General features: G+C 70.0%; 50 protein-coding genes (2 of these 50 cut by a window edge). 23 read left to right on the top strand and 27 right to left on the bottom strand.

Annotated elements, in window-relative coordinates:
* The 8 genes from OHB44_RS11040 to OHB44_RS11005 form a co-directional block, all read right to left on the bottom strand.
* On the bottom strand, nt 1–524 hold the 5' portion of the coding sequence (locus OHB44_RS11040; RefSeq protein WP_238686382.1) for an L-ribulose-5-phosphate 4-epimerase. Its footprint begins 169 nt before the window's first position; 524 of the gene's 693 nt are visible here — the first part of the coding sequence; the start codon lies at nt 522–524; its stop codon lies off the left edge, out of view.
* Complete coding sequence (araB, locus tag OHB44_RS11035) at nt 521–2,203, bottom strand: ribulokinase (RefSeq protein ID WP_330440712.1); 1,683 nt, start codon at nt 2,201–2,203, stop codon at nt 521–523. The genes OHB44_RS11040 and araB overlap by 4 nt, the downstream gene beginning before the upstream one ends.
* Before the next feature lie 735 nt (nt 2,204–2,938).
* Nucleotides 2,939–3,727 (bottom strand): ABC transporter permease, encoded by a 789-nt coding sequence (locus OHB44_RS11030; protein WP_330440710.1) that lies wholly within the window; start codon nt 3,725–3,727, stop codon nt 2,939–2,941.
* A complete protein-coding gene (locus OHB44_RS11025; protein WP_330440709.1) occupies nt 3,724–4,701 on the bottom strand; it encodes an ATP-binding cassette domain-containing protein in 978 nt (325 codons plus the stop codon). The genes OHB44_RS11030 and OHB44_RS11025 overlap by 4 nt, the downstream gene beginning before the upstream one ends.
* A 32-nt stretch (nt 4,702–4,733) precedes the next feature.
* Nucleotides 4,734–5,576: a DUF4097 family beta strand repeat-containing protein gene (locus OHB44_RS11020; RefSeq protein WP_266303179.1), complete on the bottom strand. Its 843-nt coding sequence runs from the start codon at nt 5,574–5,576 to the stop codon at nt 4,734–4,736.
* 73 nt (nt 5,577–5,649) lie between these two features.
* Complete coding sequence (locus OHB44_RS11015) at nt 5,650–6,174, bottom strand: hypothetical protein (RefSeq protein ID WP_330440707.1); 525 nt, start codon at nt 6,172–6,174, stop codon at nt 5,650–5,652.
* Between the two features lie 91 nt (nt 6,175–6,265).
* Nucleotides 6,266–7,414, bottom strand: a complete 1,149-nt coding sequence (locus tag OHB44_RS11010) for an FUSC family protein (RefSeq protein ID WP_238686388.1) — start codon at nt 7,412–7,414, stop codon at nt 6,266–6,268.
* A 57-nt stretch (nt 7,415–7,471) separates the two neighbouring features.
* Nucleotides 7,472–8,440, bottom strand: coding sequence for an SDR family NAD(P)-dependent oxidoreductase (locus OHB44_RS11005; RefSeq protein WP_330440706.1), 969 nt, complete (start codon nt 8,438–8,440; stop codon nt 7,472–7,474).
* An 84-nt stretch (nt 8,441–8,524) separates the two neighbouring features.
* Between OHB44_RS11005 and OHB44_RS11000 the strand changes: the two genes are divergently transcribed.
* Together OHB44_RS11000 and OHB44_RS10995 are read left to right on the top strand one after the other, a co-directional pair.
* Nucleotides 8,525–9,496, top strand: coding sequence for an AraC family transcriptional regulator (locus OHB44_RS11000; protein ID WP_330440704.1), 972 nt, complete (start codon nt 8,525–8,527; stop codon nt 9,494–9,496).
* Nucleotides 9,497–9,673: 177 nt separating this feature from the next.
* Nucleotides 9,674–11,875 (top strand): hypothetical protein, encoded by a 2,202-nt coding sequence (locus OHB44_RS10995; RefSeq protein ID WP_238686391.1) that lies wholly within the window; start codon nt 9,674–9,676, stop codon nt 11,873–11,875.
* Between the two features lie 9 nt (nt 11,876–11,884).
* Here OHB44_RS10995 and OHB44_RS10990 read toward each other — a convergent pair whose 3' ends face one another.
* Nucleotides 11,885–12,640, bottom strand: coding sequence for an SDR family oxidoreductase (locus tag OHB44_RS10990; RefSeq protein ID WP_238686392.1), 756 nt, complete (start codon nt 12,638–12,640; stop codon nt 11,885–11,887).
* A 119-nt stretch (nt 12,641–12,759) separates the two neighbouring features.
* Here OHB44_RS10990 and OHB44_RS10985 point away from each other — a divergent pair, with 119 nt between their 5' ends.
* Both OHB44_RS10985 and OHB44_RS10980 read left to right on the top strand, forming a co-directional pair.
* Nucleotides 12,760–13,413: a class I SAM-dependent methyltransferase gene (locus OHB44_RS10985; RefSeq protein WP_330440701.1), complete on the top strand. Its 654-nt coding sequence runs from the start codon at nt 12,760–12,762 to the stop codon at nt 13,411–13,413.
* Nucleotides 13,414–13,653: 240 nt separating this feature from the next.
* Nucleotides 13,654–14,787 carry an ice-binding family protein gene (locus OHB44_RS10980; RefSeq protein ID WP_330440700.1) on the top strand — a complete coding sequence of 378 codons (1,134 nt, stop codon included), beginning with the start codon at nt 13,654–13,656 and terminating at the stop codon, nt 14,785–14,787.
* A gap of 96 nt (nt 14,788–14,883) precedes the next feature.
* Here OHB44_RS10980 and OHB44_RS10975 read toward each other — a convergent pair whose 3' ends face one another.
* The gene (locus OHB44_RS10975; RefSeq protein ID WP_330440699.1) at nt 14,884–15,330 is read right to left on the bottom strand and encodes a YybH family protein; all 447 of its coding nucleotides are present in this window, start codon (nt 15,328–15,330) and stop codon (nt 14,884–14,886) included.
* Between the two features lie 37 nt (nt 15,331–15,367).
* The gene (locus tag OHB44_RS10970; protein WP_330440698.1) at nt 15,368–15,898 is read right to left on the bottom strand and encodes an adenylate kinase; all 531 of its coding nucleotides are present in this window, start codon (nt 15,896–15,898) and stop codon (nt 15,368–15,370) included.
* A 173-nt stretch (nt 15,899–16,071) separates the two neighbouring features.
* On the opposite strand from OHB44_RS10970, the gene OHB44_RS10965 reads away from it, so the two are divergent.
* Complete coding sequence (locus tag OHB44_RS10965) at nt 16,072–17,259, top strand: RNA ligase RtcB family protein (protein ID WP_330440697.1); 1,188 nt, start codon at nt 16,072–16,074, stop codon at nt 17,257–17,259.
* Nucleotides 17,256–17,873 carry a peptide chain release factor H gene (gene prfH / locus OHB44_RS10960; RefSeq protein WP_330440696.1) on the top strand — a complete coding sequence of 206 codons (618 nt, stop codon included), beginning with the start codon at nt 17,256–17,258 and terminating at the stop codon, nt 17,871–17,873. The genes OHB44_RS10965 and prfH overlap by 4 nt, the downstream gene beginning before the upstream one ends.
* 17 nt (nt 17,874–17,890) lie before the next feature.
* On the opposite strand, the gene OHB44_RS10955 is transcribed toward prfH, so the two are convergent.
* Nucleotides 17,891–18,796, bottom strand: coding sequence for an alpha/beta fold hydrolase (locus OHB44_RS10955; RefSeq protein WP_266303189.1), 906 nt, complete (start codon nt 18,794–18,796; stop codon nt 17,891–17,893).
* A 189-nt stretch (nt 18,797–18,985) separates the two neighbouring features.
* Here OHB44_RS10955 and OHB44_RS10950 point away from each other — a divergent pair, with 189 nt between their 5' ends.
* The 3 genes from OHB44_RS10950 to OHB44_RS10940 all read left to right on the top strand — a co-directional run bounded on the left by OHB44_RS10950 (nt 18,986) and on the right by OHB44_RS10940 (nt 21,866).
* Nucleotides 18,986–19,816 carry a PIG-L family deacetylase gene (locus OHB44_RS10950; RefSeq protein WP_238686400.1) on the top strand — a complete coding sequence of 277 codons (831 nt, stop codon included), beginning with the start codon at nt 18,986–18,988 and terminating at the stop codon, nt 19,814–19,816.
* Nucleotides 19,817–20,140: 324 nt separating this feature from the next.
* Nucleotides 20,141–21,334 (top strand): endo-1,4-beta-xylanase, encoded by a 1,194-nt coding sequence (locus OHB44_RS10945; protein WP_266303190.1) that lies wholly within the window; start codon nt 20,141–20,143, stop codon nt 21,332–21,334.
* Between the two features lie 190 nt (nt 21,335–21,524).
* Nucleotides 21,525–21,866: an ArsR/SmtB family transcription factor gene (locus OHB44_RS10940; protein ID WP_238686609.1), complete on the top strand. Its 342-nt coding sequence runs from the start codon at nt 21,525–21,527 to the stop codon at nt 21,864–21,866.
* A gap of 20 nt (nt 21,867–21,886) precedes the next feature.
* Here the strand turns inward: OHB44_RS10940 and argS are convergent, their stop codons facing one another.
* The gene (gene argS / locus OHB44_RS10935; RefSeq protein WP_330441216.1) at nt 21,887–23,605 is read right to left on the bottom strand and encodes an arginine--tRNA ligase; all 1,719 of its coding nucleotides are present in this window, start codon (nt 23,603–23,605) and stop codon (nt 21,887–21,889) included.
* Between the two features lie 344 nt (nt 23,606–23,949).
* Here argS and OHB44_RS10930 point away from each other — a divergent pair, with 344 nt between their 5' ends.
* The 3 genes from OHB44_RS10930 (at nt 23,950) to OHB44_RS10920 (ending at nt 28,002) form a co-directional block, all read left to right on the top strand.
* On the top strand, nt 23,950–24,705 hold the full coding sequence (locus tag OHB44_RS10930; protein WP_330440694.1) for a hypothetical protein: 756 nt from the start codon (nt 23,950–23,952) through the stop codon (nt 24,703–24,705).
* Nucleotides 24,706–24,849: 144 nt separating this feature from the next.
* Complete coding sequence (locus OHB44_RS10925; protein WP_330440693.1) at nt 24,850–27,453, top strand: hypothetical protein; 2,604 nt, start codon at nt 24,850–24,852, stop codon at nt 27,451–27,453.
* A 39-nt stretch (nt 27,454–27,492) separates the two neighbouring features.
* Nucleotides 27,493–28,002, top strand: a complete 510-nt coding sequence (locus OHB44_RS10920; protein WP_330440691.1) for a nitroreductase/quinone reductase family protein — start codon at nt 27,493–27,495, stop codon at nt 28,000–28,002.
* A gap of 85 nt (nt 28,003–28,087) precedes the next feature.
* Here the strand turns inward: OHB44_RS10920 and OHB44_RS10915 are convergent, their stop codons facing one another.
* Nucleotides 28,088–30,061: an ABC transporter ATP-binding protein gene (locus OHB44_RS10915; protein WP_266303194.1), complete on the bottom strand. Its 1,974-nt coding sequence runs from the start codon at nt 30,059–30,061 to the stop codon at nt 28,088–28,090.
* 163 nt (nt 30,062–30,224) lie between these two features.
* Complete coding sequence (locus tag OHB44_RS10910; protein ID WP_238686407.1) at nt 30,225–30,716, bottom strand: MarR family winged helix-turn-helix transcriptional regulator; 492 nt, start codon at nt 30,714–30,716, stop codon at nt 30,225–30,227.
* Nucleotides 30,717–30,827: 111 nt separating this feature from the next.
* Between OHB44_RS10910 and OHB44_RS10905 the strand changes: the two genes are divergently transcribed.
* From OHB44_RS10905 to OHB44_RS10895, 3 genes are read left to right on the top strand one after another with little or no spacing between them, the layout of a single operon-like run.
* A complete protein-coding gene (locus OHB44_RS10905) occupies nt 30,828–31,877 on the top strand; it encodes an LLM class flavin-dependent oxidoreductase (protein ID WP_238686409.1) in 1,050 nt (349 codons plus the stop codon).
* Entirely contained in the window at nt 31,870–32,898 is a 1,029-nt protein-coding gene (locus tag OHB44_RS10900) for an LLM class flavin-dependent oxidoreductase (protein ID WP_238686411.1), read from the top strand. The genes OHB44_RS10905 and OHB44_RS10900 overlap by 8 nt, the downstream gene beginning before the upstream one ends.
* 27 nt (nt 32,899–32,925) lie before the next feature.
* A complete protein-coding gene (locus OHB44_RS10895) occupies nt 32,926–33,621 on the top strand; it encodes an NADPH-dependent F420 reductase (protein WP_330440688.1) in 696 nt (231 codons plus the stop codon).
* A gap of 94 nt (nt 33,622–33,715) precedes the next feature.
* Here OHB44_RS10895 and OHB44_RS10890 read toward each other — a convergent pair whose 3' ends face one another.
* The 3 genes from OHB44_RS10890 to OHB44_RS10880 all read right to left on the bottom strand — a co-directional run bounded on the left by OHB44_RS10890 (nt 33,716) and on the right by OHB44_RS10880 (nt 35,830).
* Nucleotides 33,716–34,183: a hypothetical protein gene (locus OHB44_RS10890; protein WP_238686413.1), complete on the bottom strand. Its 468-nt coding sequence runs from the start codon at nt 34,181–34,183 to the stop codon at nt 33,716–33,718.
* 118 nt (nt 34,184–34,301) lie between these two features.
* Entirely contained in the window at nt 34,302–35,024 is a 723-nt protein-coding gene (locus tag OHB44_RS10885; protein WP_330440685.1) for a tetratricopeptide repeat protein, read from the bottom strand.
* 44 nt (nt 35,025–35,068) lie between these two features.
* The gene (locus OHB44_RS10880) at nt 35,069–35,830 is read right to left on the bottom strand and encodes a GNAT family N-acetyltransferase (RefSeq protein ID WP_330440684.1); all 762 of its coding nucleotides are present in this window, start codon (nt 35,828–35,830) and stop codon (nt 35,069–35,071) included.
* A gap of 207 nt (nt 35,831–36,037) precedes the next feature.
* On the opposite strand from OHB44_RS10880, the gene OHB44_RS10875 reads away from it, so the two are divergent.
* From OHB44_RS10875 to OHB44_RS10855, 5 genes are all read left to right on the top strand, one after another.
* Complete coding sequence (locus OHB44_RS10875) at nt 36,038–36,484, top strand: iron chaperone (protein WP_330440683.1); 447 nt, start codon at nt 36,038–36,040, stop codon at nt 36,482–36,484.
* 117 nt (nt 36,485–36,601) lie between these two features.
* On the top strand, nt 36,602–37,117 hold the full coding sequence (locus OHB44_RS10870) for a hypothetical protein (RefSeq protein ID WP_238686418.1): 516 nt from the start codon (nt 36,602–36,604) through the stop codon (nt 37,115–37,117).
* A 65-nt stretch (nt 37,118–37,182) separates the two neighbouring features.
* Nucleotides 37,183–37,983 carry an inositol monophosphatase family protein gene (locus OHB44_RS10865; protein ID WP_238686420.1) on the top strand — a complete coding sequence of 267 codons (801 nt, stop codon included), beginning with the start codon at nt 37,183–37,185 and terminating at the stop codon, nt 37,981–37,983.
* Nucleotides 37,984–38,094: 111 nt separating this feature from the next.
* A complete protein-coding gene (sodN, locus tag OHB44_RS10860; protein WP_238686611.1) occupies nt 38,095–38,499 on the top strand; it encodes a superoxide dismutase, Ni in 405 nt (134 codons plus the stop codon).
* A gap of 61 nt (nt 38,500–38,560) precedes the next feature.
* Nucleotides 38,561–39,871: a radical SAM protein gene (locus OHB44_RS10855; RefSeq protein WP_330440681.1), complete on the top strand. Its 1,311-nt coding sequence runs from the start codon at nt 38,561–38,563 to the stop codon at nt 39,869–39,871.
* A gap of 144 nt (nt 39,872–40,015) precedes the next feature.
* On the opposite strand, the gene OHB44_RS10850 is transcribed toward OHB44_RS10855, so the two are convergent.
* On the bottom strand, nt 40,016–41,575 hold the full coding sequence (locus tag OHB44_RS10850) for a pectate lyase family protein (RefSeq protein ID WP_266303202.1): 1,560 nt from the start codon (nt 41,573–41,575) through the stop codon (nt 40,016–40,018).
* A 415-nt stretch (nt 41,576–41,990) separates the two neighbouring features.
* Here OHB44_RS10850 and OHB44_RS10845 point away from each other — a divergent pair, with 415 nt between their 5' ends.
* The gene (locus OHB44_RS10845) at nt 41,991–43,304 is read left to right on the top strand and encodes a hypothetical protein (RefSeq protein WP_330440680.1); all 1,314 of its coding nucleotides are present in this window, start codon (nt 41,991–41,993) and stop codon (nt 43,302–43,304) included.
* A gap of 61 nt (nt 43,305–43,365) precedes the next feature.
* On the opposite strand, the gene OHB44_RS10840 is transcribed toward OHB44_RS10845, so the two are convergent.
* The 8 genes from OHB44_RS10840 to OHB44_RS10805 all read right to left on the bottom strand — a co-directional run bounded on the left by OHB44_RS10840 (nt 43,366) and on the right by OHB44_RS10805 (nt 54,822).
* On the bottom strand, nt 43,366–44,445 hold the full coding sequence (locus tag OHB44_RS10840) for a hypothetical protein (RefSeq protein ID WP_330440679.1): 1,080 nt from the start codon (nt 44,443–44,445) through the stop codon (nt 43,366–43,368).
* A 59-nt stretch (nt 44,446–44,504) separates the two neighbouring features.
* Nucleotides 44,505–45,137 carry a hypothetical protein gene (locus OHB44_RS10835; RefSeq protein WP_330440678.1) on the bottom strand — a complete coding sequence of 211 codons (633 nt, stop codon included), beginning with the start codon at nt 45,135–45,137 and terminating at the stop codon, nt 44,505–44,507.
* A 27-nt stretch (nt 45,138–45,164) separates the two neighbouring features.
* Nucleotides 45,165–47,585: a family 43 glycosylhydrolase gene (locus tag OHB44_RS10830; RefSeq protein ID WP_330440677.1), complete on the bottom strand. Its 2,421-nt coding sequence runs from the start codon at nt 47,583–47,585 to the stop codon at nt 45,165–45,167.
* A gap of 204 nt (nt 47,586–47,789) precedes the next feature.
* Nucleotides 47,790–50,192 (bottom strand): glycoside hydrolase family 43 protein, encoded by a 2,403-nt coding sequence (locus OHB44_RS10825; RefSeq protein WP_330440675.1) that lies wholly within the window; start codon nt 50,190–50,192, stop codon nt 47,790–47,792.
* A 345-nt stretch (nt 50,193–50,537) separates the two neighbouring features.
* Nucleotides 50,538–51,692: a serine hydrolase domain-containing protein gene (locus OHB44_RS10820; protein WP_330440674.1), complete on the bottom strand. Its 1,155-nt coding sequence runs from the start codon at nt 51,690–51,692 to the stop codon at nt 50,538–50,540.
* A 3-nt stretch (nt 51,693–51,695) separates the two neighbouring features.
* The gene (locus OHB44_RS10815; protein ID WP_124860646.1) at nt 51,696–52,520 is read right to left on the bottom strand and encodes a carbohydrate ABC transporter permease; all 825 of its coding nucleotides are present in this window, start codon (nt 52,518–52,520) and stop codon (nt 51,696–51,698) included.
* Entirely contained in the window at nt 52,517–53,470 is a 954-nt protein-coding gene (locus OHB44_RS10810) for a carbohydrate ABC transporter permease (RefSeq protein ID WP_238686434.1), read from the bottom strand. The genes OHB44_RS10815 and OHB44_RS10810 overlap by 4 nt, the downstream gene beginning before the upstream one ends.
* Nucleotides 53,467–54,822 carry an ABC transporter substrate-binding protein gene (locus OHB44_RS10805; RefSeq protein WP_330440672.1) on the bottom strand — a complete coding sequence of 452 codons (1,356 nt, stop codon included), beginning with the start codon at nt 54,820–54,822 and terminating at the stop codon, nt 53,467–53,469. The genes OHB44_RS10810 and OHB44_RS10805 overlap by 4 nt, the downstream gene beginning before the upstream one ends.
* A gap of 373 nt (nt 54,823–55,195) precedes the next feature.
* On the opposite strand from OHB44_RS10805, the gene OHB44_RS10800 reads away from it, so the two are divergent.
* Nucleotides 55,196–56,221, top strand: a complete 1,026-nt coding sequence (locus OHB44_RS10800; protein WP_330440671.1) for a LacI family DNA-binding transcriptional regulator — start codon at nt 55,196–55,198, stop codon at nt 56,219–56,221.
* Nucleotides 56,222–56,263: 42 nt separating this feature from the next.
* Nucleotides 56,264–57,004, top strand: the 5' portion of a protein-coding gene (locus tag OHB44_RS10795; RefSeq protein ID WP_330440670.1) for a family 43 glycosylhydrolase. 246 nt of this gene lie beyond the right edge of the window; 741 of the gene's 987 nt are visible here — the first part of the coding sequence; its start codon is at nt 56,264–56,266; the stop codon falls past the right edge of the window.

The raw sequence follows: 57,004 nt of genomic DNA, 5'->3' as shown, positions 1-57,004 counted from the left end.
GCGTCGCGGCCGATGGTGAACACGCCGTGGTTGCGCATCAGCACCGCGGGCGAGCGGTGCCCGGCGAGCGTGGCGACGATGCCCTTGCCGATGTCGTCGCCGCCGATCAGCGCGAACGGGCCGATCGGGATCTCCCCACCGAACTCGTCGGCCTGGGCGGTGAGGTGGCACGGGATCGACTCCCCACACGCGGCCCAGGCGGTCGCGTACGAGCTGTGCGTGTGCACGACCCCACCGACCTCGGGCATGGCCCGGTAGACGTAGGCGTGGGCGGCGGTGTCGCTGGACGGAGCGAAGTCGCCCTCGACGAGAACGCCGTCGAGGTCGCACACCACCATCGTGGCCGCGGTGAGGTCGTCGTAGCTCACCCCACTCGGCTTGATCACCATCAGGTCCTGGCCGGGGACCCGCGCGGAGACGTTGCCGGACGTCCAGGCGACCAGGTTGTACCGGGTCAGCTCGGCGTGCAGGCGGGCGACGGTCTCGCGCAGCTCGGCGATCTGTCGGGTCACCTCGGCGTTCACGCCACCACCTCCAGCGGGGCCTCGTGGGTGGTCGCGGCGGTCTCGACCGCCGCGTTGCGGATCGCCCGAAGGCGGAGCATGACGTCGTCGCCGCCACGACCGAAGTGGTCGTGCAGCGCCCGGTACTCGGCGTAGAGGGCGTCGTAGGCGCGGGCCCGCTCGGGGTCCGGACGGTAGACGGCCTCGTGCACCCGACCCATCGCCTGCGACGCCTCGTGGATCGAGGGGAACTCACCGGCGGCGACGGCAGCGTGGATCGCCGAGCCCAGCGCCGGACCCTGCGCCGAGGCGATGATGTTCAGCGGTCGCCTGGTCACGTCGGCGTAGATCTGCATCAGCAGCGCGTTGTTTGTCAGACCACCGGCGATCACCAGGTCGTTCACCGGGACCCCGGCGTCGACGAACGCCTCGATGATCATCCGGGTGCCGTACGCGGTGGACTCCAGCAGGGCCCGGTAGATGTCCGCTGGCCGGGTGGCCAGGGTCATGCCGACGATCATCCCGCTGAGGTCGTGGTTGACCAGCAGGGAGCGGTTGCCGTTCCACCAGTCCAACGCGATCAGGCCGTGCGCGCCGACGGGCTGACTCGCGGCCAGTTCGGTGAGGCGTTCGTGCGAGTCGACGCCGGCCGGAGCGGCGTGGTCGACGAACCAGCCGAAGATGTCGCCGACGCCGCTCTGCCCGGCCTCGTAACCCCACGCGCCGGGGCTGATGCCGCCGTCGACCACACCGCACATGCCGGCCACCTCGGCGACCTCCGCGCCGTTGACGACGTGGCAGGTCGAGGTGCCCATGATGGCGACCAGCCGACCGGGCTGCACCGCCTGCGCGGACGCAGCGGTGACGTGCGCGTCGACGTTGCCGACGGCCACCGCGATCCCCTCCGGCAGGCCGGTCCAGGCGGCGGCCTGGGCGGTGAGCGCGCCGGCCCGGGCGCCGAGGGGCAGCAACGGGCCGTCCAGCTTGGCCACGAAGTCGCCGAAGTTGGGGTTGAGCGCGGTCAGGAAGCCCTCGGAGGGGTAGTGGCCGTCCTGCAGGATGCCCTTGTAGCCGGCCGTGCAGACGTTGCGGGTCTCGGTGCCGCAGAGTTGCCAGACGATCCAGTCGGCCGCCTCGATGAAGCGCTCGGCCCGGTCGTAGACCTCCGGGTCCTCCTCCAGGATCTGCAGGCCCTTGGCGTACTGCCACTCGGCGGAGATCTTGCCGCCGTACCGGCCGATCCACGGCTCGGCCCGCTCATGGGCCAGCGCGTTGATCCGGTCGGCGTGCGGCTGCGCGGCGTGGTGCTTCCACAGCTTGACCCAGGCGTGCGGTCGGTCGCGCAGCTCGGGCGTCTCGCACAGCGGGGTGCCGTCGGCGAGCGTCGGCAGCACGGTGCAGGCGGTGAAGTCGATGCCGATGCCGACCACCGCCGCCGGGTCCACCCCCGCGGCGGATACCGCCGCCGGGACGGCGTACCGCAGAACGTCGCGGTAGTCCTGCGGGTTCTGCAGGGCCCAGTCCGGGGGCAGGGTTCGACCTCCCGGAAGCGCCGTGCTGATCACGCCATCGCCATACTCGTGCACCGCGGTCCCCAACTCGGCACCATCGCCGACACGGACCACCAGAGCTCGCCCGGACAGGGTGCCGTAGTCGACACCGACGACGTAGCGGTCGTTAGCTCCGTCCACACGGTTCATGTTCACCTCCACCGTTAACGGGGATAGTGTTAACGCTCACATCCAGGCTCGTCAAGACATCTACCCGCAACAGCTCCGTAACGGAACGCGGAAGGCGGACCGACTCGGGAGGGTAGATAGCGGACCGGTGCAAACCCCAAGATTCCGGCCTCAACTGCCGCAGCCATCCGACGAATGGGGCCCACGGCCGGTACGACCGCCGCCCGGAGGCCCGTCAACAGGCGACGCGACAGGTCCAGGACGCCGCACATCGCGGCATCGTGGTCCGATAGCGACCACTTGTTCCCCCGGCGATGATGGCAGCGATAACATTCCCGGGGCGCCGCGGTCGCGCGCTCGGATCCACTCGACAGCCATCGACGACCATGCGGGCTCATGACTGAGCGCTCCGGAGGGCGACCCGCCCGGCGCGAAGCCGGCCGGCGGCCCGGTGTTATCGATAACATTCAACGTCTTGGCGCGCCCGTGCCGCCCGGTCGGCCCGCGGCGCCCAGAGGCGCGTCGGGCGGACGATCCACTCGCGTTCCTTGAAGTCGCGGGGTCCACGGCGGCACGATCGGCCGACGTCACGAAGCTGAGTCGATCACGCACTCGCACCGGCAATCCGCCGCCCTTTCACACGCTCGCGCCGCCGATCCGCCGGATCCCGGGGACGCCACGAGCCGGCGGCCCGACCCCTGTGGGCCAAGCCGCCGGCTCTTCGTTGCGTTGGCGGGACCGAGCGCGCCGGTCGGATCAGGCTGTCCGGTTGCGGTTGTACAGGGCCTTGGCCCACAGGAAGCAGCCCACCGTGATGACGGCACACCAGACGACCGCGATGAGCCCGTTGGCGCCGATCCCGGTACCGAGGAGCAGGCCGCGAAGGGTCTCCATGACGGGCGTGAAGGGCTGGTAGTCCGCGAACAACCGCACGGCGGTCGGCATCGAGTCGGTGGGGACGAACCCACTGCCGAGGAACGGCAGGAGGATCAGCGGCATGGGCAGGTTGCTGGCCGTCTCGACACTGTCACTGACCAGGCCGAGGGCGACGGACAGCCAGGTCAGCGCAAAGGTGATCATGGCGAGCACGCCGATCGCCGCGAGCCACTCGACCGCGTTGGCGTTGGGCCGGAACCCGACCAGCAGCGCCACGACGGTGACGGCCACGAGGCTGAGCAGGGTCTGCGCCAGGCTGCCCAGTACGTGACCCGTCAGGACCGACGGTCGGAAGATCGACATCGTGCGGAACCGGGCGATGATCCCCTCGGTCATGTCCATCGCGACCGAGATGGCGGTGCCCTGCGCGGCGCTGACCACTGTGATGAGCAGGATGCCGGGGGTGACGTAGTTGGCGTACTGGGAGCGGTCGCCGGACGGGCCGAGGCCGGCGCCGAGCGTGCCGCCGAAGACGTAGACGAAGAGCAGCAGGATGATGATCGGGATGCCGATGAGCAGGAACGTCATCGACGGGTACCGCCGCATGTGCAGCAGGTTGCGCCGCAGCATCGTGCTCGAGTCGCGGACGGCGAGGGAGAGGGTGCTCATCGCGCGGGAGCCCTTTCGTGGTCGGGTCGGCTGGCCCGGGTGTCGGGCTGACCGGTGAGGGTGAGGAAGACGTCGTCAAGGTCGGGGGTGTGCACGGAGAGCCCCGCCACGCTGATCGAGGCGCTGTCGAGCTGGTCGAGCAGGGATCGCAGCGACCCGACCCCGCCGTCACTCGGCACCTGGAGGGTGAGGGCCGCGTCGTCCCGGGTGGCGGCCCCGAACGTCCGGGCCGCCACGTCGAGCCCTTCCTGGTCGGCGAACTGCAGCACGACGTGGCCGCCTGGGATGAGCCGCTTGAGCTCGCGCGGCGTGCCCTCGGCGATGAGCCGGCCGTGGTCGAGGAACGCCACCCGGTCGGCGAGCTGGTCGGCCTCCTCCAGGTACTGCGTGGTGAGCAGGATGGTCACGCCCTCGGCGGCGAGTGCGCGGATGATGTGCCACATGGCCCGGCGGCTGCGCGGGTCGAGGCCGGTGGTCGGCTCGTCGAGGAAGATGACGCGGGGCTCGCCGACCAGGGTCATCGCGAGGTCGAGCCGGCGGCGCATGCCGCCGGAGTACGTGGACACCGGCTTGCCCGCCGCCTCGGTCAGGTCGAACTGGTCGAGCAGGTCGGCGATGCGCCGCCGACCGGCGGCCCTGTCCAGGTGGCACAGGTCGGCCATCAGGGTCAGGTTCTCCCGACCGGTGAGCAGGTTGTCGACGGCGGAGAACTGGCCGGTGACGCCGATCAGGGCGCGTACCGCGTCGGGTTCCCGGGTCAGGTCGTGGCCGAAGACGCGGGCGTTGCCGCCGTCGGCGTCGATCAGGGTGGAGAGAATCTGCACCGTGGTGGTCTTGCCGGCGCCGTTCGGACCGAGCAACGCGAAGATGGTGCCCTCGGTGATCATCAGGTCGATGCCGTCCAGCACGACCTTGTCGCCGTAGGACTTGCGCAGGTCGGTGGCGACGATCGCGGGGTTCATGGAGCTGGTCATGGTCTCCTCATTTGTGGTCGTCGTGCGGGTTGTCAGGCGCGACGGATCGTGATGTCGCCGTAGGAGGTGTTCGCGCGAACCTCGGCCGTCTCGTCGGTCTGCGCCGGGCTGTCGGTCGACTCCAGCGCGTTGTGCACGCGGCCGTGCTTGGAACTGAGGTCGAGCCAGGCGGCGGTCCCGCGACGGATGCCGACCTCGATCGCACCGTAGGAGGTCTGCAGGTCGACCGCCCCCCGGACGACCTCACCCAGCCGGAGGTTCCCGTAGGCGGTGCGGGCCGTCACCGAGGCCGTCGACGCGTCCACTGTGATGTCGCCGTAGGCCGTGTTGATCCGGGCCGCGCCGCCGCTGCGGCCGATCCAGCAGTCGCCGGACGAATTCTTGATCTCGACGGTGCCGTCGACCGCGCCGAGGCGCACCTTGCCGGATGAGACCTTCACCCGGGCGGAGCCCAACACACGCTCGACCGTGACCTCGCCGTGGCTACTGTCGATCTCCAACGGCCCGGTCTCGTCGAGTCGGATGCCGCTGCCGGTCTTGATCAGGCACTCGCCGAGCCGACCCTCGCTGCGGAACGCCGCCCACGACGACTCGGCGTGCAGTCGCGACCCGGTCGGCACCTCGATCAGGACGTCGACCGACGGCCCGGGGCCGAACCCGTAGCGGCGCCAGCTCTTCGGCACCCGGATCAGCAGTTTCCCTGCGGCGTACTCGACCGTGGTCTGTTCGGCGGCGCCCACGTCGGCCTTGCTCGACGGGTCGCGGGGCCGCACGGTCACCACCGTGTCGGTGCGGTCGCTCGCGGCGATCCAGGCATCGCCGATCGGCAGCTCGATCTGGACGGAAATCGGTTCTGGCGTCTCGAAAATAGGCATGGTGGTCTCCCGAACTGTGGTCGGCGGAGGTCGCCGCTGGTCAGCGGCGTGGCGGTGGAAGGGGTACGGAGAGTTAGCGGGCCCAGCCGGTGAAGTGCTGGCCGGAGGTCGGCTCCACCCGGCGTGGTGGATGACGCTGCGTGTCGCCCGCCCCGATGGCACCGGCGACGGCGCGCACCAGCCAGGCGTTGACCGAGAGCCCGGCGCGGCCGGCGGCCTCCTCGACGCTGGCCTTCAGGTGGTCGGGGATCCGCAGGTTGATGCGCGAGGTGCCGCCCTCGTCGCCGTCGGGCGCGGACACCGGCACCGACAGCGGTGGCGGGCCGCTGGGCTCACTCGCCACCTCGACCGGCGGGCTGGCCGGCGTCACCACGAAGTCGGGTTCGCGCCCGCGCAACCGGACGTGCACCGAGCCCGGTGCGAGGTCGCGGGTGATCTCGTCGGCCGCGTCGGACAGCGCTTCGAGCAGCGTGAGACGGGTGGCCGCCTCCAACTGCGCGAAGAGTCGTTCGGCCAGTGCCCGGGCTTCCGGGTCCACGCCCTCCGCAGCCACGGCGAACTCGTTACGCAGGTTCTCGACGTATGACCTCAGCTCCATGACACCATCATGGCACCACTTTGGCTCAGAGTGCAACAGTCATGGCTCAAGAAGACGCCGCCACCTGGCTCCACTGCGGGTCACCTGACTCTCAGAGGTCGCCGAAAAGCCTCCTGACCAGGTGATTCGCATCCTCCTGGCTCAGCCCGGAGGCGACCAGGAGGTCACTGACGGTCGTCCGGATCTGTGCCACCACCACCGCACCAGAGAAGCCAACGCCGTCCCGATAGGCGTGCCCGGCCGTCCGGACCGCCCGTAGCGCCTGCTCCCGGGCCCGGTTCGGCTCGGCGCCGGCGGCGAACTGCCGCTTGAGAAGGCGGACTGCCTCGGCGAGATCGGCCACCGCCGTCGGCAACGACTCCGGCACCGGCTCGCCGTCCTCGATGAGCGTCACCGATCGTCGGATCAGGGTGCCGCTGTTGCGCATCGCCCGGTCGATCGGCTCCGCCGCCTGCGCGTAGCGGCCCACCGGCCCGTGCCGCTGATGCCAGTACACCGGCGACAGGGTGCTCGCCTCTCGGGCGCCCTGGGTCGCCTCGACGAACGCCTTCAACCGGCCCGCGCTCTGCCGCAGCTCACTGCGGGCGGTACGGGCCCGAGCGGCATCCCGCTCGGTCAACGCCTCGGCGGTGGCGTCGAGCTGGGACGCGAGGAGATCCAACGCCGGCCGCGCGGCCCGGTTGAGCACGCGCAGCGGGTTCAACGGCAGCAACACGGCGGTGACCAGCAGCGCCACTCCTCCCCCGACGAGCGCGTCCACGAACCGGGGGATCTCCAGATCCCGGACGGCCGGGCTGAGCGTGGCGATGAGCACCGCCGTCGCCCCGGCCTGGACCACCACCGCAGCGCTCCCCGCGAGGAAGAGCGCGACGACGATCGCCAGCGTGACGATCAAGGCGAGTTGCCACCACCCGGTGCCGATCACCAGGAGGAGCAGGTCGCCGATCAGCACTCCGACGGTGACACCGATGATCAGTTCGACGGTGCGACGCAACCGCTGACCAACCGACGCGGCGAGCGTCGAGACGGCGGAGATCGGCGCGAAGACCGGCTGCGACACCTGCAGCAGCGAATGCGCCACGAACCAGGACAGCCCCGCGGCCAGGCCGGCCTGCAGGGCCAGGCCACCGATGGTTCGCACTCGTCGGACCCGGTCGCGCAGCGCGGCCACCAAGCGGTCCCACCACCGGGCGACGGTCGACGGGCCCGCGTCCGCTCCGCGCCGACCGGCAGCGACCATGGCGGCACCTACCCCGCCACGACCGGGTCAATCCTCGCCGGCACGGCCCGGCCGTCCTCAGCGCGAGGCGAGCGCCTTCTCGGCGTACGCCCAGAGCCGGTCGGCCGCGGCCGGGTCCAGCGCGTGGGCGGCGACTCCGCCGGTGGCGTCGGGACCACCGGGAACGACCTCGGCCTCCTGGTTGTCGTCGAAGTACCGGCCGCCGACGCCGTCGAGCAGTGGTGAGCCGGCGAGCAGCACCGTGGTCGACGCGCCCTGGTCGGGCTTCTTGTAGTACTCCGCCTCGATGAGGTTGCCCGCTTCGTCCATCGCGCCCATCGCCCGCATCGTGTCGTCGTCGATGTGGCGCTGGAGGTTGGTGAAGATGTACCCGGGGTTGAGGGCGTTCGCGGTGATCCCGTCCCCCGCCCACTGGCGGGTGATGCCGACCGCGAGCAGAACCTCCGCGGTCTTCGACTGGCCGTAGGCCGACCACGGATCGTACGGCCGCCGCTCGAACTGCGGATCGTCGAAGTCGAACGGCGTGGCAAGGTGCGCCCCGGAGCTGACCATCACGACCCGGGCCGCCTCGGCGGCCCGCAGATTGTCGTGCAGCCCCCGGGCCAGCGCGAAGTGACCGAGGTGGTTCGTCGCGAGTTGGAGTTCCCAGCCCACGGCGGTCAGCTGGCGGGTCGGGATCGCCATGATTCCGGCGTTGGCCACCAGCACGTCGAGCGGGCCCTGCCAGGCCGCGACGAAGGCGTCGACCGACGCCAGGTCGGAGAGATCGAGGGCGGACGACCGGACGGTGCCCACTGCGGCATCGGTGGCGAACTCCTCGGCGAGCCGGTCAGCCGCCCGAGGATTCCGGGTCGCGATGGTGACGTCGGCGCCGGCCCCGGCCAGCGCGCGCACCGTCTCCACACCGATGCCGGAGGCGCCCCCGGTGACGATCATCCGCTGTCCGGTGAGGTCGACACCGTCGAGGACCTCGGCGGCGGTGGTGCGTGCGTGGAACGGGGTGGTGAGGCGTGGGTTCGCTGTCATGAAACCCAGGCTACGAACGCTCGGATCAGACTGCCTATAGCCTGGAGTCCTTCATACTTTCGTGAGCGTCCAGAAGAGGTGGGGATGGATCCGCTGGAGGATGTCCTGGCCCTGCTCGGCGCGACGAGCCACGTCTCCGCCGGCCTGGTCGGGGGCGGACGCTGGGCGGTCGGTTTCGAACCACCGACGGGGGCCAAGTTCAACGCCGTCCGTCGGGGCCGATGCTCGCTTCGGGTCGACGGCCACCCCGAGGTGATCAACCTCGGTACGGGCGACTGCTTCCTGCTGACCCGACCGGCGGCCTACACCCTCTTCAGCGACCCTGATGTGCCGGTCCAGCCCGCGTACCCGATCTTCACGGCTGCCACCGACGGTGCGGCGCACGTCGGCGACGGTGACGACGTGTTCCTCATCGGCGGTGCCTTCACCCTGGGCGGACGGGCACGCAGCCTCCTGCTCGACAACCTCCCGCCGGTCATCCACGTGCCCGCCGACACCCCGGAGGCCAGTACCGTCCAGTGGGCCCTCGGCGAGATCGACGCGGAGCTGCGATCCACGCGACTCGGCTCCCACCTCGTCGCCGAGCACCTGGCGCTGGTCCTGTTGATCCGAGTCCTGCGGCTGCACCTGGCCCGCCACGAACAGCCCACCTCGGGGTGGCTGGCCGGTCTCACCGACCCGGTGGTCGCTCCCGCGCTACGAGCGATGCACGCACGACCCGCGCACGCGTGGACGGTGGACGAGGTCGCCCGGGCGGCCACCGTCTCCCGGTCGACGCTGGCGGCCCGATTCAAGAAGGTCGTCGGGGTGGGTCCACTGGAGTACCTGACCGGGTGGCGGATCGAACTCGCGGCCGACCGCATCCGGCGCAGCTCCGACACGGTCGCCACCATCGCCCAGGCCGTCGGATACCGCTCGGAGAGCGCGCTCAGCGTGGCTTTCAAGCGCACCACCGGCCTCTCACCGCGCGCCTACCGCACCGAGCTGGCGAGGGAGGGCCGGAACGACGTACCCGAAGCGGCAGTGACCGCCGGTCCGGCCCTGCCTGGGTGGTAGCGCCCCGGCCGGTCGAGATTGAGCGGGTCCGGTTCGGGTAGAACCCGCTGCCGTCACCCGGTCGGCGGCCCCGGCGCGTGCCGTCGAGGCTGGGTCGCGGGACGGACGGCGAGACGCCTCGGGGGGACGTGGGATGGGCCAGAGCGGTTGAGCGGGGCGGACAGCTCCGGTGGCGTCGTGGAGCTACGGGTGCACGGCGTCTCCGGCGCGAGCGCCGCACAGGTGCTGGGCCTGGGACAGACCGCGCAGGTCGCCGGTGACCGCAGTGGTGGGTTCTACCGGCCGCGCCCCCGGTACTCGGACAGCACCGGCGAACACGGGGTGACGCGTGAGGCGTACCGCTGGGGTGACCTGCCCTCCGGGACTGTGGCCCGCACCCTGGCGGTGGTCTTCCTGCTCCCCTTCATGCTTGTCAACGTCGCGATCTGGATGCGCCCGGCGAACCCGAGTTCCGAGGCGACGGTCAAGTCCCTCTGCCGGCTGCTGGCACTCACGCTCACAGTGCTGTACGTGCTCGCCATCGCCGGCGTCGCCCTGGACCTCGTCGGATGGAAGTGTCTGGCGTCGCCGGACTGCCTGGCCGGACGCAGTTGGTTGTCCTGGTTGGGTGGACGGCCGGTCGGACTGCGGCTGGCGGTGCTCGCGCTGGTCCCGGCCGCCGCGATCGGCCTGATCTGGCGGGTCAGCTGCCGACCGGAGCGGACGTTCGAGGCGTTTCGCGCACCCGATGAGGACATCTCCACATCCCGACTCGGCACCCTCGGTCAGTGGGACGCCGAGCCACTGGTGGGCCGGTTGCGCGCCATCCATGTCGCGGTGGCCTTCGCGACGCTGGACCTCGCCCTGCTCCTGGCTCGCGGCGCGAGTGGCGCTTCGGCGGCCACGATCGCGCTGACCGCGGTCACGGGGGTGATCCTGGCGGGCTGCGTGGGGCTGCTCTGCACGCCGCCCCTGATCGACCGGGCCCCCGACGACCGGCGGCTCGACCGGGTCACCCGCACCCTCCGGACCGCTGCCATCATCCTGACCGTGGTCGTCGTGGCGCACGTGCTGACCAGTTCGCAACCCTGGCCAGAGGAGCGGGAGCTCCCCGGCTACGACTCGACGCTGACTGGTCTGTTCGTGGCCCAGACGACGCTGCTGACCGCGCTGGGCGTGGTGCTGCTCTGGCAGCAGCGCCGGGAGCGCAGCGCCATCCCGCTGTTCGGGCTGGGCGCTCTCGTCGTCGCCGCCACCGGGATCAGCATGGCGGTGGCGTACTCGGCCGAACTGGTCGGCCGGGTGGCGGATTTCCTGGATCGCGACGCCCCAACCGTGGAGGGCGTCGCCGCGGGCCCACCCCGGGCCTTCGTCTGGGCGATCTACGGCTTCTTCCGCGCGGTGCTGATCACCGCGATCGTCGCCGGCCTCGTCATCCTGATCTCCCGTCGCGGTCGACGCCGGGCTGGCGAGGGGATCGTCGCGCGCGACTTCCCGAACCCGCCGGCCGAGGCAGGGCCCCGACTGCGGCAGGTCCGAGACGCGATAGCCCGGGCTCGCTTCACCGAGAAACTGGTGCCGTTGGCAGTGGTCTACGGCTGCCTCGCCGGACTCGGCACGGCCACCACCACGATCGGCCTGCTCGGGCAGTTCCCGGGCGACGTCATCGAGCGGAACATTGGATTGCCGGCGGCGGCGACCACGTTCGCCATCGTGTTCGCCAGCTGGGTGATCGCGGCGATCATCCTCGGCCTGATCATCGGCGGCATCTTCGCGTACCGGACCGAGCCGTACCGCCGGCACATCGGTGTCCTCTGGGACCTCGGCACCTTCTGGCCCCGGGCCGCCCACCCGTTCGCGCCGCCCTGCTACGCCGAGCGGGCCGTGCCGGAACTGGTCCGCCGGATCACCTACCTCGTCGAGCGCGGCGACGCGGTGCTGCTCACCGGGCACAGCCACGGCTCGGTCCTGCTCGCCGCCACTGTGCTCCAACTGCCGCCGCAGGTCGGCGACCGGGTCGCCCTGCTCACCCACGGATCACCGCTGCGCCGCCTCTACGCACGACTCTTCCCCGCCTACGTCGACGATGCGGCACTGCACGAGATCGGCCAGCGGGTGGGTTGGCGCTGGGTGAACCTGTGGCGCGACACCGACCCCATCGGTGGCTGGATCTTCTCGCCACGTCCCGCACCCGCGCCGGCCACCACCGGTGACCCGGCCGCCGCTGTGGATCGTCGACAGCGTGACCCCCGTGACGTGGTGACACCCCCCGGGGACAGCGTCGCCCCAGCCATCCACGGGCACTGGCCGGGCGAGTCCGACGAGCCGTTCATCGAGGCGGTACGGGAGTTGGTGCAGCGCCTCGGTGGGCGGGCCGGCCCGCCCGGGACGCCGAGGTAGCGGGCCGGCTCAGCGTTCCCGGCCCGCCCGGGTACGCCAGGCGTCCAGGGCGGTGCCGGCGAGGCGGGCACCGTCGGCCGGGACGAGCGAGCGTTCGCCCAGCTTGGCGCCGAAGTACCTGGCGTCGGGGTCGGCCACCACCGAACGACGGTCCTGTTGGTCGGTGAGGAGGGAGCGGCCCAGTTCGTCGAGGCGGAACTGCTCCGGGCCGGCGACCTCGACCACGGAGTTCGTCGGCGCGCCGAGCGCGACCTCGGCGACCGCGGCCGCGACGTCGTCCGCGGCCATCGGCTGAATGAGCACCGGCGCGAGGTGCACGGTGTCGCCTTCAGTGGCGGTGTCGATGATGCCCTGGAGGAACTCGAAGAACTGGGTGGCGTGCACCACCGAGTACGGGAGTCCGGACGCGACGATGAGCTTCTCCTGGGCGACCTTCGCGCGCATGTACCCGCTGTCCGGGATCCGGTCGCACCCCACGATGGAGAGCGCCACGTAGTGGTTCACCCCGGCGTCCGACGCGGCGGCGAGAAGCGTCCGGGTCGAGGTCTCGAAGAACTCCAGTACGGCGGCGGCCTCGAACGATGGCGAGTTCGACACGTCGACGACGACCTCGGCATCGGTGAGCGCGCCGGCCACTCCCTCGCCGGTCAGGGTGTTCACGCCGGTCTTCGGCGATGCCGGCACCGCCTCGTGGCCCTGGGCGCCGAGGCGGTCCACGAGCTTGGAGCCGATGAGGCCGCTGCCCCCGATCACGACGATCTTCATGGTCGCACCACGTCCTGTCTGCACTGGGTTGAGTCGTGCTGCAAACCAGTAAGACGGAAAGCGTGCGCGGATGCAGGACAATCGCCAGAGAACAGTTCGACGGAGATCAGGAGGTCGACGTGGCCACGGTGTCCCACCCGGTGTTCGCTCGGGTCTACGAGCGGCTCAGCGTCGCCATGGACCGTGCCGGCACTGCGGCGTTCCGCCAGGACCTGGTCGCCGGCCTCTCCGGCCGGGTGATCGAGATCGGCGCGGGCAACGGACGAATGTTCGCCCACTACCCGCCGGGGGTGACAGAGGTCCTCGCTGTCGAACCGGAGCGGCGTCTGCGTGCCGCTGCCGAGCGCGCCGCGTCGGCCGCGCCGGTTCCGGTCACTGTCGTCGACGGTCTGGCCGAGGCGCTGCCCGCCGGGGACGGCGAGTTCGACGCGGCGGTGGTCGCGTTGGTGTTGTGCACAGTGCCCGATCAGGCGAGCGCGTTGGCCGAGATCAGCCGGGTGCTGCGCCCCGGAGGCGAGGTGCGGTTCTTCGAGCACGTGGCCGCCGAGGAGGCCAGCGGTCTGCACCGCGCTCAACGACTCCTCGACGCCACACTGTGGCCGAAGCTGTTCGCCGGCTGCCACACCAATCGCGACACCGTCGCGGCCATCGCCGCGGCCGGCTTCGAGGTCGAGGAGCTGCGCGGGTTCCGTTTCCCGGCCGCCAGCAACAGCCCCTCCTCCCCCTGCGTCCTCGGCCGCGCGGTTAGGCCGGTCCCGACGGTCCGGCAATAGGTCGAGATCGGCTCGACCGCTTCGCCGCGCCCACCCGCCATCCGTGGAAGCGGCGAAACACGAACGCGAAGGTCGATCCAATTCAGATAGTTGCAACCTGGCTATTGTCCCGTTTTGCTCTCATTTGAACACCTGGCGTGATGTGGTGGTCAGCGCGCTTATCGGCGCCATACAGGCCGTATCACGCAGGACGCCACTCGCTGGCCGTCTCCTGCGAGTAGTACCCACGGAGGGTGTTCTGTGACAGCTAAACCCAAGAATTGGCTGCGGCGGCGAGTTGTCCTGCCGTCGCTCGCGGCTGGCGCAGCCGCCACTGTGGCAGCCAGCCTGCTGCTCTTCAGCTCGACCGCCGCCAACGCGCAGGAAGCGCCGGTGAACCTGGGGACGGCGGCCGACTTCTCCGTCCTGGCCGGAGCGGAGCCCACCAACACCGGCCCCAGCTTCCTGGCCCAGAGCCTCGGGCGGTTCCCCGGAAACACCTCGTCCGGCTTCGAAACGGCAACCATCGGCGGCGAGATCCACCTCGGCGACGCTGTCGCGCTCCAAGCTCAGAGCGACCTGACCATCGCCTTCAACGACGCCGCCGGCCGGACCCCGTTCACCAACCTCCCGGCCGAGCTGGGGGGCAACACGCTCAACGAAGGGGTCTACCGGATCGGGGCCGCCCAACTGACCGGACCGTTGACGCTCAACGGCCAGGGCGACCCGTCGGCCGTGTTCATCTTCCAGATCGACTCCTCGCTGACGACGGCGTCGAACAGCAGCGTCGTCCTGATCAACGGGGCATCGGCCTGCAACGTGTTCTGGAAGATCGGCAGCTCGGCGACGATCGGCACCGGCACCACCTTCGTGGGCACCATCATGGCCCAGGCCGCGATCACGATGGCCACGGGAGCGACCCTCCAGGGCCGGGCGTTGGCGCGCACCGAGGCCGTCACCTTGCAGACCAACGTCATCACCGCGCCGATCTGCGCCGGGCCGACGGGCCCGCCCGGACCGACCGGCCCACCCGGGCCCACCGGTCCGCCCGGCAGCCCCGGAGCACCCGGCAGCCCCGGAGCACCCGGCAGCCCCGGAGCACCCGGCAGCCCCGGAGCACCCGGCAGCCCCGGAGCGCCCGGAAGCCCGGGAGCGCCCGGAAGCCCGGGAGCGCCGGGAGCGCCGGGAGCCCCTGGCGCGCCCGGTAGCCCCGGAGCGCCCGGTCCGTCCGGACCCCCCGGACCTCCCGGTCGACCTGGTGGCGGCGGCAAGCACCCCATCCTGCCTGTCACCGGCAGCGGTGCGATCCCGGCCATGACCGGCGTCGGAAGTGTGATGGTCGTGCTGGGCGCTGTCGCGTTCTTCCTGGCCCGGCGTCGACGCCTGGAGTCCTGATCGGTGGCCCGGCCGGTGTGATCCCGGCCGGGCCAGGTCACGTCGTCGGCCCGCTCCCCACCGGGAGCGGGCCGACGACGCGCTCGCCATGGACGGTCAGTCCACAAGCCCCAACCCGCGCATGGCTTCGTCCTCCCGCTCGTGGGACAGGTAGAGCAGAATCTGGGGCCGGGGGTCGCCGAGGCGTACCACGTAGGTCTGCGCGAACTGCGCGCTGCCGGCCGTGCCCCGGGGCGGCGCGAAGTCCAACGTCCACCTGGTCGGCACGAGGACGTACCCCGGTGCGAGATCGAGAACGTCCAGAACCGCCACCTGCGCTCCGGTCAGACCAAACTGCTCGGTCATCGCCGCGTGGCGTTCGTCGAGAGCGGCCCGGTACCCGGCGTCGTTGGTGACGGCCGCCGCCCCGCCCGGGTCGCCCTCGATGTACGTCTCGGCGTAGCTCGCGGCAACGGCGGCGCTGTCGCCGGTCTCGACGGCCCTCGCGTAGGCGTGCAGGAAGGCGATGATCTCGTCGCGTACCGGTGTCTCCGTCGACTTCATCCTCGGTCCTCTCAGTTCGGCGAGTGTCCGCGTGACCTCACCGGCGGGGCAGCCCGGCCAGCCAGACGTCCAGCTCCGCTGGGGAGCGCAGTAACACCACTGGCGGCGCGGACGGGTCGGCCTGCCAGGCCCGCATCCGCCGTCGGGCCCGGCCGAAGGCGGCGACGTGCCACACCAGAATCGAGTCCGAGGACAGCACACTGCTCAGCGACTCGCGGTTGCCGTTGCAGATCACCTCGCCGGTGGCCACCCGGCTGACGGTACGGCGGAGCAACCGCCCGAACGACAACCATCGTGGATAGTCCAGGCCGACGACCAGATCGGCGCGGGCCATCGGGACGTCCCGCCAGCCGTGGTACGCCCCGTCGATGATCCAGCGGTCCCGTCGGCAGACCTCCTCGATCCGGGCGCGTTGCTGGGCGACCGGCACCTCGACCCAGCCCGGTTGCCAGAGCAGGTCGTCCACCGGATACCAGGGCAGTCCGAGGTGGTCGGCCAACCGCGCCGCGAGGGTGGACTTGCCGGAGCCGTACACCCCATAGACCAGGATGCGACGCGGTGCGCTCATCGCGGCAGCGTACGTCGTGAAGAAAAATCGGTTGTCGTGCCCAACACGCCTCGGCCAGAGTGACGTCCATGACGTACTGACGGACTCCACCCCCCTGCTCCGCGCCACCGGTGATGCCTCCCGGGGGCCGTGACGCCGTCCGCCTTCACGTTCGCAGCCAGAGACGAGCCTCCTTGTCCCAGCACCATCTCCCTCGGGAGCCCCTGCCTCCGTCCGCCCCGGCCACCGTCACGGTGTTCGCCTCTTCCGCGAGCTGGATCGAGTCCGATGCGCTCGCACAGTGCCAACAGGTCGCCGCCCTGGACGGCATGCGGCACGTCGCCGCGATGCCGGACCTGCACCCCGGAAAGGGTGCGCCCATCGGCGCGGCCATGGCGTCGACAGTGCTGTATCCGCTCCTGGTGGGCTCCGACATCGGCTGCGGCATCGCCGTGTTTCCGATCACGCTCAAGCGGGCCGTACCGGAACGGCTCGCCGCCCGGTTCCCCGACCTCGACCAGGCGCTCGACCCGGTACGCGACGCCGACGACCCCGCCTGGGCCGCTGTCGACTGTGACGTTCCGGCCGGCCACCTCGACGGTCTCGGAACGGTGGGCCGGGGCAACCACTTCGTGGAGCTGGCCCGCGTCGACACCGTCTTCGACGTACGGCACGCGGGCCGGCTCGGGCTCGACGCGGGCGATCTCGTGCTCATCGTGCACAGCGGTTCCCGTGGTCTGGGCGAGCGGATCCTGCGGGCACACACCGAGGTCCACGGCGCCGGAGCGACGCCCGACCCCGCCGCCTACCTCGAAATGCACGACGAGGCGGTGCGTTGGGGCTCGCTCAACCGCCGGGTGCTGGCCACCCGGGTGGCGCACGCGTTGGGGGCGGAGCCCACCGCGCCGATCGTCGACCAGTGTCACAACCTGGTCGAGGTCCGAGACGGGGTCTACCTGCACCGCAAGGGCGCGGCGCCGGGCGACGGGCGCGATGTCCTGATCGCCGGCACCCGGGGAACGGCGTCCTACCTGGTGGCCGCGCACGCCGGGCCGGAGGCCAACCATTCGGTGGCCCACGGCGCTGGCCGCAAGATGTCGCGCGCCGACGCCCTGCGGCGGGGCCGGGCCAAGCACACGGTCGAGGAGCTACGCCGTACCCCGGTGGGTTCGCTGGTGGTGTGTGGTGACCGGCAACTGCTCTTCGAGGAGGCACCCACGGCGTACAAGCGCATCGAGCAGGTGATCGCCGACCTGGTCGAACACCGGCTGGCCACACCGGTGGTCAGCACGACGCCAGTGGTCACCTACAAGACGCCCGACCTCGGGTCCGCCGCACGCCCGCAGCGGCGGGGCCACCGCGCCCGGCGAGGCCGCTCATGACCACGTTCCTGCTGTTGTCGGCCGGGCGTGGGCCGCAGGAGTGCGCCTGGGCACTGAGCCACCTGCTGCACCGGCTGCGCGACGAGGGCGTCCGCCGAGGTCTGACGGTCCAGCAGGTCGAGGCGGTGCCCGGTGACCCCGCCGGCACCTACCGGTCGGCGCTGATCCGGATCTCCGGCGTCGACGCCGAGGCGTTCGCGGCCTCGTGGACCGGGACGCTGTGCTGGCAGGCCCCGAGCCCGTACCGGTCGGGCGTCGGTCGGAAGAACTGGTACGTCACCGCCCAGCCGCCCGAGCGCGACGCTCGGCCGACGACGTTCCGCGAGATGGACGTCGACATCGTCGCCTGCCGCACCGGCGGGCCGGGTGGTCAACACCGGAACAAGGCCAGCACTGCGGTACGCGCGACGCACCGCCCCTCGGGCCTGGTGGTCGTGGTGGACGAGGAGCGGCAGTTCAGCCTCAACCGTCGGATCGCCCTGGACCTGCTGCGCCAACGCATCGAGCAGGGCGACGAGGCGGCGCGGCGGGCCGTCACCACCGCCCGGTGGCGCATCCACGACGGGCTGGTTCGTGGCGATCCGGTGCGGGTGGAACGTCCGACGCCCCGGTGACCGGGAGGCCCAGCGACTCAGACTTCCAGCACCGCGTCCGCGAATGCCTGCGGCGCCTCCTGCGGCAGGTTGTGTCCGACACCGCCCCCGACGGTCCGGTGCTCGTACGGGCCGGCGAACTGTTTGCCGTAGACGGTGGGCTCCAGGTGCGGCGCACCGTTGGCGTCGCCCTCCAGCGAGATGCTCGGCACCGTGATCGTCGGCTTCGCGGCCAGGCGCTCCTCGATCTCCGCGTACTGCGGCTCGCCGTCGGCGAGGGCCAGCCGCCAGCGGTAGTTGTGGATGACGATGTCGACGTGGTCGGGGTTGTCGAACGCCACCGCGCTGCGGTCGAACGTCGCGTCGTCGAACGTCCATCTGGGCGACGCGGTGTGCCAGATCAGCTTGGCGAAGTCGCGCCGGTTCTTGTCGTACCCTTCCCGACCGCGCTCGGTGGCGAAGTAGTACTGGTACCACCACGCGAACTCCGCCTTCGGCGGCAGCGGGACCGTGCCCGACTTCTGCCCGTCGATCAGGTAACCGCTGACCGAGACCAGTCCCCGGCAGCGATCGGGCCACAGCGCGGCGACGACATCGGCGGTCCGCGCGCCCCAGTCGAACCCGGCGAGTTTCGCGGTGTCGATGTTCAGGGCGTCCATCAGGGCGATGAGGTCGAGCCCCATGGCCGCCGGTTCGCCGTTCCGCATGGCGTCGTCGGAGAGGAACCGGGTCGTGCCATAGCCCCGCAGGTACGGGACGACGACCCGGTGACCGGCGGCGGTGAGCAGCGGTACGACGTCGGCGAAGCTGTGGATGTCGTACGGCCACCCGTGCAGGAGGATCACCGCGTCCCCGTCGGGCGGCCCGGCGTCCACGTAGCCGACGTTCAGCACTCCGGCCTCGACCTGTCGCAGGTCGGTGAACCCGCCAGCAGCCCTTGCCATCGACTTCTCCCCGCGTTCGGACCTGCTCGGATGTGCCGATCACGCCCGAATCTAACGACCCACCGGGAGCCTGAGCACCGTTCACACAAGGACCGCTCGACGGATGCCGAACTGGCTAGGATGACCACGTCCTGCGACGTTCCCGGTGGAGGTCGTGGGGTCGTAACCGGATGACCGTAGGGTGATGGCATGGCTGAGCGACCTCTGACCCTGATGGCGGTGCACGCCCACCCCGACGACGAGGCGACGAGCACCGGTGGCGTGCTTGCCCGCTATGCCGCCGAGGGGGTCACCACAGTGCTCGTGACCTGCACCGACGGGCGCTGTGGGGACGGCCCGGGTGGGGTCAAGCCGGGCGAGGAGGGGCACGACCCGGCCGCCGTGGTGGCGATGCGCCAGGCCGAGCTGGAGGCCAGCTGCGCCACGCTGAACGTCACTCACCTGGAGACCCTCGGCTACGCCGACTCCGGGATGATGGGTTGGCCCACCAACGACCTGCCCGGCGCGTTCTGGACGACACCGGTGGCGGAGGCGGCGGCCCGACTCGCCGAGCTGATCCGGCGGTACCAGCCGGATGTGATCGTCACGTACGACGAGAACGGTTTCTACGGCCACCCGGACCACATCCAGGCCCATCGGATCACCATGGCCGCCGTCGAGCAGACGGACGTCCCGGCGAAGGTCTACTGGACCACTGTGCCGCTTACGGCGTTCGCGGAGTTCGGCCGGATCATGAAGGAGCTCGGCGTCGAGTGGGCCGATCCGGACGCGGCGGCGGAGCCGGGCCCGCAGCTCGGCCTGCCCGACGACGAGATCACCACCTGGGTCGACACGAGCAAGTACGGCGCGCAGAAGTTCGACGCGCTGGCCACGCACGCCAGTCAGACCGAGAACATCTTCTTCCTGCAACTGGGCCAGGAGCGGTTCACCGAGCTGATGGGCGTGGAGACCTTCGTACGGGTCCGGGACCGGACGGGCGCGCCGACCCCCGAGGACGACCTCTTCGCCGGTCTGCGCTGATCGCTCTTCCGTAACGCCACCAGGCATCGTCGGCCACCGGGTCGACGATGCCTGCGCTGTGCGCCGCCGTGACCTCACCACGCGAACCGGCCGCCGAAAGTTTCGACCGCCAGCCCTTCAACGCTGGGCAGGTCATGTGATGAATTTCCGGAAGTTTTCAGCGTTGACGCCCAGACATAGATCGGCTTAACGTTTCGAGCAAGTTTCCGGTTTCCGGCCGGAACTACCGGCGTCACCCCATCAGTTTGCGTTTCCCCCGACCACCACCGGACCCTCACCTCCTAGATCGACATCTATCTATTGATCGTCTGGAAGGGAAGGCACATGAAGTTAAGACAGTGGTCGTCCGTCGGCCTGGTCGCCGTCGCGACCATCGCCACGCTGAACACGGTGCCGGCGACCGCGAGTCGACCGTACGACCCCACGACGCAGAGCCTCGGCACCCTCGGCCTGCGCCACGGCCTGCACGTCGGCACCGCGGTCGACATGGCTGCCCTCAACGACGCCAGCGACCCGCAGTACCGCAAGCTGGCCTCCTCCGAGTTCGCCTCGGTCACCGCCGAGAACGTGATGAAGTGGGAGAGCCTGGAGCCAACCCGCGGCGCCTACAACTGGGCGCCGGCCGACGAGTTCGTCGACTTCGCCAAGCGCAACCGGCAGAGCGTGCGCGGTCACGTGCTGGTCTGGCACAACCAACTGCCCGCCTGGTTGACCAGCGGCGTCGCCGACGGCTCCATCAGCAAGCAGGAGTTGCGCGAGCTGCTCCGCAACCACATCACCACTGTCGTCAACCGCTACAAGGGCAAGATCTGGCAGTGGGACGTGGTCAACGAGGCGGTCAGCGACCCGTGGGACACCCCGTCGACCCTGCACTACAAGGGCTTCTGGGCGCAGAACCTCGGGCCCGGCTACATCGCCGACGCGTTCCGCTGGGCGCGGGCCGCCGACCCCAAGGCCCTGCTGTTCTACAACGACTACAACATCGAGGCGTTCGGCTCGGGCAACCCGGCGGACGACAAGACCCAGTTCGTGTACGACATGACCAAGAGCCTGCGCGCCCAGGGCGTCCCGATCGACGGCGTCGGCTCCCAGGGGCACCTGGGCACCCAGTACGGCAACTTCGACACCCTCCAGGTGACCGCCGCGCTGAAGAAGTTCAGCGGGCTCGGCGTCGCGACAGCGTTCACCGAGGTCGACGTCCGCAGCCAGCTGACCGAGGGCGTCCAGGCGGGCAACGCGGAGGAGATCAACCCTCGGCTCCAGGCGTCGGCCGCGAACTTCAGCGTGCTGATGAAGGCGTGCCTCGCCGTGCGGAGCTGCCTGTCGTACACCGTCTGGGGCTTCAGTGACAACCATTCGTGGGTGCCGGGCTGGTTCGACGACCCGCCGGAGGGCCTGGCCACCATCTACGACGAGAACTACCAGCCCAAGCGGGCGTACCAGGAGTTGAAGTCCGACCTGATCTTCGCAGGGCCGCCGTACGTCCTGCCCCGCATCGCACCCAGACCCCGCCGCTGACGCCCAGGGCCGTGTGGAGCTTCCCGAAGCTCCACACGGCCCGTGTGCCACCACGGACGTCGACGTTCGACTCACGTTCGGTGGTTCCGCTGTCGCCATCCGGACGCCATCGGAGGGCTGGTGCCGGATCTGCCGGTTTATTGATGGTGTTGGTGTCACTATGGCAGGCGTGGGAACTGCGAAAACTGCCATGCCTGCGATCTCGCCGCTCACCGGCGATCCCATCAAGCGGGCCGATGCCGAACGGCTAGCGGGGGTGCTGAAGGCCTTCGCCGATCCGGCGCGACTCCGGTTGCTCAGCCTGATCCAGTCCGCGCCGGAAGGTGAGGCGTCAGTGAGTGACCTCACCGCGGCGCTCAACCTCTCCCAGCCGACGGTGAGTCATCACCTTCGGATCCTCACCGAGGCCGGCCTCCTCGAACGCGACAAGCGCGGGGTCTGGGCGTACTACCGCCTGGTGCCCTCCGCGATCGCGCAGATCGCCGACCTGTTGACGCCGCCCAGGAAGCGGGCGACGAAGAGGGCCCGCTGACCGGGCCGGAAGGCGGCTCGTCACATCCGCTCCACTGTGCGGATGCCCAGCAGGCGCAGCCCCTGCCGCAGGGTCCGGGCGGTCAACTCGGCCAGCAGCAGCCGACTCTCCCGCAGCTCATCCGTGGCACGCAACACCGGGCAGCGCTCGTAGAACGCGTTGAACACTGTCGCGAGTCGGTGCAGGTAACCGGCGAGCTGATGGAACTCGAGGCTCTGCTCCAGCTCGCCGACCACCGCCGCGAAGCCGAGCAGCTCGACCGCGAGCGCCCGCTCCGCCGGCTGCGCGACGACGATGGGGGCGTCCGGCCGCACGGCGGTCCCGGCCCGCCGCAGCACGGACCGGATCCGGGCGTACGCGTACTGGAGGTAGGGCGCGGTGTTGCCGTCCAGCGCCAGCATCCGCTCCCAGTCCAGGACGTAGTCCTTGGTCCGGTCGACGGACAGGTCGGCGTACTTGATGGCGCCGATGCCCACCGCGCGGCCGATCTCCTCGGCGGTCCCGGCGTCCAGATCCGGGTTCCTGCTCCGGGCCAGGTCGGTGGCACGGGCGACCGCCTCCTCCAACAGCCCGACCAGCTTCACCGACTCACCGGCCCGGCTGCGCAGCATCCGCCCGTCGGCGCCGAGGATGGACCCGAAGCCGAGGTGCTCGGCCCGTGCCGGCGGGCAGAGCCAGCCGGCCGCCTCGGCGACGGCGAACACCATCGCGAAGTGCTGCCGCTGCGGTAGGCCGACGACGTACAGCAGCCGGGTGGCGCCCAACTCGCCGACGCGCTGCCGCAGCGCGGCCAGGTCGGTGGCGGGGTAGCCGTACCCACCGTCGCTCTTGCGCACGATCAGCGGCAACGGCTCGCCGTCGCGGCCGGTGAACCCGGGCGGAAAGACGCACTCGGCCCCGCCGCTGGGCAGCAGCAGCCCCAACCGGTCCAGGTCGTCGACGACGCCCGCGAGCAGGTCGTTGTAGGCGCTCTCGCCCCGAAAGTCGGCAGCGGACAACGTCACGTCGAGCAGGTCGTACACGGTCAGGAAGTACCGCTCTGACTGCGTCACCAGCAGCCGCCACAACCGGCGGGTCCGCTCGTCACCGCCCTGCAACGCGACCACCCGCAGCCGCGACCGTTCCTGGAACGCCTCGTCGGCGTCGAACGCCACCCGGGCCGCCCGGTAGAAGGTGTCCAGGTCCCCCATCGACAGGTTCTGCGCGGCTTCGGCCTCACCGAGGTCGATCAGGTGTTCGATCAGCATGCCGAACGGTGTCCCCCAGTCACCCAGGTGGTTGACCCGCACCACCCGGTGTCCGAGCCACTCCAGTAGCCGGACCGCAGCATCACCGATGACCGTGGAGCGGAGGTGCCCGACGTGCATCTCCTTGGCCACGTTGGGCGCCGAGTAGTCGACCACCACTGTCTGCGGCGTCGCGGTCGGCGGCACGCCGAGCCGGGGGTCACCGGCCAGCCCGGCGACCAGGTCGGCCAGGGCCCGGTCGGTAACCGTCAGGTTGAGGAAGCCCGGCCCGGAGACCTCCGCCGACACGCCGACGTCATCGAGCACCGCGTGCGCCAGCACCGCGGCGGCGATGTCGCGCGGCGGGCGGCCGAGCCGCCGGGCCAGCGCCAGCGCCGCGTCGGACTGGAAGTCCGCGCGCGGGGACCGCCGCACGAGCGGGTCGACCGGGCCGCCGGCCACCGCCGCGAACGCCGGTGCCAGCCGGTCGGACAACAACTTTTCAAGATCCATGAGTACGCCGATCTCGCTCGGACCCACGCTGCCACGTGAGCCGTTGACGGGGAGATACGGGCGGACCGAGGACGACCAGCGAACAACCGGCGGCTCGATCCGCCGGTCGCAGGAAACAGGTCAGCGCGGGCGGGCGACGGATCGCCGGCGTCGCCCCGCACCGACCTGGACGTCACACGACAGTCCGGTGCACTGAGCGATCACGCTGGTCATGCGGGGCAGCCTAGCGACCCGGCCGAGGCGACGACACCCCAATTCCGCGGTCCCGCCGATGCCCGAGGGGCCCATTGTCGTTTCGGTCGACTCGGGGCAGGGAACGTCCTCGGGACAAACGAGGGGTGATGATGAGCCGATACACACCACTGTCGATGGCCCGTACGCGACGCGCGCTAGCGCTGCTCGGCACCGTCGCACTGACCGCTGCCTGCACCGCCACCGAGGATTCGCCCGGCTCGGCCCCGGCAACCACCGCACCGGTCACCGCGTCGGCGTCAGCGCCCCCGACAGACCCGCCATCGCCGAGCGCGAGCACCCGGGTAACCATCCCGACCTCGGCCTTCGTCGAGCTGCCCGCCGAGCTGCGCAAGTCTCCGCGACGGACGACACCCGTCGAGGAGGCCCTGCCGAAGCTCTGCGGCAACGAGTTCGGCACCGGCGGCCGGCAGGTCACCGCGAGCGCCGCCATGACAGTCACCTACCAGAAGGCCGGCGAGCCCTCCAGCAACGTGCCGCAGGGGATGATCCACCAGACCATCTTCACCTTCGACGGCGACGGCGCCGCGGGTTACCTGAGCCGGCTCCGCACCGCCCTACAGACGTGCCCCTCGTACGACCAGTCCGGAAGCCGCGTCACCGTCAAGAGCAAGGCGCTGCCCGGGGTCGGCGACGAGGCGTTGCTGCTGACCCGGACGTGGCCCGAGACGAGCCTGAACGGCGAACGCACCGGCGGCACCGCGTCCAGCCAGATCGCTGTGGCCCGCGTCGACAGCGCGGTGACGGTCTTCGACGACCAGGGGTGGGAGGGCACCAGCGGCAACCCCGCCATCCTGGACCGGGTCGTCCGCGACGGCGTAGGCACCATCGACGCCTGGCAGCGGTAACCCCGAGGCCGCCGCCACAACGGCTTCCACCGACCGGTCCTGTTCTCCGTCGGATCATGGACACCTCGACCCGAGCCGCCCTCGCGCCCGGAGACTAGAGGATCTCGGTCCACAGTGACGTCGACGACCTGGATGTGGCGGCTGATGAAGGTTTCTCCCCCGGGCAGTGGCGAGCACCGCGACGGTCCACCGCACGCCGGCGAGCTGTTCACCGACCGGGAGAGCGAGTCCCAGGCGTTCAAGTCGACACTGAACCGTTTTCGCCAGCTGCTCGACAGCGACGACGAGGTCGGGGTCGCCCGCCACAACGTACTGACCTTCTACGGCCTGGGCGGCATCGGCAAGACCGCTCTCTCGGAACGGTTGGAGGCCTGGGTCCGTCACGATCTCCCGCTCGTCAACGGCTGGGGTCCACCTCCGGCCACCACCGTCGACGCGACGGCCCGCATCGACCTGCACGGCTCTGCCGGTCGAATGGACCTTCCGGCCGCACTGCTCGCGTTGAGGGCCGGTGCGGCCGGCATCCGCCGCCGCTGGCCGGTCTTCGACCTGGCGTTCACCGCCTACTGGTCGGCCCTCCGTCCCGGTGAGCCGCTGCCACGCTTCCGGGGGCGGGACGAGCTGGAGAACTCCGTGGCGGAGACGGCGGGCGAGGTGCTCAAAGACCTCGGCTCGCTGGCGGACCTCGCCGGTGGCACGGCCGCCTCGCTCGGAGTGCGTGGTGTCCGGAAGGTCGTCGGCGTACTTCGGCGCCGACGTGATCTGCGGCTCGCCGTCGACGGGTTCCCGGGCTTCGAGGATTTCCTGCTCCGCTGCGCCGACGAGCCGAGCCCCACCGAGCCTCGACCGGCCCTGGCCTGCGAACTCGCCGCGGCTCTGTCGTGGGAGCTGGCCCAGATCGTTCCGTCGCCCCTGGTGGCGGTGTTCGTCGACACGACCGAGCGGCTCGCCCTGGACCCGCGACGGGTCTCGGAGGGGCACCTCAACCGGCTGATCCACTGCATGCCGAACGTGTTGTTCGTGCTGACCGGGCGCGATCTGCTGGACTGGTACGACGAGAGCCGCGTCGACCTTCCGCACCGCGGTGCCTGGACCTGGCCGGGGCTCGTGCCGGGAGCCTCGGACAATCCCCGGCAGCATCTCGTGGGCAACCTCTCCCCCTCGGACACCCGGGCGCTGATCCTGCGCGGACGTACCCGACTCGACCTGCCGATGAGCGACGACGTCGTCGAGCACCTCGTCCGATCGTCGGCGGGGCTGCCGCAGTATCTGGAACTGGCCCGGCAGGTCGCCATCTCGATCAAGGATGCCGGGGTTGGACGCCAGGTGAAGGCCCAGGACGTCACGGGCTCCCTCGGTTCGCTGGTGATGCGCATCCTCGACGACGTTCCGGCCGACGAGCAACGGGCCATCCGGGCCGCGTGCCTGTTCCGGGTCTTCGACACGCACCTGATGGCGGCCGCGGCGGACGTCGACCACGGGTGCGCCGAGCGGGCCGTTCGGCGTCCGATGATCGACCACCACCACGGCGACCGCTTCCCGTACCGGATTCACGACGCCGTCCGGGAGGCGATCCGCCGGTCCGACCACCAGATCTCCGGCGGCTGGGCCGAGCGCGACTGGGAACTGGCCGCCGGCCGGGCCGCAGCGGCGGTCCGACGTCTGCATGACGACGCCAAGGATCGTGAAGACAATCGCGAGGTCCTGGACCTGATCGGTGTCGCGGTCGTGCTGGTGTGCGAGCAGGGCACGACGCTGGAGCCAGCTCCGAGCGAGAACTACGCGGACTGGTTGTCACGCGCGATCGTGTTCAGTCCTTCGGTGCAGGGCCTACGGTCCCGGGTGCCGGCCGCGAGCCGCACCGGGTACGGCCGCCTGGTCCTGAACTTCATCGCGGCCAAGTCCATCGAGACGCCCGTGGACGAGCGGCTCAGTCTGCTCCGTGAGATCTTCGACTCCGATCACCCGCTCTGGACGCCCGCGGGCCGGCATCTGGGCTACACCCTGCGGCTGCACCAGCGTTGGGACGAGGCGCTCGCCGTCTTCGACGAGCTGGTCGCACGTAAGCCCACGCCACTGCACCTCGGGCAGCGTCCACAGGTGCTGAGCCTGGCGCGACGTTTCACAGATGCCGACCAGGCCGCGCAGGGGCTCCCGGTGCGGAGCCTCATCACGAGGGTGGCGGAGTACGCCCATGGCCGGCCGGAGCGCTACTTCGCCGAGGTCCCCGACAAGATGGCGAAGCTGCGCGACGCCGGTCGCCAGCGCGAGTACCTGGAAGAGGTCGGCACACTGCTGATGCGGCGGGCGTTCTTCCGCGGCGATGTGAGCGCCGACGAGATGCTCGACTTCGCCGAGCAGGCCGACCTGTCCGGCCACCTGGTAGCGACCCGCTCGGCGTTGCTGACCACTGTCCTGCTGGGACACTCTGCCCCGACGGACATCGCGCCGACCATCGACCGGCTACGAATCCTGGACGAGGCGTCGATGGGCGACATCGGGTACCGCTACGGACTTGCCGAATCCTGTACCGCACTGATCGTCGGCGACCGCGACCGCCTGGAGCGACTACGAGACGAGCTCAGCCGGCTGACGTCGCGAACCCGGTCGATGATCCCGGTCGAGTGCTTCCTGGAGTCGGTCGGCCTTCCACTGCCCGCTCAACCAACCCAGTGGCTCGAGCCCGCCGAGGTCGTCACCCGCCGCTGGGCCGATCACTTCGCGGCGTACGCCGCACGTCACAGGTGACGCCAACCCATCATCATCCGTCGCTACGGGAGGTTCGCCATGTCGGACGGTCAGGGAACGAAGGCGCCGTGGCTTCCGCCGCGGTGGTTCATCCGGCTGGCCTGGTCGGTGCACCGGGGCCTGTACCGGGTCACCGGCAGCAAAGTTGGGCTGTGGCGACCGCGCGAGCACCGGTGGGGCACGCTGCGGTTGACCACGACCGGTCGCCGCACCGGTCAGCAGCGCAGTGTCATCATCGCGTACTTCGAGGATGGCCCGAACCTGGCCGGGGTGGCGATGAACGGGTGGGGCGAAGGCGCCCCGGCCTGGTGGCTCAACCTCCAGGCCCACCCGGACGCGTCAGTCGAGCTGGCCGACGGGCGGCGGCTGGTGCGCGGTCGGGCCGCCACCGACGACGAGCGGTCACGACTGTGGCCACGCTGGCGCGAGGCCGACAAGAACTTCGACGCCCACGCGGCGCGGCGATCGTCGGAAACCACAGTGGTGGTCCTGGAGCCCAGATCAGAGGGTGAATCCCCATCGTCGGGTCAACGGCCGAACGCGAGGTAGCGACCCAGGCCGAAGCTCACGACCAGGACGATCGCGCCGACGGCGGCGCGGCTAGCTCGCGCGCCGAGGCCGCCAGTGCGAGTCCTCAACGGGAGGTCGGGTTGTGCCGGTGACCCTCGGCCAGGTTCGCGTCGTAGCCGGCGGCCTGGAGGGCGAACAGTTCGGCGTACCGGCCGCCGGTGGCGACGAGGTCGGCGTGTGTGCCGGCCTCGACGAGCCGGCCGTGGTGCAGGACGAAGATCCGGTCGGCGTGCCGGACGTTGGCGAGCCGGTGCGTGATGAGGATCGTGGTGGCACGACCTCTGCGGTCCCGGATCGTCTGGAACAGCGCGTCCTCGGCGCGGGGGTCGAGCGCGGAGGACGGCTCATCCATGATCAGCAGTTCGGCGTCGCGCAGGAACCCGCGAGCCGCGGTGATGCGCTGCCACTGCCCACCGGAGAGGTCCTGGCCCCGCGCGAAGGTCCGGTCGAGCAGCGTCTCGTACCCGTGTGGAAGTTCGTTGATCATGTCGTGGGCGACGGCGCGGCCGGCGGCGGCCTCGATGCGGTCCTGCCGGGCGTCGCTGTCGACGTCGCCGATGGCGATGTTCGTGGCCGCCGTGAACGGCCACTTGTGGTATTCCTGCGTCACCACGGCGATCCGGGCGCGCAGCCCGTCGACGTTCCAGTCCGACAACGGGCGACCGTTCCACTCGATACTGCCCTCGGTGGCAGCGCGAAGGCCGGCGATCATCGCGGCGAGGGTCGTCTTACCCGAACCGTTCTCCCCGACGAACGCGACAGTCTGCCCGGCGGTGATCGTCAACGTGACGCCGTCGACGGCGGGGTCGTCCCGATCGGGGTAGCGCAGGCTCACCTCGTTGACTGTCAACTCCCGCAGCCGGTCAGGATCGGCGGCGGCAGCGGGTCCGGTGCTGGTCGGTAGGTAGGCGTCGGCGCGGGCCATGAAACCGGTGTAGTCGCCGAAGTGCTGCCCCTGGGTGTAGACGTGGTCGACCTGGAAGGTGGCGATGGACAGCGACCGCTGCGCGGACTGCACAGCGATGACGCAGGTCGCCGCGGCGGCGAGCGGGATCTGCCCGTCGAGGAGCAGCAATCCGAGCAGGGCGTAGACGGTGCCGGTCGCGAGGCCGCCGACGATGGCTCCGACAGTGGTGGTCGTCGTGACGCGCCGGGCGAGGGCGAGTTGGATGTCGGTCTCCACCTGCATCACCCGGTCGTACTGGTCGAGCAGGAACCGGCGCAGCCCGTAGGAGCGCAACTCCGGGGCCGAGGCCCGTTCGGCCATCAGCTTGTGCAGCAACCACAGGCGACGTCGGCGCACCGACCCGGCGTTGTACGTCTGGTAACGCAGGTGACCGGCCCGCAGCGACGCCCACGCGTTGGGCACAGTGGCGACCAGCAGCGCCAGCAGCAGCAGCGGATGGATGACGATGACGGCGGCCGCCACGGCGAGCAGCCCGGCCAGCCCGGCGAGCAGGTTCATCGACGCCTGCACCAGCGCGATCGTCGACTCGGTGCCGCGCGAGGCGCGTTCCATGTCATCGGCGAACGCGTCGGCGTCGAACGCCTCCAACCGGACCGCTGTGGACACCTCGAACAGGCCCCGCTCCACCTCACGGCTCACCCGGGGTGTCAAGCCGTTCTGCGCGTACCCGGTGGCGATGCCCATCCCCGCGCGGAGCGCGACAGTCGCCGCCAGCACGGCCAGCGCGGGCAGGGCCGCCCGCACCTTGTCCGCTGTCGGTCCGCCGGCGAACAGTTCCACCAACACCCGCTGCGTGGCCAACAGGCCGAAGGCGGCCATCACGCCCGCGCCGACAGTGGCAGCGGCCACCACACCGGTACGGAACCGGTCCGCGCGCCAACTGATGCCGAGGGCTGTCCGGACGAGCCTGGGCAGTTCAGCGAAGACGGCGAAGAGGCCGGCCTCCGCCCGTGCCCGCACCCCCGTCTCCCACCACATCTCCCGCAGCTCCGGCAGCACCGACTCCGTACGTCCAGCGTGAGGCGTGCCGGGATTGGTGCGGTGAGCCTCTGCGGTGGCGGTCTCGCTCATGGACGTACCTCCGGGCGGCGCAGCCGTCGCCAGTCCCTGCCGGGCTGGCGGGGCGGCGGGTGGCGGCTTTCTGGAGGATTGGACCACCCGAAGATAGCTCTCGGCAATCGCCCGAACACTCGCCGTTATCGATGCGAGGTCGCCGGGAAGGCGTCCCGGTGCGTCACTGTGTGCGCGGAGCGTCGAGGCGCGCTTTCAGCGCCGTGGCGATCTCGCCCGCCGCGACGATCTGCTCCGGCGTGAGGGCGTCGACGAAGAGCTCCCGGATGGCGCGCAGGTGCGGAAAGGTGGCTCCCCGGAACGCGTCGGCGCCGGCCGTCGTGAGCAGCACCTGCGCCCCGCGGGGAACAGTGGCGCACTCCTGGCGGCGGATGAGGCCACGCCGCTCCATCCGCCCGAGGTGGTGGGAGAGCCGGCTCCGCTCCCACCCGATGTGCGAGGCGAGTTCGGACGACCGCATCGCCTCGCCCTGCGCCTCACTGAGGGCGAGGAGCACTGCGTAGTCCCCGGTAGAGAGCGAGGAGTCGCCCTGTAGGCGGGACTCGAGCCGGGAGCCGAGCGCTGCCGTCGTCTCGATGAAGTCCCGCCAGATTCGCAGCTCGTCGGCGGTCGGGAGTTGGCGTCCGCCCCGCCGGCCGGGTGTGGCCTCCGTCATCTCACTCTCCTGGGAATTGACGTGTCAATCTCGAAGTTAGCATCATTGACACGTCAACCGGTAGGTCCCGCTCCCCGTGGGTCGCCGGCGGATTGCACCGAGGAGGAGACGATGGCAGCTGCAGACTTCGAGCTGGGGCTCAACTCGTTCGGGGAGGTGGCCACCGACGGCGACCGGGTCCTGAGCGACGCCGAGACGGTACGGCTGCTCGTGGACGAGGCACGGCTCGCCGAGTCGGTGGGACTCGACGTGTTCAGCGTCGGTGAGCACTACCGCGAGGGCCACAACGACTCGGCGACACCGGTGCTGCTGGCCGCGGTCGCGACGGCGACCGAGAAAATTCGCCTCGGCACCTCGGTCACAGTGCTCAGCACGAACGACCCGGTACGGCTCTACCACGAGTTCTCCACCCTCGACGCCGTCTCCGACGGCCGCGCCCAGATCGTCCTCGGACGCGCGTCCGCTACCGAGTCGTTCCCGCTGTTCGGTTACGACCTGGCCGACTACGAGCGGTTGTTCGAGGAGAAGCTGGACCTCTTCCTGCGGCTTCAGCAGGACGAACCGGTCACCTGGTCCGGGACGGTACGAAGCCCACTGACGGCGCAGCGGCTGCACCCACTGATGCAGCCGGGCGGCATCCCGACCTGGATCGGTGTCGGGGGAAGCCCGAACTCGGTCATCCGCGCCGCCCGGCACGGACTTCCGCTCATGCTCGCGATCATCGGCGGGCGCCCCCAGCGCTTCGCCGGCCACGTCGACCTGTACACCAGGGCGCTCGAACAATTCGGGCATACCCTGCAGCCAATCGGGCAGCACTCACTCGGCCTTGTCGCGGACACCGACGAGGAGGCGGTGGAGACGTGGTGGCGATACTGGCAGCCGGTCGTGGCGGCCCTGGCCGCCGAACGCGGCTTCTACAAACCGGACCGCGCGCGCTACGAGGCCGAAATCGATCACGGAGCGCTCTTCGTCGGTTCACCCGAAACGGTGGCGCAGAAGATCGCCACTGTCGCTCGCGACCTGCGGCTGAGCCGCTTCGACCTGAAGTACGACATCATGCACCTGCCCCGCGAGGCACGCGCGCGCACCATCCAACTGCTCGGCAGTGAGGTCGCGCCGCGGGTCCGGGAGCTGCTGGCTAAGGAGCCCAACCATGTCTGATCTGCTGTTCGGCCTGGACACGTTCGGCGACGTACCGGAGGACGACAACGGCAAGCTCGTCTCCCACGCGGCGGCGATCCGGCAGGTCGTCGACGAGGCCGTGCTCGCCGACCAACTCGGGGTCGACGTCATCGCCCTGGGCGAGCACCACCGACCGGAGTACTCGGTCTCCACACCGGAGACGGTGCTGGCCGGAATCGCCACCCGCACCTCGCGGATCCGGTTGGCCTCCGGCGTGACAGTGCTGAGTTCCGACGACCCGGTACGGGTGTTCCAGCGCTTCGCCACAGTGGACGCGCTGTCGAACGGCCGGGCCGAGGTCATCCTCGGTCGCGGCTCGTTCACCGAGTCGTTCCCGCTGTTCGGCTACGACCTGCGCGACTACGACACCCTGTTCGAGGAGAAGATCGAACTGTTCGTCAAGTTGCTGGACGAGAAGCCGGTCACCTGGAGCGGCACCCTGCGTGCCCCGCTGGAGAACGCCGACGTGTTCCCGAAGACCGAATCGGGTCACCTGGACACCTGGGTCGGTGTGGGTGGCTCGCCGCAGTCGGTCGTCCGCACCGCCCAGTACGGGCTGCCACTCATGCTCGCCATCATCGGTGGCGCACCCGAGCGCTTCGCGCCCTACATCGACCTGTACCGGCGGGCCGCCGACCAGCTCGGTACGACCGCGCACCCCGTCGGCATGCACTCGCCGGGCTTCATCGCCGACACCGACGAGCAGGCCAAGGAGATCTACTGGCCGCACTACCGGATCATGCGAGACCGGATCGGCAAACTGCGGGGCTGGCCACCGATCCGCCGCCAGGAGTTCGACTCCGAGGTGGAGAACGGCTCCCTCTACATCGGTTCACCGGAGACGGTGGCCCGCCGGATGGCCCGTGCGATCCGCAGCCTCGGCGTCGGCCGGTTCGACCTCATCTACTCGGCCGGAGCGCAACCGGCCAGCGCCCGGATGCGCGCCGTGGAACTCTACGGCTCGAAGGTGATCCCCATGGTCCGCGAACTGCTGGCCTGATCAGCACTTTCCCAGCGAGAGGACGACATGAACGACAACGACCGGAGCCAGCCGGCGACCCTCGGCATCCTCGGGGCCGGCAAGGTGGGCACGGTGCTCGCCCGGCTCGCCGTCGCCGCCGGCTACCGGGTACGGGTGGCCGGCTCCGGCGACCCGGCGAAGATCGCCCTCACCGTCGAGGTCCTCGCCCCGGGGGCCGAGGCCACGACGGCTGTCGACGCGGCGGCCGACGCCGACGTCGTCATCCTCGCCCTGCCCCTGGGCAAGTACCGCAGCGTTCCCGCCGAGGCGTTGCGCGGCAAGCTCGTGGTCGACGCCATGAACTACTGGTGGGAGATCGACGGCATTCGCGACGACCTCACCAACCCGCGTACCTCGTCGAGCGAGACCGTCCAGGCGTTCCTGTCCGGCTCACGCGTCGTGAAAGCGTTCAACCACATGGGCTATCACGACCTGGAGGACGAGGCCCGGCCGGCGGGGGCGACAGGCCGCAAGGCCATCGCGATCGCCGGCGACGCCGACCTCACCGAGGTCGCGGCCCTGGTGGACGCGCTCGGCTTCGATCCGGTCGTCGCCGGCCCGCTGGCCGAGGGGGTACGACTCGAACCGGGCAGCGAGTTGTTCGGCGCCAACGTGAGCGCCGACGAGGTACGCGCCATGCTCGACCGCTTCGGAGAGTCGGAGCGGGGACGGATCATCACGGCTGCCCGCACGGCGTCGTAGCCGTCACCTGGGGCCGCTCAGGTCAGAGATGATCGGGTCGCGGGGAGTCTCCGAACCCGCCCGCCGACCCGATCATCGTCATCGTGCCCCGGAGCTAGTTGTTGTTACGCCACCAGGGCGACCATCCGGAGCAGCCCCAGGCGCCACAGGCCCGGAACCGCACCCGACTGCCTTGATCTCGGTAGCGGTGAGTCGTGCCGTCCTCGTAGAAGTCGTAGTTGCACACTCCCCAGGCACCCTCGCCTTCGAGGTTCTGGCAGTCGCCACTGCGGTAGTTGTGCCAGGTTCCGCCGTAGTAGAGCTGGTTCTGCCATTCCCCGATGGCCGCGTACGGCGTGTCGCGGTCGTAGACCCAGATCTGGTCACCGTAGGCCCGGAAGCAGGCTTGGGCTGGCGACGACGAGCTGGAGGAAGGGCCCGGCGCGTCGACGCAGTCCACGACGTCGGGCGGCCAGCCGGCCGGCGTCGCGATGGTAGCCGCGGCCGGCGCGCCGGCGAGTAGGACGAAGAGGGCCGCCAGGGCCACGATGAAAGCTGGTCGCGTTGCTCTCTTGACTGACATGAGGCGAACCCATCATCGCCACGCATGCCCCACAAGCCATCAGGGTGTACGGAACAGTGCGGATTCGTTCCGAACGCTGGAAGACCGCTGTCGAACGACGGGCAACAGTCCCCGCGGTTCAGCCGCTGCCGAACGCCGCCCGCGGTTCGAGGTGCTGGCCCACGGCGTACTCCCGGTCGAAGTCGGTCGGGCCGAGCGCCTCGGTCGCCGCGGCGCGCATCCGGGCGAGGTCCGCGGCGTCGTCCGGGTCCGGCACCTGGCCGAGCGCCGCGAACGCGGCATCGGCGACACCGATCATCCGCGCCGCGCGGGCGTGGTCCCCCTCGACAGTCGCGAGCGCGGCGCCAGCAACGCAGACGTACGGCACGAAGTCCGCCCAGCCGTTGCGGAACACCCGCTCGCGGTTCTCGGCGAACAGCGTCCGGGCCACCTCCACGTTGCCCAGCCCCAACTCGCAGAACGCCAGGTTGTGATATTCGGAGTTGACCGTCTTGGGCTGGCCGAGCGCCTCGTTGAGCGCGATGCTCTCCCGGTACAGGTCCCGAGCGCGGAGCAGGTCGCCGGACATCCTCGCGACGCCGGCCAGCACGTGCCGCGGTCGTTCCTCCAGGGCCCGGTCGCCGGAGCGCAGCGCCACCGCGAGAGCCTCCCGGGCCCGTGCCTCTCCGCCCGGCAGGTCACCGCCGCGAATGGCGACCCGGGCGAGGCTGTAGCGGGCCTCCACCTCGCCCGCCGGATCGCCGGCCGCGTGGGCCCGCTCGATCTCGGCCTCGCTCATCCGCACCACGGCGTCGGTCTCGCCTCGGCGAAACGCCGAGCGCACGCTCTCACTGAAGGTCATGACCCTCTCCCCCGTCACTGACACCGCCCGGTCGACATCGTCCGTCACCGCGCGTGGAACATGGTCCAGGTCTCCACGAGCGTGAAGCCCATCGACTCGTAGAGCGGCCGACCCATCACGCTGGTGTGCAGGTAGGCGGCGTCCGCACCGGCCGCGATGCCGTCCCGCAGAACCGTTTCGGTGATCACCCGGCCCAGGCCACGACCCCGGGCGGACGGAACGACGGCGATGTTGAACACGCCAATCACCCCGGCGGTCCGCATTCCGAGCCCGGTGCCGACGGGCCGGCCCGACTCCTCGGCCAGGTAGCCGGTGATGGGGTCGGCGTCGAGCACCGCACCACCCATCAGCGATCCGAAGAGGCCCTCGGGAACCTCGAAGCTCCGGGTGAGGGCGTCGGTGTAGAGATCGTTCTCGGCGGCGCCGACCTGACGAACCGAGGGACGCTCTGCCGAGCCGGCGCGGAAGGTGAGGTCGTCCGCCGCGCAGGCCAGCACTGGCAGCTCGGCGCGTTCGAGGAGGCCGTGCCGGGCGGCGAGGTCAGCGACCTGGTCGTCCGCCTCGCCCCTCACGATGATCGACCACTGCGCGGCCTGCCCGCCGACCTCGGTCGCCATCTCGTCGAGGGCCGCGAGGTCGGGCTCCGTGGACCTGTCGTAGGCAGCGTTGAGCGTCGCGACGCCGGCCTGCGTCACCCCCGCGCGGGCGGTGCCCCGCTCGGCGTACCCACCCTTCGGGGTCATCCTGCACAGGGTCTCGAAGGCGTCGAAGTACGCCGCCGCCATCCGATCGGCGGTGATGTTCATTTCGGGACTCCCTAGACCGGTCGTTCTGCTTCGGTCGTCAACCTAGCCACCGATCACGCTGACCAGCAAATCACGGGCGCGAGGACCACCACCTGCTGTCCGGCTTCGAACCGATCAGGAATCGAGAAGCCCGCCAGAGGCCGAGCGGCCTAGCCTTTCCCCAGGTGAGCGGCAGCACGCCAACCTGACGACAGAGGGAGCCCGAGAATGTCCGCGAAGACCACTACCGTGTCCGACGGCTTCAGCCCCGAGGAGCGGGCCGCGATGAAGGAGCGCGCCGACGAGCTGCGCGCGGAGGGCAAGAAGGGCGCCAAGAAGGCGGACGGGCTGCAAGCGGTCCTCGACCGGATCGCGCAGATGGAGCCGGAGGACCGAGCGCTCGCCGAGCGCGTGCACGTGACGGTGACCGCCGCCGCCTCGGGCCTGATGCCGAAGACCTGGTACGGGATGCCCGCCTACGCGAAGGAGGACGGCAAGATCGTCGTCTTCTTCCAGGACTCCGGCAAGTTCAACTACCGGTACTCGACTCTGGGCTTCCAGGACCCGGCCAACCTCGACGACGGGGATCTCTGGCCGGTGGCGTACGCGTTGCAGCAGTGGAGCCCGGCCGTGGAGAAGAAGATCACCGAGCTGGTGCGGAGAGCGGTCTCCTGACCGACGCCCGCCCCCTCGTCGGCGCGCTCACAGTGCGATGATCGAGGGCCGGAGCCGATGGAGACAGGTGGTGCGGACGATGCGGTATGAGCCTCCGGTGGTACGACGAGTCGCCCGATGACCGGCCGGGCCGGTGAGGTGTTCGACACCGGTCGGACGGTGTCCGACATCGAGTCGTTGCTCGCCACGGACCTGCCCACTGGCGGCGTACCGGTCAGCGAGGGGGACCCGGCCACCGGTGAGTGGACGGGCACCCGAGGCGAGGGCTTCCAGATCGTTCCGCTCTGGGAGAGCGACGCCCTGACGGGTGTGTACGGTGCCGAGTGGAACCAGGCCGAGGATGCCGCCGAGGCGAACCTGGCCCTCGTCGTAGCGGAGTTGGACCAGAGGTGGGGCGCGCACCGCACGGTCTCCATGCGGGTGCCGCTGTTTCGGGATCAGGCCGGTGAACCCATGCCGGCGCTGTTCCAGTCGCTCTGCGACCTGGACTGCTACGGCGACCTGACCGTCTGGGGGCCGACGGTGGCCGACGGCCGGTGGGTGGCGGTCTCGGTCAACCAGTGTGACGGCGACGCTCCCATGATCATGACGGCGGTCGTCAGTCAACTATCGATCATCGAACTGTCGGACTGACCTGCCCGGTGACCCCCGGGCGCGGGGCTGTCATCGACGTTGCCCACGGCTCCTAGGGTTCGGGCATGTCGATCACAGACCAGGCGCTGGCCATCGAGGCGGCGGAAGCGGGAGCCGCAGTCGTCCGCTCCCGGTACGGCTCAACACTGACGCGCGTCATGAAGACCGCCGGCGACTTCGCCACCGCCGCCGACGTCGAGGCCGAGCAGGCCATCCTCGACGTCCTGCGCGCGGCGCGTCCGCAGGACGCCGTGGTGGCCGAGGAGAGCGGGCGCACGGGTGCCGGCGACAACGGGCGCACCTGGCTGGTCGACCCACTGTGCGGAACGTTGAACTTCGCCGCGCGGACCATGCTGGCCTCGGTCAACGTCGCCCTGCGGGTCGGGTCGGACGTCACAGTGGCGGCCTCGGCGGACCCGTTCGCCGCCGAGGTGTTCTGGACCGACGGCACCGCCGCGTACGTCCGGGGCGCGAGGACGGACGAGCGACTCGTCCCGTCGGCCGAGTCGACGCTTGTCGACCTGAACCTCGACCCGCCCTTCCCCAACCGGGACGTCTTCCTGGCCGCCCGCATGCTCACCGACGAGGGCTTTCTCGCACAGTTCCGGCCCCGGGTGGTCTCCACCAGCCTGGCCGTGGCCTGGGTCGCCGCCGGTCGCCGCGCCGCCTATGTGACGGACCGTCACGACCTGCGGAACAGCGTCCACTTCGCGGCCGGAATCGCGCTCTGTCAGGCGGCTGGCTGCGTGCTCACCGGGCTCGACGGCCAGCCGCTGCACGCCGGTGGGGACGGCCTCGTCGTGGCCGCGGACGAGCGGACGCACGCCGCTCTGCTGACGCTCATCCGGAAACAGCGCTCGCGATAGACCCGACCTTGACATGAAGTGCGGTTGAAGTTCTAGCGTCCCTAGATGATCACGTCCGGGCGACAGTGCCCGGCCGTACGTCAGACGAGCACCACCGTCGAAGGGATTCCGATGTTCCTGTCCCGCCTTCTCCGCCCGCGTACCGTCGCGAGCGCGCACTGCGACCTCCCCTGTGGCGTCTACGACCCGGCGCAGGCCCGCATCGAGGCCGAGTCGGTCAAGGCGATCTCCGAGAAGTACCAGGCCAGCGACGACCCGGAGTTTCGCACCCGCGCGTTGCTCATCAAGGAGCAGCGCGCCGAGTTGGTGAAGCACCACCTCTGGGTGTTGTGGACCGACTACTTCAAGCAGCCGCACTTCGAGAAGTACCCCCAGCTGCACGGCCTCTTCAACGAGGCGACGAAGCTGGCAGGTGCCGGCGGCGCGAAGGGGGCCGCGGACCCGGCGGTCGCCGAGCAGCTCCTCGGCAAGATCGAGGAGATCTCGAAGATCTTCTGGGAGACCAAGCAGAGCTGATCAGCCGGCACCGGGTGGCACCCGCCACCCGGTTCGGCGTACCGCGTTCGGGAGGAACCGCATGACGTCGCGCACCGACCTCGTCGAAGATTTGATGGGTCGTTTTCCACACGTGCCGCGGGAGGCGGTCCTCAAGGAGGACCTGCTGCGGGGCGGCCTCGCCTTCGACGACGCGGCACTGACCGACAACGAGCACGGCGACATCAAGCCGAAGTCGTACTTCATCTTCTCCTTCGACCATCGGACGCTGCCGGAGTTGGGGACGGCGGCGCTGCGCCGGCCACCGGAGGAGATCGTGCTCACCGGGGGCCCGTACGACCTGCGTCGTACCGTCGTCTCGGTCCGCACCAACCCCAGCTCGCCGTATCGCGTCGGCACCGACAGCGACGGTCGACTGCGCCTGTTCCTGGACGGACGGCCGATCGCCGACGTCGGGCTGCCCCCCATGCCGGCGTACTACCGCCACACGCTCGCCAACGGCAAGTCGGTGATGGAGGTCGCCCCGACGATCCAGTGGGGCTACCTCATCTACCTCACCGCGTTCCGGGTCTGCCAGTACTTCGGCGCGAAGGAGGAGTGCCAGTACTGCGACATCAACCACAACTGGCGGCAGCACAAGCAGGCCGGGCGGCCCTACACCGGGGTCAAGCCGGTCGACGAGGTCCTCGAGGCTCTGGAGATCATCAACCGACACGACGTCGATCGCGCGTCGCAGGCGTACACGCTGACCGGTGGCAGCATCACCTCGCAGGTCAACGGGCTGGCCGAGGCCGACTTCTACGGCCAGTACGCGCAGGCGATCGAGGAGCGGTTTCCGGGTCGGTGGATCGGCAAGGTCGTGGCCCAGGCGCTGCCCCGAGCCGATGTGCAGCGGTTCCACGACTACGGGATCCGCATCTACCACCCCAACTACGAGGTGTGGGACAAGCGGCTGTTCGAGTTGTACTGCCCGGGCAAGGAGCGGTACGTCGGTCGGGAGGAGTGGCACCGCCGCATCCTCGACTCGGCCGAGGTGTTCGGCCCGCGCAACGTGATCCCGAACTTCGTGGCGGGCGTGGAGATGGCCGCCCCGCACGGCTTCACCAGCGTCGACGAGGCAATCGCCTCCACCACCGAGGGGCTCGACTACTTCATGTCCCGGGGGATCACGCCCCGGTTCACCACCTGGTGCCCGGAGCCCACCACCCCGCTGGGCCGGACGAACCCGCAGGGCGCGCCGCTCGAATACCACGTCCGTCTGCTGGAGGCCTACCGGGCGACGATGGACGCCCACGGTCTGTCCAGCCCGCCCGGGTACGGCCCCGCCGGGCCGGGGCGGGCGGTCTTCTCGGTCAGTTCCTTCATGGACACCCTGCCGTCCACGGATTCCTGACGGACGCGCTCGGCTGGCCTCCCCATGTCGATCCGCCGAGGAGCGGTATACCTCAGAGGTATAAATATGCCTCTGAGGTATACCGCTCAGAACCGCATCCGCCCCGACGAAGGTTCCGACGGCGATCGGCCGAGCGACACTCGCCTAGCTGGCGTACGTCTCGAATTCACCGACCCGTGGCGTACCGCCGGAGCTGTTGATCTTGAAGTTGAGCTTGCTCGTCGCGGTTGCCGAGAAGGTGATCGAACCGGCCCCGCTGCCGGCGGCCAGGACCGCCCCGTTGTCGTTGTTGATCAACTGCCAGGACCCGATGGAGCCCTGGGTGCCGGACGGTTCCCGGATCACCACCCGGGACACCTGGGTCGCGGAGCCCCACTTGATCGAGATCGTGCCGGTCGCTCCGGCCGGTGACCAGTAGGTGCTCAGGTTGCCGTCGCGCACGTTGCCGTAGCTGGTTCCGCTGGCCTTGCTGGAGCCGTCGGCGCCGGCGCCGAGGCTGAGGTTGGTCCCGCCGGTGGGCGGGGGCGTCGTGGGCGGAGGCGTGGTGGGCGGGGGCGTGGTCGGCGGCGGGGTGGTGGGCGGCGGGGTCTGCGGCGAGCAACTGCCGTTGGACACCTTCAGGCCCGTGTTGGCGCCGACCGTCTGACGGACGATGTCCGGCACGCAGCTCGCCCCGTCGAGGCTGTACGAGTACGGGATGCTGACCGTGGTGGTGGAGGTCGGGTTGGGGCCGGCGGGGTAGTTCTCGCTGCCGGCGCTGGACCAGGTCACGTTGTCGAAGACGTTGCCGGCGACCTGCCAGTAGCCGCGCTCGTTGGTGTAGAAGGTCCCCAGGACGTCCTTGGAGTTGCGGAAGTAGTTGTTCTCCACCTTGGCCCTGGCTCCGGCCCGAGAGTTGATTCCGGACTCGTGCAGGCTCACGTAGTGGTTGTTGTAGATGTGGGCGACCCCACCGCGCAGCAGCGGCGTCCGGGAGTCGATGTTCTCGTAGAGGTTGTGGTGGTACGTGATGAAGCCGTTCGACAGGTCGCTCTCGCTGGACCCGACGAGGCCGCCGCGACCGGAGTTGCGCAGGATGCTGTAGGACAGCGTCACGTACTGGGTGTTGTCCTTCATGTCGAAGAGGCCGTCGTACCCCTCGGACTCCCCGCCCGACGCCTCCAGGGTGACGTGATCGACCCAGACGTTGCGGACCGTGCTCTCCATGCCGATGGCGTCCCCACCGTTGGAGGTGGGCGAGCCCGACTTCTTGACGTTCCGGATGGTCACGTTCTGGATGATGATGTTGCTGGAGTCGCGGATGTGGATGCCGAGCTGGTCGAAGACGGCGCTACCGACCCCGATGATGGTGACGTTGCTGATCTGCTTGAGCTCGATCACGCCCGCGGCGGTGTTGCAGCTCGACCCCGACACCTTGCTGGTGTTGCCGTGATTGATGGTCCCGGTCACCTCGATGGTGATCGGAGTGCTGCTGCTGGTCCGACCGCACAGCGCGGCATGGATCGCAGTGCCCGTGGTGGCCCGTACCGTCTGCCCGCCCGCGCCGCCGGTGGTCCCGCCGTTCTGGGTGGCGTAGCCGGTGGCGCTGCCGACCGCCGCCGATGCCTGCGGGGTCGGTAGGACCACCCCGACCGCGATCGCCACCGCCGCCGCAGCCGCCGCGGCCAACACCGCCTGACGTCGCAGCACGACTGGTCGTCTCATGTCGCCTCACCTTCGCATTCGTCTCGTTCCAGGCTTCGCCCCGACGGACATCGCGACCACACCTACCGACGGACGTCATTCAGAAATTGGCGACAGTCAATCGCGAAGAGTTCATCGAGGTCTCTCGTGCCCTGGTGGAAGCAGGGTTGTGTCGTGCGAGCGGAGTGCGCCCGGTGCCATCGCTCGCCCGACCATCAAATGGAACATCGATGTAACGCAATCGTAGGAAAGCGGTTTCCCTGAAGGCAATAGCTGACGCTTGCAGGTTTGTTGCAGTGCTCGGTATTGACACGGCCAGGCCCGCCATCGATGCTCTGCTAAATCAGTTTAGCGACCGGCTCGCTCCGACCCGTCCCACTCCCGGTCCCCGAACGGGATCGCTGGCTGAGAGCTCCACCCCCGAGAAAGGACACGCATGAGACTGCGAAGAGGACTGATCCCGCTCGCCGCCACCCTCGTTCTGGCCGGCGCCTCCGGCACGGCGTACGGCAGCGCGAGCGACAGCCGGGGCGCCACCGACGGAATCCGCAGCATCACCCCGATCACCACCGTCTACACCTACGGCCAGAAGGTCTCGGCGGTGGCGATCGAGTACGGGGCCACTGTCAACCCGCGCACCCTCGACACCGCGACGTTCTCGGTGACGGACACCATCTACAACTTCCGCTTCAACCCCATCGAGGACCTGCCGAAGCTCGCCGACCGGACCGTCACCCACACGTACACCAACGGAACACCGGGCACCCGTGCCGACCACCGGTCGGCGCCGGGCCGGTACGTCATCGTCGAACTCGACCCCGCCGACACCGGCGGTTCGACGGTCATCGTCTCTAAGTGCCCGACGTTCCTCTGCACGGTGAAGGTCAACCCCGAGCTGCCGACCCGGGTCGTGCAACGCAAGGACGTGCACGGCCAGCCCGGCCGCGGGGCCGGCAAGGGGCCGGTGCTCGCCCGGGCCACCCCGCGCGACTCCCGTCCCGTCACGGAGAAGCCGGTCAACCAACTGGTCGACGAGTTCACCTACGGCTCGTTCCTGAGTGGCGGAATGGTGCTGCCGTACCACTACCACCTGCCGAAGAACTACCAGCCGGGCCGCACGTACCCGCTGATGGTCGTCCTGCCCGGTCACGGCATGGGCTGGGACGGTGACAACCTCGGCGTCCAACTCGCCGCCGACATCCCGGCGACCGCGTGGCTCCAACCGCGCTGGACCGGCACCGCCGAGGACGTCATCGTCCTGGCGCCCCAGCACCAGCGGGTCGGTGGGGTCGCCGAGGCGGACCTGCTGGTCAAGCTGCTCGACCAGTTCGCCGGCCAGTTCGCGGTGGACACCCGTCGGGTGTACGCGACCACCGTGTCGTACGGCTCGCAGCTGCTCTGGGAGGCGTTCGCCAAGCGTCCCGACCTGTTCGCCGGCGGGTTGGTGACCGGTGGGTTCCCGGTCAACGCCACCCAGGCGACCGCCATCGCGGCGGCCGAGGTGCCGGTGTGGATCACTCACGGCGAGCACGACCACCTGCTCAACGTCTCGGGCGCGCGCAACTCCACGGCGGTGCTGCGGCAGGCGTACGCGGCCCGGGGCAAGACGCCGGAGCAGACCGCCGACCTGGTGCGCTACACCGAGTACGCCGACGCTGCCTTCTCGGTGCCGGACTACCACGCGGCGTTCGGACCGACCTACGAGGACGCCAGCATCCTGCGGTGGCTGCTCAACCAGTCCAAGCCCTGAGGCTGGGGCCGGGCGACGCCCTCACCGTGATCCGGTAGCGCGACTCCCGCGCGCCGACCGGTCACCGGCGGGCGTCGCCCGGGTCGGGCTCGCCAACAGCGGGCGCGCCCCCGACGAGCACCGACTCCTGCCCCTCCTGCCGGCCCTCCTGCCTGGCGCGGGCCAGCAGCCCGGCCAGCCGACGCCGCCGGTGCCGGGCCGCCGCCCGCAGCCCCAGGAGCAGGCCGGCGAGCAGACCCAACAGTGCGAGCTGCGCCCACGGCACGACCCAGGTGGTGACGGTCGCGGAGGCCGGTCGGAGGTCGGCCCCGGCCTGGCCGTCGCCGAGCAGCGTCGGCGACGTGCTGACTGTCGTGCGGAGGCGCCCCAGGGCCCAGACGCCGCCGGCCCGGGTCTCCACCGTCCGAGCGCCGCCGGGCAGCAACTCCTCGACCTCGCTGGTGGCGTCGTGGCTGCTCCGGCCCAGGAGGTCGGACATCGCCACCCGACTCGTTCCGCTGACCCAGACGTTGCCGTCGTTCTCGACTGTGTAGCGGACCCGCACCATGCCGCCGGCGAAGGGGTTCCACGACGGGGAGTACGTCGCGCCGAGGCCCCGGACGGCCAAAGCCGCCCGCGCGGTGCCGTTCACCCGCAGCATCACCCGGAAGCCGACGCGGCTCTCGACGTTGACAGTGCCGCCGGTGCTGGTGACGGTCGCGGCGATGCCGGCCGGGTGGTCGCCCGGTGTGGCGCCCTCGGGCACCGTGATCGTGAACGGCACCACCCGTGTCTCGTTGGGGCCGACGGTGACCTTCTCCTGCACGTCGATCCAGGTGCCGCCGTCGACCGAGGGACGGTCGGACGACAGCATGTTGAAGCGGCCCTTGTCGGTGAGGTAGCCGTCGGCGGCCTTCAGGGAGAAGGCGACGGCGGTGCGGCTGAAGTTCCGTACCGCCAGGTGTTCGGTCACCGCCTGCCCCGGGTCGAGGCTGGCGTTGATCCATCGGCGTTGGTCCGGCCCGGTCGCGGTAGCCGGCTGGACCGTCCAGGTCAGGGCCTTCGGGTCCGGTTCCGCCGCCGCCGCGCTCGGCGCGGCCACAACCGCGAGGGACGCGGCGGCGAGGACGACGAGCGCGCGGCGCAGCGGGGTGACGGTCATGAAACGGCCTTTCGGCACGGGGCTGGGCGGGGGCCTGGTCCGGGCCCCCGCCCAGGCCACTACTCGAACAGTGAGAGCGTGAGGGTGGAGCTGTACTCGCCTGCGGCGACCTCCGCGGGGGTCCGCAGGTACAGGTCGGCGTTCACCGAGTACGAGTCGCTGGCGACGGCCTCGGAGTCGAAGGCCGAGACCAACAGCTCCTGGTCGACGAGGCCGACATTGTTGCCCGGCTGGGTCGCCTCGTCCAGGCTGGTCACCACCTCCTCGCCCTCGGTGACCAGGCCGGTCTCCCCGCCGTCGAGCAGGCGCGGCTTCCAGCCGAAGTGGCCGGCGGTGATCGGTGCCTGGCCGGCGGCGCCCGCGAAGTCGGAGGAGCTGCCGAGCACCGCCCAGTTGGCGCCGTCGGGGACCTCGTCGGCGACGCGGGTGTCGGTGACCGTCACTGTCGGCAGTGTGCCGACGAACTGGCGGACCAGCAGGGTCGAGCCGTCCTCGGACAGCGCGACGGCGTCGCCGGCGATCGACAGGGCGAGCACGCCCGGTTCCCTGATCTCGTCGATGTCGACGGTGACCCGCACGCTGGCGTCGTCACCGGGCTCGGCCAGTGCGGGCGACGGCAGCACCGCCGCCCCGGTCAGCACGGCGCCGACGACGCCGGCCGCGAGCGTCTGCCGCCGTTTGTATGTGTTCATGTGATCTCCGTTCTCCGCCATCAGGGGTTATCCGCCGCAGGTGCCGGCGGGGTGTTGCACGGTGCGGACTGTCGTCACGTCGTGTCCGCCGATCGCCCCAGTCACCCGGACCGTCGCCGAACCCGCCGGCACCGACACGGCACGGGTGTTGAAGGACTGGTAGGCGTTCGCGCCCGACGCGACGGCAGTGAACGACCGCTCGCCGTACGGCGTCTCGAGGGTGATGCCCACCGGCGCGTCGTGGTCGTTGCGCGCCTGCACCGCCACGTACGCGTTACCGCCCACGCACCGTGCAGACGCGGTGAGCGTGACGGGCAGGTCGAGGCTGGCCGCCGCGAAGGCCCAGTTGTCGATCTCGAAGAGGTCGACACCGGCCGGGCCGGTGTAGGTGAAGTAGACGTCGTGCACGCCACTGACGCCGTCAAGCTCGGCGGTCACCTCGGCCCACTGCCCGACCGGGCTGTCCACTGTGGCCGTCCCGACGACGGGACCGTTGACGTCGTCCAGCCGTACCTGGATCTGCCCGCCGGCGGCCAGCGCACGCACCCGCGCCGTCAGGCTCTGCGCGCCGTTGTCGCCGAAGTTCACCGAGGACAGCGCCGACCAGTCCCCATTGTCGATGTCGCGGACCACGAGGTTGGGTGCCGCGCCACCGAACTGGGCGGAGCCGCCGTCGACCTTCGTGGTCGCGACGCCCTTGCTCCAGCCGAAGGTCTCGGCCTCGAAGACGCGGTACGGGTCGAAGTGGCGGACCTGGTCCACGCCGGCGTAGGTGCCGACGACCTGCTGGATGGTGCCGTCCGGGTTGAAGGCCAGTTCCTGGATGTGCGGGCTGCGATATCCCTGGGTGGTGTTGCCGTTGATGCGCTTGTTCAGCGTCGGGGCGTGGTACGTGAAGTAGTACTTGCCCCCGAACTCGAAGACCGACTGGTGGTTGTTGCCACCGGTGCCGGCCCCGAAGAACTGCGACTGGTTCGGGAAGAGCACACCGGCGTAGGTCTCCTTCGGCCACGACATCGGCCCGTCGGAGATCATGTAGCCGATCTGGCCACCCCCGGGGTAACCGGGGAGCGGCTGCTGGCTGCCACCGAAGTCGTTCCCGCCGAAGTGCGAGGAGTACGAGAAGTAGTACTTGCCCTGGCGCTTGAAGACGTGGCCCGCCTCGAAGGCGACCGGGGCGTCGACCACAGCGGCCGTCCCCTCGGTCGAGACCATGTCATCGCCGAGTTCGATCGACCGGATGTTCTTCGGGTTGTTGAAGCGCTCGGCCGGCGGCATGCTCGTCGACGCGGGACCACCACCGAAGTAGAGGTACGGCTGGCCGTCGTCGTCGACGAACGGGGCCGGGTCGAACTTCCACGCGACGGCCTCGGCGCCGGGGGTACGGCCGTCGATCAGCGTGCTGGTGCGCTCGCTGGTCCACGGGCCGAGCGGCGACGCACCCGTGATCACGTTGCTGGAGCCACCGCCGTTGGCGTAGTAGAGGAAGAACTTCTCCACTCCGTTCACCACCTTCTTGGTGATGCCCGGAGCCCACGAGTTGGCGGTGAACGGGGCCACCCCGTTCGGGCCGGCGACCTGGATCTCACCGTGGTCCGTCCAGTTCACGAGGTCCTCCGAGGAGATCACCGTGATCTGGTTGATGTCGCCGTAGTTGATCCCCGGTGAGACGCCAGTGGTCGGGTTCGGCGCGTAGCCCTGGGTGTCGTTGGTCATGTACATGTAGACCCGGCCGTCGTGCACGAGGCCGAAACCGTCAGCCCCGAACTTGTGCCCGATCAACGGGTTGTGTTCCCCGGGCAGCTTGCCGACGACCTCGATGGTCTTCGACGCGGGCGCGGGCGGCGCGGCGCCGACCACTGACACGTCGTCGAGCTTGAAGTCCATCAGGTGCAGAGCCGGGTCGGTGGACGGCGCGCTCGTCCAGGGGGTCTCGAAGAACAGGCGCGCCGTCGACACGCTCTGCGTCGTCGGGATCGTGAACGTTCCGTTGAACTGTGCCCACTGGCCCTTCGTCGCCGTCACGCTGACGAGGTTGGTGTAGGTGCCACCGCCGTAGTGCATCGTGGCGAAGAACTGCTTCGTCGCCGGTCCGCTCTCGTTCTCGTACTTGATGCGGGCCGTCAGGGTGTAGGCCTGCCCGGCCTGCACCTTGCCGCTGAGGTCCTGCATCGGGCCGGACCCGGTGGTCGTCCGGCTGGTGACGAGCGCCGCGTTCGCGCCGGAGTGGGCGTCCAACGTGGCCGACAACTGGGCGCCGTCGGAGGCGTTTCCGTTGTTGACGAACCAGTTGGTCAGCCCGTCCTCGAACCCGCCGTTGACGACGAGGTTCGTGTCGGCGGCCTGGACCGGCGACGCCGGGGCGACGAACCCCGTGGCCAGCATCAGGCCGACCGTCGCGAGCGCTGCGACCCGTCCTCGGGTCGCCCGTCGCATTCGTTGTTCCACGAGACATCCTCCTTCATCTCTGACGTGCGGTCATCGGTGTACGGGGGATCGGTGGGTGCGCTTTCCGTGGGTGGTCCGGGCATCAGGGGTCGACTGCCGCCGCCGGTCCGAGAGTGGGCGGCGGCGCGGGGCAGGTCGGGTGTACCGCGCCGCCCGGCCGGTGGCCGGTGGTGCTGGTCGGTGGGCCGAGGGCTCGTGGTGGGGTTATCCGCCGCAGGCGTTGGCGGGGTGCCCGACGGCGTGGACGGTGGTCACGTCCCGGCCGGCGACCGCCCCGGTGGCCCGGACATTCGCCGAGCCGGCCGGCACCGACGACACGCGGGTGTTGAACGACTGGTAGACGTTCGAGCCCGGCGCCACGGCGGTGAACGACCGGTTTCCGTACGGGCTCTCGACGGTGATGTCGACCGGCTCGTCCGAGTCGTTGCGCGCCTGCACCGCCAGGTACGTCTTGCCGCTCAGGCAGCGCACCTGGGCGGTGGCCGTCACGGGCAGCGCCGCCAGCACTCCGAGTCGGGCCAGTTGGTAGCTGAGTGCCCGCTCCGGCGCGTCGATCTGGTTCTGGGTGCCGAACTGGCCGGCCCGTGCCGACGTCGCCGCCGCGAGCGCGGACTGCGTCGCGGCCCACGCGTCGGCCGGGTAGTGGCGCGGATCGAGAGTCTGCGCGTGGGCGATGGCCGCGTCGAGGGCTGTGGTGTCCAGTGGCCGGGCCTGCGCGGTCAACACGTCGCTGAGCAGGTAGTCGTCGAAGTCGACGTGGCCGCCGGTCTCCTGGGTCGCGTAGGTGAACAGGCCCACCCGGTGACCCATGAAGTGGGCGAGGCTACCGTCGAGTGCCTGCGGGCCAACGCGGTTGCCCAGCCGGGTCCAGTGGACGCCGTCCAGGCTGTAGTAGAACGTCGTCCACAGCTGGCCGACCGGCGCGGAGAAGTCGAGGTCCGCCTTCACGTGCACCTCGGTCGCGTCGCCCAGCGACACCGTCGTGCCGGCGATGAAGTTCTCCAACGTCGACTGGTCGAGGTCGACAGCGAACGGCTGCGACCGGTTCACGACGCCGAGGGTGTTGACGTCACCGACGCGCTTGACCGCCACGTACGAGAATCCGCGGTTGTAGGCGGCCAGGCCCGCGACGTCGCCGTTCTTCATCCCGGAGACGTCCATTCGGGTCTGGACCGACTGCCGTGGCCCGAACGTCCGCTGCGAGAGCGTGTTGCGTGCCTCCTCGAACCACGCCAGCTCGGCCCGGTTGGACAGCTTCGTGTAGACGTACTGGCCGGTGACCACACTGCCGGCCGTCAACCGCAGCCAGCCGTCGCGGTCGGTGAGTGACCAGTACCGGTTGTCCGGGGCGTGGTTCCACTCCCAGGCCAGGTCCAGCCGTGAGCCGTTGGGGGCGATCTCCGCCGGGTCGAGCGGCGCGGGGACGGTCCACTGCTCGTCCTGGTACGCCTTGTGCGGCGCGTCGTTGGCGAAGTCGTCCGAGGCGACGATGCTCTTCTGCCGCTCGAACAACTCCTCGGCCGGGCTGAGCCGGATCGGCTTGTCGAACAGGCCGTTGACCGGTACGACCCCGTTGGTGCCGAAGGTCGGCCACCCGTTCTGCCAGGTGGCGGGGATGAGTGCCGGGATCCGGCCGATCGGGAACGTGTCCCGGAAGAACATGCCGTGCCAGTCCGTCCCGCCGCCCGCGCGGCTGATCGGCACCAGGCTGCCCTGCGCGAAGCCGTTGGAGTTGAGTACGCCGCGCGCCTCGTAGGTGTTGACCCCGCCGGCCGAGGTGTAGCGCCCGAGCAGGTCCTTCGACCGGAACATGACCACCTGGCGCCCCTGACCGGAAGGCCAGGTGATGATGACGGCGTAGTACCAGCCGTCGATGTGGTAGACCTGCGCGCCCTCGAACAGCCCACCGATGAACGGCTGACCGGCGTAGTTGTTGGCGGTGAAGATGTTCGGGTAGTCCTGCGCGATGGCCGTCAGGTCGGCGTTGAGGCGGACGGCGCTGGTGCCGCCGGAGCCGTAGAAGATGTACGGCGTGCCGTCGACGTCGAAGAAGAGCGACGGGTCGTGCAGGCCACGGCCGAGGGCGGTGCGCTGCCACGGGCCGTTCTCGATGTCGTCGGTGCGATAGAGGTACGCCCCGCTGAGGTTGTTGGTGTTGAAGACGGCGTAGAACGTGCCGTCGTGGTAACGCAGCGACGACGCCCACTGGCCCTGGCCGTACGAGTTCTGGCCGTTGCGCAGTGAGAAGGAGTCGCCGATGCTCGCCCGGTCGAAGACGTAGTTGACGATCTCCCAGTTGACGAGGTCGTACGACTTCATGATCGGCGCACCCGGGCTCAGGTGCATTGTCGTGCTGATCATGTAGTAGACGTCGCGGCCCTCGTCGTTCTCGGCGGCTGGCACCCGCTCGACGCTGATGTCCGGCACGTCGGCGTTGAGCAGCGGCACCGAGTAGGTGCCGGCGCCGGTGTCGGTCGAGGTGTACGACGATCGGGGCGACCATCCGTCGGCGGCGTGCGCGGCGGCGGGGGTGGCCACCAGGCCCGCACCGACGAGAACGGCCGCCGATGCGAGCGCACACAGTGAACGAAGGCGATTCGTGAGCACTGTGGACACCCGTCGGGCCAACGTGGTCGTGGCATGACGAGCGGCGGCGTTCAGGCTGTTCACAGCGGATGCGCGGGCGATGTTCAGGACACGCGAGCGGACCGACACGACCAAGGCGAGCTCCAAACGCGAGAGCGGCGTGAAGGCCATCGTGTTATCGCTAACAACCCCTGTCAAGACTATCGATGAAACGCGCCCGAAGTATCCCCGTAACACCGCCGGCCGTCCACAGTGGACGGTCACACCGCAGCTCCGACCCCGGTGATCATGAAGTTATTGCCATGACACGCCGTCATTGACGGTAATAACTTCATGATCACCGGGGAGCGCGGCGGCTCGAGCGCCTCAGTCGTTCAGGCAGGCGCGGACGGCGGCCGTTAGGCGGTTGGCGCGCTCGTCGCCCAACCCGCGCATCTGGTTGACCACGTAGCCGAAGCCCACCTGATGCTCGGCGTCGGCGAAGGCCAGGTTCCCGCCCGCGCCGTCGTGGCCGAAGCTGCGCTCACCCAGCAGGGGCCGGGCCGGTGGCGAGTGCAGCAGGAAGCCGGTGCCCCAGCGCTGCCCGGTGTCCGGCGGCCCGTGCCGCTGCTGGCCACGCGAACGAACCACTACCGCGTCGTCCACCGACGCCGCCGTCAGCAGCGGTGCACACTGGATTTCCGACACACAGGCGGCGTAGAGGCGCGCGAGGCTCTCGGCGGTGCTCACCGCGCCCGCGCCGGGAACACCGGCGGCCCGAATGGCGTCGTCGTTGAAGCTGACCAGGCCGTCGGCGTCGGCGGGGAAGGCGAAAGCACCCCCCATGGTGATGCCCCGTTCGGCCACCGGGTCCACGAACGGGTCAGGGTCCGGGGGCGGTGCCAGGCCCCAGGCGACGGTGTCGCTCTCGGAGGCCGGGAGTCCCAGCCAGGTGTGCAGCCCGAGCGGCCCCGCGACGGTGTCGGCGAAGAACGCGCCGGGTAGTTGGCCGGTGATGCGGTGGATCACCTCACCGACCAGCCAGCCGTAGGTCATCGAGTGGTACCCGTGCGCCGTGCCCGGTTTCCACAGCGGGGCCTGCTCCTCGATCGCCGTGACGACCGGATCCCACGCCAACACCTCGTCGAGGGTCAGCGGTCGGTCCACCGCGGGCAGACCTGCCTGGTGTGTGAGCAGCCAGCGCACCGGGATGTCCGCCTTGCCGTGCTGTCCGAACTCCGGCCAGTAGCGTGTCACGGGAGCGTCGAGGTCGAGCCGACCCTGTTGGACCAGCAGGTAGGCGCAGATCGCCAGGATCCCCTTGGTGCAGGAGAAGACGACGACCGGCGTGTGCGCGTCCCACTGCCGCCCGGTACGGGTGTCGGCCACCCCGCCGTGCAGGTCGACGACCTTGCGGCCCCGCAGGTAGACGGTGACCGCGGCGCCGACCTCTCCCCGGGAGGTGAAGTTGTCGCGGAAGACGTCGGCGACGCGCCCGAAGCGATCGTCGACGTCGCCGTGGATCTGCGGCTGTGTGACCACTGCCTACCCCTTCACTGACCCTTGGATCAGGGCCTTGATGAACTGTCGCTGGAAGATCAGGAACACGATGAGGGTCGGGGTGAGGATCAACAGCGACCCGGCGCACAGCAGCACCAGGTCGGTGCCCCACTGGCCCTGGAACGCTCCGAGCGCCCCGGCCATGGTGCGTTTGGTGGCGTCGTCCACGAGGACGATGGCGAGCAGGAACTGGTTCCACGTCCAGAGGAACATCAGGATCGTCAGCGAGGCGATCGCTGGCCGGGCGAGCGGCACCTGGACCCGCCAGAACAACTGCCACGTGCTGCTGCCGTCCACCCGGGCCGCCTCGGACAACTCGACCGGCACGTTGGTGAAGTGGGCCCGCATCCAGAACACCGCGAACGGCATGTACAGCCCGATCAGCGGCAGGATGATGGCCCAGCGGGTGTTGAGCAGGCCGAGGTCCTGCATCTGGTAGTAGAGCGGCGTGACCACTGCCTCGAACGGCAGGGTCAGACCCAGCAGGAAGAGACCGAAGACGAGTCGGCCACCGGGCACCCGCAGCTGACCGAGCCCGAAGCCGGCCATGGTCGCGATGAGCACCGACACCGGTACGACGCCGGCCACGATGAGCAGGCTGGAGCGGAGCAGGGCGCCCATGTTCGCGGCGGTGAAGGCGTCGGCGAAGTTTCCCCACTGCGGGTCGGACGGCCACTCGAGCCCGCTGGGCACCGTGCCCCGGGGCTGCAACGCCGCCGAGAGCATGCTCACGAACGGCAGCAGGGTGACGACGATCAGGGCGATCAGAAAGACCCGGCCGGTCAGTTGTTCGCGTCGGCTCAGGTTCACGGCTTCTCCCCTCGGCTCAGGCGCTGGATGGGTAGCACGCACGCCAGCACCAGCAGCATGAGGACGACAGCGAGCGCCGAGGCGAGCCCCACCTGCCGCTGCGAGAAGGCCAGCCGGTAGATCTCCAGGCCCGGCACTGTGGTCTGGAGGCCGGGGCCGCCGCTGGTGGAGATGTAGACGATGTCGAAGCTCGCCAGCGCGGCGATGATCGTCACGGTGAGGCAGACCCCAATTTCCTGGCGCAGGCTGGGCAGGGTCACGGCGAGGAACTCGCGGACCGGACCGGCACCGTCGAGGCGGGCGGCCTCGTACAGCGCCGGATCGATCTTGCTCATGCCGGTGACCAGCAGAATCGTGCAGAGGCCGAGCAGGACCCAGGCCCCGATGACGCCGACGGCGGGCAGCGCCGTGTCGAAGTCGCCGAGCCAGGCGCGGGCGACGCCACCCAGCCCGACCGCGCGCAGCGCCTGGTTGACCAGACCGTTCGACGAGAGCAGCCAGCTCCACGCGATGCCCGCCGCCACCAGGGGGATGACCTGCGGCAGGAACAGGATGGTCCGGACGACGGTGCCGAACGCGCCGGTCGTGATCCGGCGGACCATGCTCGCCACCAACAGTCCCAGCGCGACGGGGATGAAGCTGAAGAAGACGATCAGCACCATCGCGTTGCCGATGATTTTCAGCAGGTCGCTGTCGGTGAAGACGGTGAGGTAGTTGTCCAGGCCCACCCAGCGGGCCGCCCCGATGCCGTTCCAGTCGTAGAGCGAGTACTGGAGGGTCAGGACGAGCGGGCGCAGGACGAACACCGCGTACATCACCAGGGCGGGCAGGACGTACAACCAGCCGGTCCCGGCCGCGCGGGCCCACCGGAATCGGTGGGCCCGCGTCGGGGTGGGGCGGGCGCGACGATCGTCGCGCCCGGTTGGTGCGCTGCCGAGGGCAGACGTCATCGGGACAGTTCCTTCTGATACTCGGCCTGGACCGCCTTCACGTACCCCTCGGGCGTCTGCTGACCGGCGATCAGCTTCTGCATCTCCGGCGTGATCGCGGCGGCGAAGATGCCGCCGGTCGCGTTCGCGGTGAAGTCCACAGCGCCGTTCTCCGCACCGAGCTGCTGCGACGCCTTCAGGGTCTCGGCCAGCACCGTGTTTGGGGTGGCGCTCGGCACCGGCAGGTCACTCGGGCCGCCGGGGCTGGAGCCGCCGACTGTCACCGAGATCTCGCGGGCCTTGGCGTTGGTGTGCACCCAGTTCAGGAAGTACGCGGCGGCGTCCGGGTTCTTGGCCTTGGCGGAGACGCCGAAGGTGTTGGGGGCGGACATCGCCACGTGCTTTCCACCGGCGGACTCGGTGGGGAAGAGGAAGAAGCCCACGTTGCCGGGCATCGACTTGTCGAGGTTGGCCGACTCCCAGTCGCCGTTGAACATGAACAGGCCGTTGCCCTTCTGGAACTCCCCCACCATGCCCGCGTAGTCGAGGGCGTTGGCGTCCTTGGTGAAGTAGCCGGCCTGGGCCCACTTCTGGATGGTCTGGGTGGCCTTCAGGGCGGCCGGGGTGTCGAACGTGGCCCCCGGCTTCTGGAAGATCCAGTCGGCGACCTGGGTCGGGTCGCCGAACTGGTTCTGCAGCGCCTGGTGCGGGAAGTTGATGCCAGCGGTGTTCTTGTTGAACTGCATGATCGGCTGGACCCCGCCGGTCTTCGCCTTGGCCAGCAGCTCCTCGAACTCGGCGACCGTCGCCGGCGGCTGGGTCATGCCGATCTGGCTGGCCAGCTTCTTGTTGTAGAAGACGCCGGTGACGCTGTAGCCGAGCCCCATCCCGTACAGCGATCCGGTGCCCCGGGTGTTCTCGCCGACGCGCAGCTGCATGAGCTGCGAGGCGGGGAACTTGTCCCAGCCGTACGCGGTGAAGTACGGGTCGAGGTTCTTGAGCAGGTCGTCCTTGACCAGGTCGACCATGGTCGGGAGCCGGATGATGTCCGGCGAGTTGTCCGAGGCCATCACCCGCGGCGCGTTCTCCACGATCACAGTGAACTGGTCCTCGCGGATGTTGAACGTGACGTTCGAGTGCTGCTTGGAGAACTCGTCGGCCAACGCCTTGGCCAGCGGAAAGCCGGTCTCCGCGTACATGTCGAGGGTGATCGGGTCGGTGCCCAGCTCCGTCTTCACGGCGGCATCGGACTTCTGGGTCGACGACCGGTCCTCGCCCGGCGCGCTGCAGGCCGTCGCGGTCATCCCGACCGCCAGCAGCGACGCGAGGAGCACTGTTCTCCGTCGCGGAAATTTTGTCAGCAATTCTGCCATTTCATGACTCCTTGACATCTCCACGCGTCCCGCGACCCACGGCCGCGCGACGGCTCCACCGGGACCACCGCGACCGGGTGGCCGCCACGACACGTACGCCGTGACCTGTCGCCCGGGCGCAGCACCCGTACCGTCAGCAGATAAAGAACCCGGCACGGCCACCGAAGGCGCCTCTGGAAGCACCAGAAGTGGTCGCTAAACTGATTTAGCAGAGCATGCGCGCGGCGCGGGGAGCTGTCAAGGACAACTTGGCAACGGCGCGGAAACGTCGGGTTCACACCACGCCGACGCGACCGGTCCTCGATCCCGGGCGGCGACGCATCATGATGGGCGGGAGCGGCGCCTGTGGCACCGCGCCTGATTCGGAGGACTGATGGGCCGCAACAGAGCAACACTCGCCGACGTCGCGCGGAAAGCCGGGCTGTCCAAGACCGCCGCGTCGATGGTGCTCAACGGCAGGGAGGGCACCCGACTCTCGGCCGAGGCGCACCAGCGGGTGTTCGCCGCCGCCGAGGAGCTCGGCTACCGACCCAACCTCGCCGCGCGCAGCCTGCGCACCCGCAAGACGGCCACCATCGCGTTCGTCTCCGACATCGTGGCCACCACCCGGTTCGCCGGCGACCTCATCCGCGGCGCCCTCGACGCGGCCCGTGAACGGGACCACGTCCTGCTCATCACCGAGACGCAGGGCGACGCCACCTTCGAGCAGTACGCCATCGAGGCCGTCCTGGATCGGCAGGTCGACGGGGTGATCTACGCGGCGATGGCGACCCGACGGCTGATGGTGCCCGCGGCCATCCTCGGCGGCCCGGTGGTGCTGCTCAACGCCACCAGCCCCGACGGCCTACCCAGCGTGGTCCCCGACGACGAGGGCGCCGGGCGCTCCGTCGCCACCGCCCTGCTGGAGCTTGGCCACCGCGACGCGATCGCGCTCATCGGCCGCAACCGACTCAAGGAGGACGACCCGGAGGTCTCGCTCGCCGCCCGCGCCCGCCTGCACGGCATCCGGCAGACGCTGGACGAGGCGAAGGTCGGCCTCCTGGCCGAGTGTTTCTGCACCGAGTGGTTGCCCGAGCACGGGTACGCCGCCATGCGCAGCCTGCTGAGCAAGCCGAAGCGACCCAGCGCGATCATCTGCATGAACGACCGGCTGGCCTTCGGCGCCTACCAGGCACTCGGCGAGGCGGGGCTGACCGTCCCGGAGGACATCTCGGTCATCTCGTTCGACGACGACCCGATCGCCGCCTGGTTGCGTCCGAGCCTGGCCACCACGGCGCTGCCACACGAGCAGATGGGGCGGCGAGCGGTCGAACTGCTCCTGGACGGGGGCGCCACCGAACCCTCGCTCGTTCCGATGCCCCTGCGCCGACGCCGGTCCCTCGCGCCTCCGGCCGACTGACCACAGGCCCTCCGATCCGTGTCGCCGGGTTGGCGCTGGCCGATGCTAAAACGGTTTAGTGCTAGGTTTCCGACCATGCTTCGTCTACCCGACCACTGGGTGTGGGACAGCTGGTACGCGCGGGACGACAACGGCCTCTGGCACGTGTTCTTCCTGCGCGCGTCCCGCGCCCTGCACGACCCGCACCGCCGCCACCGCCGGGCCACCATCGGCCACGCCGTCTCGGCGGACCTGCGCTCGTGGCGCCTGGTCGCCGACGCCGTGGTGCCCGCCGACGCGCCCAGCTGGGACGACCTGGCGACCTGGACGGGCTGCACCGTCCGCGGGCATGACGGACGGTGGTACCTGTTCTACACCGGCGTCGGTCGTGCGGAGGACGGGCTCGTCCAACGCATCGGACTGGCCGTCTCCGACGACCTCATGACCTGGCACCGGCACGGCACCGAACCGATCGTCGAGGCGGACCCCGCCTGGTACGAGCTGCTGGACAAGGAGCTGTGGTACGAGCAGGCGTGGCGTGACCCGTGGGTGTTTCCCGACCCCGACGGCGAGGGTTGGCACATGCTCATCACCGCCCGCGCCAACACCGGTCCGGCGGACACCCGTGGCGTCGTCGGCCACGCCACCTCCACCGACCTCGTCACCTGGACCGTCGCGCCGCCGTTGTCGACTCCGGCCGGCTTCGGTCACCTGGAGGTGCCCCAGGTCGCGGTGGTCGACGGGCAGCCGCTGCTGCTCTTCTCCGCCGAGGCCACCGGCAGCGCTCGGCGCGACGACCACCGG

It is taken from the genome of Micromonospora sp. NBC_00821 (assembly GCF_036347035.1).
Lineage (GTDB): Bacteria > Actinomycetota > Actinomycetes > Mycobacteriales > Micromonosporaceae > Micromonospora > Micromonospora hortensis.
The sequence above is the reverse complement of the archived record's forward strand: the minus strand, read 5'-3'. Positions and strand labels throughout refer to the sequence as shown.

Excerpts from the sequence above, each read along its gene's own strand:
- araB (WP_330440712.1), bottom strand. The coding sequence starts at position 2,203 with ATGAACCGTGTGGACGGAGCTAACGACCGCTACGTCGTCGGTGTCGAC.
- OHB44_RS11030 (WP_330440710.1), bottom strand. The coding sequence starts at position 3,727 with ATGAGCACCCTCTCCCTCGCCGTCCGCGACTCGAGCACGATGCTGCGG.
- OHB44_RS11025 (WP_330440709.1), bottom strand. The coding sequence starts at position 4,701 with ATGACCAGCTCCATGAACCCCGCGATCGTCGCCACCGACCTGCGCAAG.
- OHB44_RS11020 (WP_266303179.1), bottom strand. The coding sequence starts at position 5,576 with ATGCCTATTTTCGAGACGCCAGAACCGATTTCCGTCCAGATCGAGCTG.
- OHB44_RS11015 (WP_330440707.1), bottom strand. The coding sequence starts at position 6,174 with ATGGAGCTGAGGTCATACGTCGAGAACCTGCGTAACGAGTTCGCCGTG.
- OHB44_RS11010 (WP_238686388.1), bottom strand. The coding sequence starts at position 7,414 with ATGGTCGCTGCCGGTCGGCGCGGAGCGGACGCGGGCCCGTCGACCGTC.
- OHB44_RS11005 (WP_330440706.1), bottom strand. The coding sequence starts at position 8,440 with ATGACAGCGAACCCACGCCTCACCACCCCGTTCCACGCACGCACCACC.
- OHB44_RS11000 (WP_330440704.1), top strand. The coding sequence starts at position 8,525 with ATGGATCCGCTGGAGGATGTCCTGGCCCTGCTCGGCGCGACGAGCCAC.
- OHB44_RS10990 (WP_238686392.1), bottom strand. The coding sequence starts at position 12,640 with ATGAAGATCGTCGTGATCGGGGGCAGCGGCCTCATCGGCTCCAAGCTC.
- OHB44_RS10975 (WP_330440699.1), bottom strand. The coding sequence starts at position 15,330 with ATGAAGTCGACGGAGACACCGGTACGCGACGAGATCATCGCCTTCCTG.
- OHB44_RS10970 (WP_330440698.1), bottom strand. The coding sequence starts at position 15,898 with ATGAGCGCACCGCGTCGCATCCTGGTCTATGGGGTGTACGGCTCCGGC.
- prfH (WP_330440696.1), top strand. The coding sequence starts at position 17,256 with ATGACCACGTTCCTGCTGTTGTCGGCCGGGCGTGGGCCGCAGGAGTGC.
- OHB44_RS10955 (WP_266303189.1), bottom strand. The coding sequence starts at position 18,796 with ATGGCAAGGGCTGCTGGCGGGTTCACCGACCTGCGACAGGTCGAGGCC.
- OHB44_RS10950 (WP_238686400.1), top strand. The coding sequence starts at position 18,986 with ATGGCTGAGCGACCTCTGACCCTGATGGCGGTGCACGCCCACCCCGAC.
- OHB44_RS10945 (WP_266303190.1), top strand. The coding sequence starts at position 20,141 with ATGAAGTTAAGACAGTGGTCGTCCGTCGGCCTGGTCGCCGTCGCGACC.
- OHB44_RS10940 (WP_238686609.1), top strand. The coding sequence starts at position 21,525 with ATGCCTGCGATCTCGCCGCTCACCGGCGATCCCATCAAGCGGGCCGAT.
- argS (WP_330441216.1), bottom strand. The coding sequence starts at position 23,605 with ATGGATCTTGAAAAGTTGTTGTCCGACCGGCTGGCACCGGCGTTCGCG.
- OHB44_RS10930 (WP_330440694.1), top strand. The coding sequence starts at position 23,950 with ATGAGCCGATACACACCACTGTCGATGGCCCGTACGCGACGCGCGCTA.
- OHB44_RS10925 (WP_330440693.1), top strand. The coding sequence starts at position 24,850 with ATGAAGGTTTCTCCCCCGGGCAGTGGCGAGCACCGCGACGGTCCACCG.
- OHB44_RS10920 (WP_330440691.1), top strand. The coding sequence starts at position 27,493 with ATGTCGGACGGTCAGGGAACGAAGGCGCCGTGGCTTCCGCCGCGGTGG.
- OHB44_RS10915 (WP_266303194.1), bottom strand. The coding sequence starts at position 30,061 with ATGAGCGAGACCGCCACCGCAGAGGCTCACCGCACCAATCCCGGCACG.
- OHB44_RS10910 (WP_238686407.1), bottom strand. The coding sequence starts at position 30,716 with ATGACGGAGGCCACACCCGGCCGGCGGGGCGGACGCCAACTCCCGACC.
- OHB44_RS10905 (WP_238686409.1), top strand. The coding sequence starts at position 30,828 with ATGGCAGCTGCAGACTTCGAGCTGGGGCTCAACTCGTTCGGGGAGGTG.
- OHB44_RS10900 (WP_238686411.1), top strand. The coding sequence starts at position 31,870 with ATGTCTGATCTGCTGTTCGGCCTGGACACGTTCGGCGACGTACCGGAG.
- OHB44_RS10895 (WP_330440688.1), top strand. The coding sequence starts at position 32,926 with ATGAACGACAACGACCGGAGCCAGCCGGCGACCCTCGGCATCCTCGGG.
- OHB44_RS10890 (WP_238686413.1), bottom strand. The coding sequence starts at position 34,183 with ATGTCAGTCAAGAGAGCAACGCGACCAGCTTTCATCGTGGCCCTGGCG.
- OHB44_RS10885 (WP_330440685.1), bottom strand. The coding sequence starts at position 35,024 with ATGACCTTCAGTGAGAGCGTGCGCTCGGCGTTTCGCCGAGGCGAGACC.
- OHB44_RS10880 (WP_330440684.1), bottom strand. The coding sequence starts at position 35,830 with ATGAACATCACCGCCGATCGGATGGCGGCGGCGTACTTCGACGCCTTC.
- OHB44_RS10875 (WP_330440683.1), top strand. The coding sequence starts at position 36,038 with ATGTCCGCGAAGACCACTACCGTGTCCGACGGCTTCAGCCCCGAGGAG.
- OHB44_RS10870 (WP_238686418.1), top strand. The coding sequence starts at position 36,602 with ATGACCGGCCGGGCCGGTGAGGTGTTCGACACCGGTCGGACGGTGTCC.
- OHB44_RS10865 (WP_238686420.1), top strand. The coding sequence starts at position 37,183 with ATGTCGATCACAGACCAGGCGCTGGCCATCGAGGCGGCGGAAGCGGGA.
- sodN (WP_238686611.1), top strand. The coding sequence starts at position 38,095 with ATGTTCCTGTCCCGCCTTCTCCGCCCGCGTACCGTCGCGAGCGCGCAC.
- OHB44_RS10855 (WP_330440681.1), top strand. The coding sequence starts at position 38,561 with ATGACGTCGCGCACCGACCTCGTCGAAGATTTGATGGGTCGTTTTCCA.
- OHB44_RS10850 (WP_266303202.1), bottom strand. The coding sequence starts at position 41,575 with ATGAGACGACCAGTCGTGCTGCGACGTCAGGCGGTGTTGGCCGCGGCG.
- OHB44_RS10845 (WP_330440680.1), top strand. The coding sequence starts at position 41,991 with ATGAGACTGCGAAGAGGACTGATCCCGCTCGCCGCCACCCTCGTTCTG.
- OHB44_RS10840 (WP_330440679.1), bottom strand. The coding sequence starts at position 44,445 with ATGACCGTCACCCCGCTGCGCCGCGCGCTCGTCGTCCTCGCCGCCGCG.
- OHB44_RS10835 (WP_330440678.1), bottom strand. The coding sequence starts at position 45,137 with ATGAACACATACAAACGGCGGCAGACGCTCGCGGCCGGCGTCGTCGGC.
- OHB44_RS10810 (WP_238686434.1), bottom strand. The coding sequence starts at position 53,470 with ATGACGTCTGCCCTCGGCAGCGCACCAACCGGGCGCGACGATCGTCGC.
- OHB44_RS10805 (WP_330440672.1), bottom strand. The coding sequence starts at position 54,822 with ATGGCAGAATTGCTGACAAAATTTCCGCGACGGAGAACAGTGCTCCTC.
- OHB44_RS10800 (WP_330440671.1), top strand. The coding sequence starts at position 55,196 with ATGGGCCGCAACAGAGCAACACTCGCCGACGTCGCGCGGAAAGCCGGG.